52 protein-coding genes (1 of these 52 only partly in view) are annotated in these 52703 nt (G+C 46.7%); 24 read left to right on the plus strand and 28 right to left on the minus strand.

Features of this window, described 5'->3' with window-relative positions; genetic code table 11:
- The 3 genes from mgrA to AC1DYT_RS22120 all read left to right on the plus strand — a co-directional run.
- Positions 1-740, plus strand: the 3' portion of a protein-coding gene (mgrA, locus tag AC1DYT_RS22110) for an L-glyceraldehyde 3-phosphate reductase (protein ID WP_477471689.1). Its footprint begins 250 nt before the window's first position; only the last 740 of its 990 coding nucleotides appear in the window; its start codon lies beyond the left edge, outside the window; its stop codon occupies positions 738-740.
- Between the two features lie 266 nt (positions 741-1006).
- A complete protein-coding gene (locus tag AC1DYT_RS22115) occupies positions 1007-3463 on the plus strand; it encodes a DUF5686 and carboxypeptidase regulatory-like domain-containing protein (protein ID WP_477471690.1) in 2457 nt (818 codons plus the stop codon).
- A 220-nt stretch (positions 3464-3683) separates the two neighbouring features.
- Positions 3684-4085: a VOC family protein gene (locus AC1DYT_RS22120; protein WP_477471691.1), complete on the plus strand. Its 402-nt coding sequence runs from the start codon at positions 3684-3686 to the stop codon at positions 4083-4085.
- A 118-nt stretch (positions 4086-4203) separates the two neighbouring features.
- On the opposite strand, the gene AC1DYT_RS22125 is transcribed toward AC1DYT_RS22120, so the two are convergent.
- Positions 4204-4734 carry a GNAT family N-acetyltransferase gene (locus AC1DYT_RS22125; RefSeq protein ID WP_477471692.1) on the minus strand — a complete coding sequence of 177 codons (531 nt, stop codon included), beginning with the start codon at positions 4732-4734 and terminating at the stop codon, positions 4204-4206.
- Between the two features lie 102 nt (positions 4735-4836).
- Here AC1DYT_RS22125 and AC1DYT_RS22130 point away from each other — a divergent pair, with 102 nt between their 5' ends.
- From AC1DYT_RS22130 to AC1DYT_RS22155, 6 genes are all read left to right on the plus strand, one after another.
- Complete coding sequence (locus AC1DYT_RS22130; RefSeq protein WP_477471693.1) at positions 4837-5028, plus strand: hypothetical protein; 192 nt, start codon at positions 4837-4839, stop codon at positions 5026-5028.
- Positions 5029-5085: 57 nt separating this feature from the next.
- On the plus strand, positions 5086-5334 hold the full coding sequence (locus AC1DYT_RS22135) for a hypothetical protein (protein WP_477471694.1): 249 nt from the start codon (positions 5086-5088) through the stop codon (positions 5332-5334).
- Between the two features lie 145 nt (positions 5335-5479).
- Positions 5480-5806 carry a hypothetical protein gene (locus AC1DYT_RS22140; protein ID WP_477471695.1) on the plus strand — a complete coding sequence of 109 codons (327 nt, stop codon included), beginning with the start codon at positions 5480-5482 and terminating at the stop codon, positions 5804-5806.
- Complete coding sequence (gene guaA / locus AC1DYT_RS22145; protein ID WP_477471696.1) at positions 5781-7310, plus strand: glutamine-hydrolyzing GMP synthase; 1530 nt, start codon at positions 5781-5783, stop codon at positions 7308-7310. Before AC1DYT_RS22140 ends, guaA begins: the two co-directional genes overlap by 26 nt.
- Positions 7267-8520: an ABC transporter substrate-binding protein gene (locus AC1DYT_RS22150; RefSeq protein WP_477471697.1), complete on the plus strand. Its 1254-nt coding sequence runs from the start codon at positions 7267-7269 to the stop codon at positions 8518-8520. Before guaA ends, AC1DYT_RS22150 begins: the two co-directional genes overlap by 44 nt.
- Entirely contained in the window at positions 8517-9713 is a 1197-nt protein-coding gene (locus tag AC1DYT_RS22155; protein WP_477471698.1) for an RsmB/NOP family class I SAM-dependent RNA methyltransferase, read from the plus strand. The genes AC1DYT_RS22150 and AC1DYT_RS22155 overlap by 4 nt, the downstream gene beginning before the upstream one ends.
- Before the next feature lie 34 nt (positions 9714-9747).
- Here the strand turns inward: AC1DYT_RS22155 and AC1DYT_RS22160 are convergent, their stop codons facing one another.
- Both AC1DYT_RS22160 and AC1DYT_RS22165 read right to left on the minus strand, forming a co-directional pair.
- Positions 9748-9957, minus strand: a complete 210-nt coding sequence (locus AC1DYT_RS22160; RefSeq protein WP_477471699.1) for a DUF5808 domain-containing protein — start codon at positions 9955-9957, stop codon at positions 9748-9750.
- Between the two features lie 249 nt (positions 9958-10206).
- Positions 10207-12042 carry a DUF885 domain-containing protein gene (locus tag AC1DYT_RS22165; protein ID WP_477471700.1) on the minus strand — a complete coding sequence of 612 codons (1836 nt, stop codon included), beginning with the start codon at positions 12040-12042 and terminating at the stop codon, positions 10207-10209.
- A gap of 46 nt (positions 12043-12088) precedes the next feature.
- On the opposite strand from AC1DYT_RS22165, the gene AC1DYT_RS22170 reads away from it, so the two are divergent.
- Positions 12089-12562 (plus strand): DinB family protein, encoded by a 474-nt coding sequence (locus tag AC1DYT_RS22170; RefSeq protein ID WP_477471701.1) that lies wholly within the window; start codon positions 12089-12091, stop codon positions 12560-12562.
- Between the two features lie 231 nt (positions 12563-12793).
- On the opposite strand, the gene AC1DYT_RS22175 is transcribed toward AC1DYT_RS22170, so the two are convergent.
- The gene (locus AC1DYT_RS22175) at positions 12794-14080 is read right to left on the minus strand and encodes an alpha/beta fold hydrolase (RefSeq protein WP_477471702.1); all 1287 of its coding nucleotides are present in this window, start codon (positions 14078-14080) and stop codon (positions 12794-12796) included.
- 205 nt (positions 14081-14285) lie between these two features.
- On the opposite strand from AC1DYT_RS22175, the gene AC1DYT_RS22180 reads away from it, so the two are divergent.
- Positions 14286-16736: an outer membrane beta-barrel protein gene (locus AC1DYT_RS22180; RefSeq protein WP_477471703.1), complete on the plus strand. Its 2451-nt coding sequence runs from the start codon at positions 14286-14288 to the stop codon at positions 16734-16736.
- Between the two features lie 59 nt (positions 16737-16795).
- On the opposite strand, the gene AC1DYT_RS22185 is transcribed toward AC1DYT_RS22180, so the two are convergent.
- The 9 genes from AC1DYT_RS22185 to AC1DYT_RS22225 all read right to left on the minus strand — a co-directional run bounded on the left by AC1DYT_RS22185 (position 16796) and on the right by AC1DYT_RS22225 (position 23764).
- Complete coding sequence (locus AC1DYT_RS22185) at positions 16796-17011, minus strand: KTSC domain-containing protein (protein WP_477471704.1); 216 nt, start codon at positions 17009-17011, stop codon at positions 16796-16798.
- A 40-nt stretch (positions 17012-17051) separates the two neighbouring features.
- On the minus strand, positions 17052-17438 hold the full coding sequence (locus AC1DYT_RS22190) for a DUF1634 domain-containing protein (protein ID WP_477471705.1): 387 nt from the start codon (positions 17436-17438) through the stop codon (positions 17052-17054).
- Between the two features lie 179 nt (positions 17439-17617).
- On the minus strand, positions 17618-18115 hold the full coding sequence (locus tag AC1DYT_RS22195; RefSeq protein WP_477471706.1) for a hypothetical protein: 498 nt from the start codon (positions 18113-18115) through the stop codon (positions 17618-17620).
- A gap of 13 nt (positions 18116-18128) precedes the next feature.
- A complete protein-coding gene (locus AC1DYT_RS22200) occupies positions 18129-19145 on the minus strand; it encodes a hypothetical protein (protein ID WP_477471707.1) in 1017 nt (338 codons plus the stop codon).
- A gap of 51 nt (positions 19146-19196) precedes the next feature.
- Positions 19197-19751 (minus strand): RNA polymerase sigma factor, encoded by a 555-nt coding sequence (locus tag AC1DYT_RS22205; RefSeq protein WP_477460145.1) that lies wholly within the window; start codon positions 19749-19751, stop codon positions 19197-19199.
- Between the two features lie 62 nt (positions 19752-19813).
- On the minus strand, positions 19814-20275 hold the full coding sequence (gene bcp / locus AC1DYT_RS22210) for a thioredoxin-dependent thiol peroxidase (RefSeq protein WP_477471708.1): 462 nt from the start codon (positions 20273-20275) through the stop codon (positions 19814-19816).
- Positions 20276-20277: 2 nt separating this feature from the next.
- A complete protein-coding gene (locus AC1DYT_RS22215) occupies positions 20278-22035 on the minus strand; it encodes a M23 family metallopeptidase (protein WP_477471709.1) in 1758 nt (585 codons plus the stop codon).
- 135 nt (positions 22036-22170) lie between these two features.
- Positions 22171-22782 (minus strand): fumarylacetoacetate hydrolase family protein, encoded by a 612-nt coding sequence (locus AC1DYT_RS22220; RefSeq protein ID WP_477471710.1) that lies wholly within the window; start codon positions 22780-22782, stop codon positions 22171-22173.
- A 454-nt stretch (positions 22783-23236) separates the two neighbouring features.
- Complete coding sequence (locus tag AC1DYT_RS22225; protein WP_477471711.1) at positions 23237-23764, minus strand: T9SS type A sorting domain-containing protein; 528 nt, start codon at positions 23762-23764, stop codon at positions 23237-23239.
- A gap of 476 nt (positions 23765-24240) precedes the next feature.
- Between AC1DYT_RS22225 and AC1DYT_RS22230 the strand changes: the two genes are divergently transcribed.
- Together AC1DYT_RS22230 and AC1DYT_RS22235 are read left to right on the plus strand one after the other, a co-directional pair.
- A complete protein-coding gene (locus AC1DYT_RS22230) occupies positions 24241-26202 on the plus strand; it encodes a KUP/HAK/KT family potassium transporter (protein ID WP_477471712.1) in 1962 nt (653 codons plus the stop codon).
- Between the two features lie 693 nt (positions 26203-26895).
- Positions 26896-27408: a hypothetical protein gene (locus AC1DYT_RS22235; RefSeq protein ID WP_477471713.1), complete on the plus strand. Its 513-nt coding sequence runs from the start codon at positions 26896-26898 to the stop codon at positions 27406-27408.
- Positions 27409-28630: 1222 nt separating this feature from the next.
- Here the strand turns inward: AC1DYT_RS22235 and AC1DYT_RS22240 are convergent.
- A complete protein-coding gene (locus tag AC1DYT_RS22240; protein ID WP_477471714.1) occupies positions 28631-30340 on the minus strand; it encodes an amino acid permease in 1710 nt (569 codons plus the stop codon).
- 83 nt (positions 30341-30423) lie between these two features.
- Between AC1DYT_RS22240 and AC1DYT_RS22245 the strand changes: the two genes are divergently transcribed.
- Positions 30424-31092, plus strand: coding sequence for a phosphatase PAP2 family protein (locus AC1DYT_RS22245; RefSeq protein ID WP_477471715.1), 669 nt, complete (start codon positions 30424-30426; stop codon positions 31090-31092).
- Here the strand turns inward: AC1DYT_RS22245 and AC1DYT_RS22250 are convergent.
- The 3 genes from AC1DYT_RS22250 to AC1DYT_RS22260 form a co-directional block, all read right to left on the minus strand.
- Positions 31089-31751 (minus strand): hypothetical protein, encoded by a 663-nt coding sequence (locus AC1DYT_RS22250; protein WP_477471716.1) that lies wholly within the window; start codon positions 31749-31751, stop codon positions 31089-31091. The genes AC1DYT_RS22245 and AC1DYT_RS22250 overlap by 4 nt on opposite strands.
- 96 nt (positions 31752-31847) lie before the next feature.
- Positions 31848-32336, minus strand: coding sequence for a glycosyl-4,4'-diaponeurosporenoate acyltransferase CrtO family protein (locus AC1DYT_RS22255; protein ID WP_477471717.1), 489 nt, complete (start codon positions 32334-32336; stop codon positions 31848-31850).
- Between the two features lie 68 nt (positions 32337-32404).
- Positions 32405-34105 (minus strand): M3 family oligoendopeptidase, encoded by a 1701-nt coding sequence (locus AC1DYT_RS22260; RefSeq protein ID WP_477471718.1) that lies wholly within the window; start codon positions 34103-34105, stop codon positions 32405-32407.
- A gap of 215 nt (positions 34106-34320) precedes the next feature.
- Between AC1DYT_RS22260 and AC1DYT_RS22265 the strand changes: the two genes are divergently transcribed.
- Both AC1DYT_RS22265 and AC1DYT_RS22270 read left to right on the plus strand, forming a co-directional pair.
- Positions 34321-34743 (plus strand): antitoxin Xre/MbcA/ParS toxin-binding domain-containing protein, encoded by a 423-nt coding sequence (locus tag AC1DYT_RS22265; protein ID WP_477471719.1) that lies wholly within the window; start codon positions 34321-34323, stop codon positions 34741-34743.
- Positions 34744-34745: 2 nt separating this feature from the next.
- Positions 34746-35198, plus strand: coding sequence for an RES family NAD+ phosphorylase (locus AC1DYT_RS22270; RefSeq protein WP_477471720.1), 453 nt, complete (start codon positions 34746-34748; stop codon positions 35196-35198).
- 40 nt (positions 35199-35238) lie between these two features.
- On the opposite strand, the gene AC1DYT_RS22275 is transcribed toward AC1DYT_RS22270, so the two are convergent.
- From AC1DYT_RS22275 to AC1DYT_RS22305, 7 genes are all read right to left on the minus strand, one after another.
- The gene (locus AC1DYT_RS22275; RefSeq protein WP_477471721.1) at positions 35239-36102 is read right to left on the minus strand and encodes a DMT family transporter; all 864 of its coding nucleotides are present in this window, start codon (positions 36100-36102) and stop codon (positions 35239-35241) included.
- 109 nt (positions 36103-36211) lie between these two features.
- Positions 36212-37138 (minus strand): NAD-dependent epimerase/dehydratase family protein, encoded by a 927-nt coding sequence (locus AC1DYT_RS22280; protein ID WP_477471722.1) that lies wholly within the window; start codon positions 37136-37138, stop codon positions 36212-36214.
- 153 nt (positions 37139-37291) lie between these two features.
- The gene (locus tag AC1DYT_RS22285) at positions 37292-37900 is read right to left on the minus strand and encodes a Crp/Fnr family transcriptional regulator (RefSeq protein ID WP_477471723.1); all 609 of its coding nucleotides are present in this window, start codon (positions 37898-37900) and stop codon (positions 37292-37294) included.
- Positions 37888-38742 (minus strand): UbiA-like polyprenyltransferase, encoded by an 855-nt coding sequence (locus tag AC1DYT_RS22290; RefSeq protein WP_477471724.1) that lies wholly within the window; start codon positions 38740-38742, stop codon positions 37888-37890. The genes AC1DYT_RS22285 and AC1DYT_RS22290 overlap by 13 nt, the downstream gene beginning before the upstream one ends.
- A 138-nt stretch (positions 38743-38880) precedes the next feature.
- Complete coding sequence (locus AC1DYT_RS22295; protein WP_477471725.1) at positions 38881-39237, minus strand: hypothetical protein; 357 nt, start codon at positions 39235-39237, stop codon at positions 38881-38883.
- Between the two features lie 18 nt (positions 39238-39255).
- The gene (gene yihA, locus AC1DYT_RS22300; RefSeq protein WP_477471726.1) at positions 39256-39888 is read right to left on the minus strand and encodes a ribosome biogenesis GTP-binding protein YihA/YsxC; all 633 of its coding nucleotides are present in this window, start codon (positions 39886-39888) and stop codon (positions 39256-39258) included.
- A gap of 178 nt (positions 39889-40066) precedes the next feature.
- Positions 40067-42793, minus strand: a complete 2727-nt coding sequence (locus tag AC1DYT_RS22305; protein ID WP_477471727.1) for an outer membrane beta-barrel protein — start codon at positions 42791-42793, stop codon at positions 40067-40069.
- A gap of 214 nt (positions 42794-43007) precedes the next feature.
- On the opposite strand from AC1DYT_RS22305, the gene AC1DYT_RS22310 reads away from it, so the two are divergent.
- The gene (locus tag AC1DYT_RS22310) at positions 43008-43496 is read left to right on the plus strand and encodes a VOC family protein (RefSeq protein ID WP_477471728.1); all 489 of its coding nucleotides are present in this window, start codon (positions 43008-43010) and stop codon (positions 43494-43496) included.
- Here AC1DYT_RS22310 and AC1DYT_RS22315 read toward each other — a convergent pair whose 3' ends face one another.
- A complete protein-coding gene (locus tag AC1DYT_RS22315; RefSeq protein WP_477471729.1) occupies positions 43497-44405 on the minus strand; it encodes a serine hydrolase in 909 nt (302 codons plus the stop codon).
- Between the two features lie 61 nt (positions 44406-44466).
- Here AC1DYT_RS22315 and AC1DYT_RS22320 point away from each other — a divergent pair, with 61 nt between their 5' ends.
- From AC1DYT_RS22320 to AC1DYT_RS22340, 5 genes are read left to right on the plus strand one after another with little or no spacing between them, the layout of a single operon-like run.
- On the plus strand, positions 44467-44709 hold the full coding sequence (locus AC1DYT_RS22320; RefSeq protein WP_477471730.1) for a hypothetical protein: 243 nt from the start codon (positions 44467-44469) through the stop codon (positions 44707-44709).
- Positions 44694-45083 (plus strand): type II toxin-antitoxin system VapC family toxin, encoded by a 390-nt coding sequence (locus tag AC1DYT_RS22325; RefSeq protein WP_477471731.1) that lies wholly within the window; start codon positions 44694-44696, stop codon positions 45081-45083. Before AC1DYT_RS22320 ends, AC1DYT_RS22325 begins: the two co-directional genes overlap by 16 nt.
- 34 nt (positions 45084-45117) lie before the next feature.
- Positions 45118-46167, plus strand: a complete 1050-nt coding sequence (gene lpxK, locus AC1DYT_RS22330; protein WP_477471732.1) for a tetraacyldisaccharide 4'-kinase — start codon at positions 45118-45120, stop codon at positions 46165-46167.
- Positions 46145-46960: a purine-nucleoside phosphorylase gene (locus tag AC1DYT_RS22335; protein ID WP_477471733.1), complete on the plus strand. Its 816-nt coding sequence runs from the start codon at positions 46145-46147 to the stop codon at positions 46958-46960. The genes lpxK and AC1DYT_RS22335 overlap by 23 nt, the downstream gene beginning before the upstream one ends.
- Positions 46961-49057, plus strand: a complete 2097-nt coding sequence (locus tag AC1DYT_RS22340) for a putative porin (RefSeq protein WP_477471734.1) — start codon at positions 46961-46963, stop codon at positions 49055-49057. It abuts the gene before it with no gap.
- A 178-nt stretch (positions 49058-49235) separates the two neighbouring features.
- Here the strand turns inward: AC1DYT_RS22340 and AC1DYT_RS22345 are convergent, their stop codons facing one another.
- Both AC1DYT_RS22345 and AC1DYT_RS22350 read right to left on the minus strand, forming a co-directional pair.
- Positions 49236-50528, minus strand: coding sequence for an asparagine synthetase B (locus tag AC1DYT_RS22345; RefSeq protein WP_477471735.1), 1293 nt, complete (start codon positions 50526-50528; stop codon positions 49236-49238).
- Positions 50529-50539: 11 nt separating this feature from the next.
- Complete coding sequence (locus AC1DYT_RS22350; RefSeq protein ID WP_477471736.1) at positions 50540-50719, minus strand: hypothetical protein; 180 nt, start codon at positions 50717-50719, stop codon at positions 50540-50542.
- Between the two features lie 115 nt (positions 50720-50834).
- On the opposite strand from AC1DYT_RS22350, the gene AC1DYT_RS22355 reads away from it, so the two are divergent.
- Positions 50835-51464: a hypothetical protein gene (locus AC1DYT_RS22355; protein WP_477471737.1), complete on the plus strand. Its 630-nt coding sequence runs from the start codon at positions 50835-50837 to the stop codon at positions 51462-51464.
- Positions 51465-51574: 110 nt separating this feature from the next.
- A complete protein-coding gene (locus AC1DYT_RS22360; RefSeq protein ID WP_477471738.1) occupies positions 51575-51814 on the plus strand; it encodes a hypothetical protein in 240 nt (79 codons plus the stop codon).
- 118 nt (positions 51815-51932) lie between these two features.
- Here the strand turns inward: AC1DYT_RS22360 and AC1DYT_RS22365 are convergent, their stop codons facing one another.
- On the minus strand, positions 51933-52469 hold the full coding sequence (locus tag AC1DYT_RS22365) for a hypothetical protein (RefSeq protein WP_477471739.1): 537 nt from the start codon (positions 52467-52469) through the stop codon (positions 51933-51935).
- Between the last annotated feature and the right edge of the window lie 234 nt (positions 52470-52703).

Raw genomic sequence — 52703 nt, forward strand, 5'->3', positions numbered from 1 at the left:
ATTTCGCCGGCTACCGCGACGAGATGATCATCTCCACCAAAGCCGGCTACCACATGTGGGAGGGCCCTTACGGCGAATGGGGCTCCAAAAAATACCTCGTAAGCAGCCTGGACCAAAGCCTGAAACGCATGGGGCTTGATTATGTAGACATATTTTATCACCACCGCCCGGATCCTGATACCCCGCTGGAAGAAACCATGTCGGCATTGGACCTGATCGTTCGCCAGGGCAAGGCGCTTTACGCCGGTATCTCCAACTACAACGCCGAAGAGGCAGCTAAAGCGATAGCCATACTGAAACAGCTGGGTACGCCATGCCTTATCCATCAGCCCAAATACTCCATGTTCGTTCGCGATGCAGAAGAGGGCTTGTTAGATGTGTTGGGCAAGGAGGGCGTGGGCTGCATACCGTTCTCGCCATTGGCGCAGGGCCTACTTACCAATAAATACCTGCACGGCATCCCCGAAGATTCGCGCGCGGCAAAATCTACCGGCTTTTTGCAAACCAGTTCGGTAACTGATGAAGTGATAGCCAAAATAAAACAACTTAATGAGCTGGCCCTGCAACGCGGCCAAACCCTGGCCCAGATGGCACTGGCCTGGCTGCTGAAAGACAGCCGAGTAACCTCGGTACTCATCGGCGCCAGCAAACCCGCGCAACTTGCAGATTCTTTGAAGGCATTGGATAACATCGAATTTTCGGCAGAAGAACTGGAAAAGATTGAGGAGATATTGAAGTAAGATATCATAGCCATGGGCCAGGCTGCCGCGAGTTTCCAACTCGTGGCTGGCACAAGGTCAGCTTTCAGCTGACGAAAGCTGGAAGCTTTCTCTATGCAAACCACGAGATACGCTATCGCCAATCTCGCGGTAGCGAAAAGAATACATTAAAGGGCATATTTAACTTAAAACTTAAATATGTCCTTCTGCTTTAACAATAATTAACAAAGCGCGTCTAAAATGTTTAACAGATAAGCTACATCTTAGCAAAACATTTACCGCGCCTGATGAAACAAACCCTACTCCTTGCTTTAATAGCCCTATTTACGCTTAAATTATCCGCTCAGGATGTCACCCTCAGTGGCAAAATTACGGCTGATGACGGCAAGCCCATCCCCTTTGCAACCGTCTACGTTAAGAACACCACCAAGGGCACATCGGCAAACAGCGAGGGCGAATACAGCATCAATCTTAAAGCCGGCACCTACGAGCTGCAGTTCAGGGCCATGGGCTATCGCCAGGAAAGCCGCACGCTGGATTTAAAAGCCAACCAGAGCATCAGCATTAAGCTAAAGAACGAGGACTACCAGATAAAGGAGATCACCATACGCTCCGGAGCGGAGGACCCGGCTTACGCCATCATCCGCAAGGCGATCAAAAAACGCAAGGGCTACTTAAATGCCGTAAACGCTTATACCTGCGAAGTGTACATCAAAGGCCTGCAAAAGCTGCTGGCAGCCCCAAAAAAGTTCCTGATGTTCGATGTGCAGAAGGCCACCCGCGAGGCGGGGCTGGATAGCAACCGCACGGGGATTATCTACCTTTCGGAGTCGCAATCCAAACTCAGTTTTATGCGGCCGGATAATGTGCACGAGGAATTGATTTCGTCCAAGGTATCGGGCAGTAATAAGGCGTTCAGCTACAACCGCGCATCGGACCTTAGGGTGAATTTCTACGAAAACACCCAGGTTTGGGAGGGTTTGAGCAACCGCCCACTGGTATCGCCCATTGCCGATAATGCACTGTTCTACTACAAATACCAGTGGATGGGCATCTCGATAGAGAATGGCGAAACCATCAACAAAATAAAAGTTACCCCACGCCGCGATCACGACCCATGCTTCAGTGGGTACATTTACATACTGGAAGATAGCTGGCGCTTGCAGAGCCTCGGCCTCTCCATCACCAAAAAATCCAATATCAACTTCGTAGATACGCTTACCGTAAACCAGCAATTCGTGCCGGTGACCAGCAACGTTTGGATGCCGGCTTCTATCAAATTCGAGTTTACGGGCGGCTTGTTCGGCTTCCGCATTGGCGGGTATTTTATATCGATATACAAGGATTACGATATCGCCCCCAAGCTGGACAGGAAGCAATTTGCCGAGGTACTGCGCATTACCAAAGGCGTAAACAAAAAAGATTCGGCCTTTTGGGACCAGCAACGCCCCATCCCGCTCACCAACGAAGAGAAGATAGATTACACCCGCAAAGCTGTTTTAGCCGCCAAGCGCGAATCGAAACCCTATCTGGATTCGTTGGACCGCGAGAACAACAAAGTAAGCCTGGATAAACTGCTGCTAAGCGGCTATCAGCACCGCAACCGTTACCAGCACGAGTACTACAACCTCAATTCGGTATTAGGCTCGGTGTTTTATAATACAGTACAGGGTTTCGCGCTGGATTATGGCGGCTCGTTCACCAAACAGATCGATAGCGTAAACAACAAATACTTTTCGGTTTATGGCAGGGCCGGGTACGGTTTCGGCAATAAACTATTTTATGGGAGCGGTGGCGTAACCTTACCTGCAGGGCCTTTTACGCTAAATGTTGCCGGAGGTGCCGACGTAGTGGATATGAACAATCGCGAGCCCATCACCCGTTTCATGAACACCGCCTACACCCTGCTCAACCGAGAAAACTTCGAAAAACTGTACCAGAAAAAGTTTGCCTCGGCAAGCCTCTCTACCCGCATCAGCGGCGGCTGGCTGGCTAGCGGCACGGTAGAGTGGGCAGACCGGAAATGGCTGCCCAATACGGCAAATTACAGCCTGTTCCACCCTAAAGGGAATGAATTTACCTCCAACAACCCGCTAAACCCAACGGTTGACGCGCCGTTATTCCCGCAGAATCAATCGTTCAAGCTGAGCCTGCGCACCAGTTACGATTTCAGCAACAAGTACGAAACCTACCCCAATGGCCGCCGTTACCTGCCGTCTAAATACCCTACCATCGGCTTTACGGTAACCAAAGGCATCAAAGATGTGTTAGGTTCCGATGTGGATTATTCGCTATTATCGGCCGACATCTCCAAAACAGATATCCCCCTTGGCTTTTATGGCAAAACCAGCTTTTACGTAGGAGCAGGCAAATTCTTCAACGCCAATAGCCTGTTTTATACCGATTATAAGCACTTCTCGGGCAACCAGGTGCTATTTTACAGTTCGGGCATCAACCACTTCCTGTTGCTGGATTATTATCGCTACAGCACCGGCGACAAATACCTGGAGGGCCACCTGGAACACAACTTCTCGGGCTTCATCACCAATAAAATACCGCTCATCCGCAAGCTGAAACTACAAGAGATTGTTGATGTGAATTACCTGTACACGCCAACCCTAAAGCATTACACCGAACTGGGTTTCGGCCTGCAGACCAACACCGGCATCAGGCTGATGTACGGCATGGCCTTTAACCAGGGTGGCAAGGTGGATAACGCAATACGGATTGGCTTGAGTTTTTAGGTGGTGAGGATGTCTGAACTCGAATTTTAAGGAATTTATGGAATATACAGAAGCGCGGGGAGGGTAACCAAGTATAGCTCTCGGTATCATTCTGAGAATTCGGTCAATTCCCCTAAAAGTCGAGTTCAGAAATAATTTTAACTGCCCACTGCGAACTGAAAAACCTTTGGATTATCCGGCAATTATCCGTTACATTTATTCCACCAAAACTAAACAAACCATGATATTCAAAAACGCCATTAGCTGGTTCGAGATACCTGCAGCAGATATCAGCCGCGCCCAAAAATTTTACGAAACCATCTTCGATATCGAGATGATCCCGATGGAAATGCCCGGCTTCGAGATGCGGATGTTCCCTATAGAAAACCCCATGGAGAATGTCGGCGGCGCCATCTGCAAAAGCGGCGATTTTTACAAGCCGTCGGCAGAGAGCGGCCCGGTAGTTTACCTAAACGCCAACCCCGATGTGCAGATCACTTTGGATAAGATAGAAGCCGCAGGCGGCAAAATCATCGTACCCAAAACAGAAATATCGCCAGAGTATGGTTTTATGGCCGTGTTCATCGATAGCGAAGGCAACAGGGTTGCCCTGCATTCGGTACCGGTGGGGATGGGTGATTAAACCAGTAAAACATCATACGGCCTATAACACCATCATTGCCGTTGACTTAAGTCAACGGCAATGATGGTAGTGTTATTTAGATTTGTCAACTTTTAAAAAGTTGACAAATCTGACAACGTTATATTAGCGTCAACACCTTCCTCATCCTTACAATCCCCAGTACCTCGCCATCAGGCAGCGGCGCATCAATGCGCTCAACAGCAGTATAGCCTAAGGCCTCGTAAAGAGGCACGCCGGGCAGGGTAGCGCCAAGCTCCATTGTATTAAAACCGTTGGCATGTGCAGCCGCTTCACAGGTGTCAATCAGTCGGCGGCCTATCCCCTGCCGGGCATAATCGGGGTGTACGAAGAAGGCACGGATGCGGGCGGCATCTTTAGCAGGGTCAAGCAAAGGGTCTTCTATGGCTTTGTGCTGGTCGCCGCCGTAGAGGGTGTTGCGTTTGCTCCAGCCGCCGCAGCCGGTTATCACGCCATCGGCTTCCGTGAGGTAATAAGTGCCATCCACCAGCAACTGGCTATCCACGCCGAAGATGTATTTGATGGCGCTTTCTATCTGCGCATCGGTATAATAGCCACGGCTTAATCCACGTACGGAAAGCGCTATCAGTTGCTGCAAAGCAGGCACATCGTTTGAATTTGCTAATCTCATAACCCAGTGATTGGCTAAGTTAGCTATATCTGATAATTTGTAAAACCGGACACTTATTTAAAGACCGTTTTTTGTTAAATTTGAATAACAAAAATCATGTCGATGGCATTATTATCAAAAGGCCAACCAGAGGAAACTGATATAGTGAAAATAAAGAAAACCCTCTCTGAAGGTAAACCTAAAAGTGGATTTAACGCAAAAAAGTATAATGGGATTATGCCTTTCTTAGACGACGCTTTAGTTATTCAAAAGAAGATGAGAGATGAGTGGGAACGGAACATCGGTGACTTTTAATGCCGGAAAATCGTTCATTGCAATTGACAACAATTTTATACTGAAATAGGAATTTTTATGACCAATAAAAGTATCGAAGAGCAAATTACCGCAATTCAGCTTGCAACCAGCAAAGCAAACGAATCCGAACAGTCTGCCGCTACATTTTTGAGGAACGCCGGGATAATAAGTGCCAATTTCGTAATTAAACCTACACACACCCTGGTTGCTGTGTCCCGCAGCACCCAACCCACCAGCCTGCAAGCGATAGGGATTGCAGTGGAAACCCCGGAATGCAGCGTCGCTTCTATCAGCGGCGCGGAATGAGGAGTTGGAACGGAAAGCCCGGGCCGGAGGCATCGCCACAAATTCTCACGCCACAAATTCCATTATAAGCATCTAATCTCAATAAAGTCATCGGCTGCTCATTGCCGCAGGGGCTACTACTTTTGCTGCACCAAAAGTAGCAAAAGTGCTTTCAGCAGAAAGGCTTCTTTGCCGCACCAGCCTTTACCCTGCAAATCGGGCAGAACTCACAGGCTGGGAAAATTTGCTCCTTGCTTCGCCGCTCTTGTCCCACGCTTCAGCAAAAATTCCCTATGCCTTTTCCCGCTCACTGCCCACCGCGTTCTACCCGCTTTCGCCCGAAGCTTATCTACTGACCCTCAAAAAGAAATCAGAAGTCAATAAAAAATCCGAAATCGAACATCCGAAATCCTCTCATTTCTCAAATCTCGTTTCTCACATCTCAAATCAATTCCCTATCTTTGCCCATGCAAGAAAAAATCCTCATTCTTGACTTCGGTTCGCAGTTTACCCAGCTTATCGCGCGCCGTGTCAGGGAACTCAACATCTACTGCGAGATTCACCCCTTCAACAAAGTTCCTGAAATAGACGAAAATGTAAAAGGTATCATCCTTTCGGGCAGTCCATATTCTGTGCGCCAGGAAGATGCACCCCATTTCGATTTCGTAAAACACCATACCACCCTGCCTATTTTGGGCGTTTGCTACGGTGCACAATACATTGCCCATTTCCATGGCGGCGAGGTTTTGGCCTCCAGCACAAGGGAATATGGCCGTGCCAATTTGGACTATATTAAACAAGGCAACCCGCTGTTTAAAGATGTACCTAAGGATTCGCAGGTGTGGATGTCACATGCCGATACCATTGCTACCATCGGTAGCGACTTTGAGATTATTGCCAGTACCGATAGCGTAAAGGTTGCTGCTTACCAGGTAACCGGTACCCAAACGTACGGCATACAGTTCCACCCGGAGGTTACGCACAGTATCGACGGCAAGCAATTGCTGCAGAACTTTTTGGTTGATATCTGCGGTTGCGCCCAGGACTGGACACCCGATTCGTTCATCGAGACCACCATTGCCGAACTGAAAGCGAAGCTTGGCAATGATAAAGTAGTATTAGGCTTATCAGGCGGCGTGGATTCGTCGGTTGCGGCGGTATTGCTGCACCAGGCTATCGGCGCAAACCTGCATTGTATATTTGTAGATAACGGCCTGTTGCGTAAGGACGAATACCAATCCGTTTTGGATTCGTATCAGCACATGGGCCTCAACATAAAAGGCATAGATGCCAAGCAACGTTTTTACGATGCACTGGCCGGCCTTACCGACCCGGAAAAGAAACGCAAAGCGATCGGCCGCGTGTTCATCGAGGTGTTTGATGATGCCGCGCACGAGGTGCAAGGTGTAAGCTGGCTGGGCCAGGGTACTATTTACCCGGACGTTATCGAGTCGGTTTCGGTTAAGGGGCCATCGGCTACCATCAAATCGCACCATAACGTTGGCGGCCTGCCCGATTTTATGAAACTGAAGGTTGTTGAGCCTTTGAACACCTTGTTTAAAGACGAAGTGCGCCGCGTAGGTGCCGCTTTAGGCATCGACCCGAATATTCTTGGCCGCCATCCTTTCCCGGGTCCGGGACTGGCTATCAGGATATTAGGCGACATCACGCCTGAGAAAGTTGATATTTTACAACAGGCCGATGCGATTTATATCAACAATTTGCGCAGTGCCGGTGTTTACGATAAGGTTTGGCAGGCAGGCGCCATTTATTTACCGGTACAATCGGTAGGTGTTATGGGCGATGAGCGCACTTACGAGAACGTAATTTGCCTCCGCGCGGTAGAATCGTTAGACGGGATGACGGCCGATTGGTGCCACTTACCGTATAACCTGCTGGCCAAAATCTCCAACGAGATCATCAACAACGTAAAAGGAATTAACCGGGTAGTATATGACATCAGTTCGAAACCGCCTGCTACCATTGAGTGGGAATAAGTGGTTCATACTTGTATTAGCATTGGTGGTGGGCGCATGCTCGCCTAAAGTGCGTACTGTACCCGTTGCTGCCAAACCCGTACCAACAGCGCCCGTAGTAAAGCCCGAAAAGCCGATACCACCGCCCATTAAGCCGCCCGAGCCTAAATTCTCGGTGGTATCGCTCATTTTGCCTTTGGGGCTTGATAAGCTTGCCCCGGGCCAAAGCTACAGTTCGGGAGATTTGAGTAAAGCTAATATGTCGGCAGAGTATTACCAGGGCTTTAAATTGGCGCTGGATTCGGTCGCCGGCCTTGGTGCCAACTTCAAATTGCAGGTTTTTGATAGTAAAGACGATGCCGCTATACACAGCCTGGCGCAAAACCCGCAGATAAAAAACGGCGACCTTATTGTGGGCCCCATCTTCCCTGAGGATATACGGCTTTTTGCGTCGATGTTCAATTATTCGCGTAAGCCTATCGTGTCGCCGCTGTCGCCTGCCTCGCCTACCCTGTTCAATAACCAGAATATCGTTACCATGACCCCGCCGCTGGAGTACCATGCCAAAGGCGCGGCCACCTACATCGTAAACAAGCTTAGGCCCAAAAAGGTGTTCATCCTCAACTCGGGCTTCAGCGACGAAAAGCTTTACAACGGTCCCTTTAAACGCACCATCGATAGTTTAAGCAAGCGTAAGATACAGGTGGTACCCTTCACCGTGGTGCGGGGTAACCTTACCCCGCTGGTGGCACAATTGAACAATAAGGTAGAGAATGTTTTTTTAGTCTCCTCTACGCAGCAGGCCTTTTTAATGGTGACATTGAAATCCTTAGATACTTTATCAAGGAAATTCCCGGTTACGCTTTTTGGCCATCCTAATTGGGAGAAATTCGCCTTTCTGAAGGCTAACCTGCTGCAACGGTTGAAGACGCATATCACCAGCACGGATAAGATAGATTATAAATCGCCCGATGTAAATGCGTTTATACGCATTTACCGCAAGGCATACCATACCGACCCTACCGATTTTGCCATAAAAGGCTTCGATGAAGGGCTTTACTTCGCGCAGCTGCTGGCGCGCGAAGATGACAGCTACCGTCGCGTAGAACAGAACGACTTTACCGGGCTGCACAACAGCTTTCATTTTGAGAAGAAACCCGGGCAGGGCTGGGTAAACACGCATGTCGACATCCTGCGTTACCAGGATTTTGAACTTAAACCCGTGCAATGAAAGCCATAAACCAGCTGAAGACTTTTCAACGCATCCTGGGCGATTACCCGGCAGATACGCCTTTAGGCAAGTTCTTACCAGGCTTTTACCGACAAAACAAGCAAATGGGCAGCACCGACCGCAAGGTGGCTGGCCGCCTCATATATAATTACTTCCGCCTGGGCAAGGCATTATTTAACGCCCCTACTGAAGACAGGCTGATGGTTGCCGAGTTTTTGTGCAATACGCAAACCAATTCCTTTTTGCAGCACTTTAAGCCCGAATGGGCGGCCTGCGTAGGTTTCGGTATCGACGAAAAAATCAACATCGTAAAAACTGCCCATCCCGATTTTAAGCTGGAAGCTGTGTTCCCCTGGAGCGCACAGCTATCAGCAGGCATTGATAAAGATGCATTCCTGAAATCATTCTTCGTGCAGCCCGACCTGTATATCCGCATGGCCAAAGGCATGGAGGCAGCTGTTAAAGCCGAACTGGTAAGGGCCGGAGTAGTATTCAAGGACGAGGGGAACAATTGCCTGAGCTTGCCCAACGGCACCCGGCTGGAAACTATCTTCCAGAAACAGCACTGGTACGAGGTGCAGGATTACTCCTCGCAGCAAACGGCCAATTACTTCAGGCCTCAGAAATGGGACAGTTGGTGGGATGCCTGCGCCGCATCGGGCGGGAAATCCTTACTGCTACATAGCCTGCAACCGGATATAAAACTGGTGGTATCAGACATCCGCGAATCTATCCTGGCCAACCTGGATGAGCGTTTCCAACTGGCGGGCCTGCGCAAGTATCAAAAGAAGCTGCTGGATCTTACCGAGAATAACGAGCAGCTTTTATACCAATACGAATTCGACGGGATTATTTTAGATGCGCCCTGCAGCGGCAGCGGTACCTGGGGCCGCACGCCCGAGATGATAAGCCAGTTTGAAATACACAAAGCCGACTTTTTCAAACGCCTGCAGCAAAGCATCATCCCCAATGTAGCGAAGCACCTGAAAGCCGGCAAACCCATCATCTATATCACCTGCTCGGCCTTTAAAGCCGAGAACGAAGATGCCGTAGATTTTATGGTAAAACAACTTGGCCTACAGCTGGAAGAAATGCAGGTACTTAAAGGTTACGAACGCAAAGCAGATACGATGTTTGTGGCGAGGCTAACCGCGAAAGCCACCCCGCCCCCTGAAAACGGAGTTCTTGAATAGCAAGGACGCATTTGCAGGCTTACTATAATAGCCCCTACCCCTTAGCTGCCTTGTGGCTCATCACCTTTACCACTATAGCGATGGCAATAATAGCTCCCAGCAGTATCCAGGTGCGCCTATCTGCAAAGTTGAAGGTATAGCCGAGGCCGAAGCGTTTTGGCACAAAAAATTTCGGGTCATCTGGGTTGTGATATATGAAGCCCCATATCCAATGGGCTGCATCGCTCCTATCAATATCGCTCATGGTTGAGACTATTTAATAATCAATATTAATCACGTAAATATTTTCCGCAGATATGCCACACGGCGAGGTTTTGTACCTACGGCACAAATATCGTTTTAATTTACCTTGCTACCATTTGACCCCCATGGGGCCACTCTAAGCATCAGTATAGTCCGCATCCGAAGTTCCGAGCTCCATCCGCACATTTGAAATCTGAAATTTGCGCATTTTCACATCTGCATATCTGCACATCTGAAATCTGCACATCCGCTACCCCCCTGTTCCCGGCTGTGTATCAATCTTAGGTACGGCAAACATGGCCTCTTTTATCAGTTTGATAGGCGCGCTGCCATAGCTCAGGAATTTCTCGTTGAATTCTTTTAAGCGGTACTTATCGCCCTGCTTCTTTTTCCAGGCTTGCTGCAGTTCGGTGATTTCTTTGTAGCCAGTGTAATAGCTAGTGAGCTGCACGCTGCTTACGCTAACGCGCTTCCACTTGCCATCGGCCTCGGCCTGTTGCTGAAAGGCTTCGTGGGTGAGCATTTTGATGGCTTGCTCTTTAGTCATGTTGCTTGCATGCACGCTGTAATCTAATATAGCGTTGCAAACCGAGCGCAGGTTCCATTTATACCACATCAGTCGCATCTCAGGCGCGTTATCACCATAACCGGCATCCAGCATCATCTGTTCGGTATAAACTGCCCAGCCTTCTATCATTGCACCGTTACCAAATACCGATTTAACCATGCTTGGCGATTGATTGGCGTACACCTGCTGCGTGTAATGCCCCGGGATAGCTTCATGTATGTTCAGTATCTGCAAAATATAATCGTTGTATTCGCGCAGGTAGCTTTCGGCGCGGGCAGGCGCCCAACCGGCAAGGCTGCCAACGTTATAATAGGTATTGCCCGTTTTATCATAAGGCCCCGGCGAAGTAACGGATGCGCCTGCAACCCCGGCCATATAGCCCGGCTCCTTACGCACCACCAAAGGTTTGGTTGGGTCCAGCGGGAGCAGGTCCTTGGCTTTGATGAAGGCGGTAAGCTTAGGCAACTGCTCCTGAATAGCCGTTTGAAAATCATCGGGCGCAACGTGTTTGGCCGATAGGGTATCTATCATCTGCCCTATCATATCTAACGAATCGGCAGGCATGGGTTTGGTGCCGAAGTATTTTGGCCAAAGCGTCTTGCTTATTTTGGCCATTTCCCGGTGCAGCATCTTTTTGCGCTCCATGGCCGCATTATAAGTTTGCTGGGCAGTACCCTCTGCCTGTATATCGTATTTGAATTTGTTTTCGTAATACTCCTTGCCCAGGCGGAAGCTGCGCGGCTTATCGTTCTTCATGGCCTTTAAAAAGGCGGCGTAGGCTTTAATGGCATCTGTGGCGATGCGGGCCCTGTCTAACATCTGCCGCTGCTCGGCATCTGGTATCCTTGTCTTCTTCAGCGAGTCGGCAAAATCCTTATCTATCACACTGAGGCCGTTCAGGTTTTGGTCAATGGCCAGCTCTGTAAGTTCCTGCACCGGGTTCTTTAACTGTTTTTGAGCCTCTTTATAATAGGCGGGCACAAAACTCATGCGCTGGTAAAAGCTGCGCAGGCGTTTTTCAAGTGGAGCGTAATTCTCGGTAAGCATAACCGCAAAGCTGCCGATCACGTTGTACGATGCCGGGTTCCACTGGTACTCTCGCAATTGCTCTAGCTTCCACTGCATACCTTCCATTTCGTTCTGCATCATGCGGTGGTCGATTTTGTTGGCATCAGACAGCGTGCCCACCTCAAAACGGCTCAGCGAATCCATCTGTACTTTAGAGAATTTGATGGCTTTTTTACGGCTGTCGTCGCTCGGTATCGTAAGCAGGCTGTCGTATTTATGGTAGCCCGCAGCGGTGGCAGCCTGGGGGTTCTCTTTCCAGTAATCGTCGAGGAAACGCTCTTCATATTTTTGGAAAGCGGCATCATCTTTAGCCGACAATGGCTCCATGGATTGCCCGTCTTTTTTACAGGCCGAGAATGCGGCCACGTACAGGGCGAGTAGTAGTAGTTTTTTTATCACTGTTTTACCAGGTTTGCTTTGGTTGATAAACTTAGATAATTTGGCGCACATAAATCAAATTTGCGGCTATTTTGTTGCAAAGGGAAACACTTCTATTATGAACGAAGAACATGAGCTATTAATTGCCGAGCTGGTAAAACTGCTTGAGGGCGGCGGCGCGCATGCTACGTTAGCCGAGGCTCTGAAGGATATCCCCGCCGAATTCAGGGGAAAGAAACCGCATGGCCTGCCTTACAGCATATGGCAGCTTGCCGAACATATACGCATTGCGCAATGGGATATGCTGGAGTTTAGCAAAGATGGCAACCATCAATCGCCAAACTGGCCCGATGATTACTGGCCCAAAGATGCCGAACCCAAAGACGATTCGGCATGGGATAAGACCATAGAACAAATCAATACCGACCGCTCGGCATTCCTGAATTTATTGAAAAGCGAAGATATCTACAAACCCATACCCCACGGCTCTGGCCAAAACATCCTGCGCGAAGCCCTGCAAATAGCAGATCATAACGCCTACCATACGGCAGAGATTGTTTTACTGCGGAGGTTGCTGGGGATTTGGGGATGATGTGCAGGTGTGCAGATTTCAGATGTGCAGATGAAACCCACCGCGTCATTGCGAGCGATAACGCGGCAACCATCGGCAGGCGGAGCCGATTTGCAAGTCCGCCCTGCCTGCCGAGGATTGCTTCGTACCTCGCAATGACGCGGTGGTTAATTAAGAACGCCTTTCAAGCTTTGCTTGAAAGGCGTTCTTAATATTTAAAATCTGCACATCTGAAATCTATAATCTGCACATCTATTTCAACCCCTTCACAAACTCCACTATGGCCGTTATCAGTTCGGGTTTTAACGGGAGGGCGGGGTTGCTGTAGGTGGCTTTATTCTGTTGCCGGTCGGCGGGGGCTTCTTTGAGTATATGGTTCATACCGGTAATTACCACAAGCTTCGCATCAGAATTTGCTTTCTTCAGTTTATCTGCATCGTCTACAGGTACCTGTATATCGGTTGTGCCTTGTAATATCAATGTGGGTATTTTTACCCTCTTCATAATAGAGTAAGGGTCGTACCTGTACCACGACATGAGGTACGGCTGTATGCTTGGCCGGGCTATGTAGTACAACTGCGGGTCCATATAGTCGGTAGTTTTGCCCTTGCGCAAGCTATCTACCATGGTTTTATACTGATCTACCAAAAACTTGGGCTGCTCTTTCTCCACCTGTTCCAATACAACCTTTTCGGCAGAGCGGCCAGCACCGGCAACTGATATAAAGGCTTTAACCGGCTGCTCTCGCAGCGAGAGCAAACCCACCAGTGAGCCTTCACTATGCCCCAATACGATAACTTTAGAGAAACGCGGGTCTTCGTTCAGCATGTTTATGAGGCCCACGGCATCGTCTACATAATCGGTAAAGCGCAGTTCTTTTTCTTTGGTAGAGGTTACGCTCTGGCCGACCAGGCGTTTATCGTAGCGCAGTACGGCTATCCCGTTTTTGCCAAGCTCGTTGGCCAGCATTTTATAGGTATTGCCGTTGAGACCCAATTTCGGGCTGTTGCCGTCGCGGTCTGTAGGGCCAGATCCGGGTATGATAAGCACCACCGGCACCTTGCCTTTGGCATCCTTGGGTATGCTTAACGTACCGGGTATTGTGCCTGTAAACATTTTGAACAGCACGGGTTCCTCGGTAATAGAGGCATCCATTTGTATGGTTTTGGTTGGTTCCTGATAAGGGGTAAAAAATACGCCTATCAGTTTATTCTGGCTGTTGAGCGATAGGTTCAAAAAGAACACCGCGTTGGCGAATGTGGCCTTGTAAATAGCAGTTGGCGCAACGTAGCGGTCTGCATCGGCTTTAACCAGGTTACCCAATTGGGTTTTTAGTTGTATGGTGGTTGCGTTCCATTTATCAAGCGGCATGGTCGTTTTCATTTCGGGCGCAAACATGGCGTAGATGCTATCGGGCTGCGAGGCGTTGTAGAACTGCTTAAACTTAGCCAGCACCGGCGCAAAATTTGCCGGTACGGTTTGTGCCATGGCGTTTACTGCAAAAACTAAGGCGATAGCAATACTGGATATTCTTTTCATTCGGGGTTTAACCTGTTATGATGAGGGATAATTGTGGCGAATTTACTAAATTTTAAAAGCTTTTGATTTGCTATATCCTATAACTACAGACAACCATAATTATTATCGTGCGTAAAATGCATATTAACAATACATCGAATTAATATTTTATTAAATTTGGCTCGTCCTAAACGCACAATATCGAATAAAAATCTACCAATTGTTAATGAGTTTTAAAACAGGATGTTTACTGCTAGTATTCATAGCGGGCTTTTTTGGTTTTTGCAGCGCCCAAACCACTCCGGCAGTACTCAAGGGTAATATATATCTACAGAATAATACGGCTGCCGAAGCCGCTACCGCCATATTGCTCAACCAACGCGACTCGTCGATTGTGATGTCGGCCCTGGCAGATAATGCCGGCGCTTATACTTTCCGCAACGTACCGGCGGGCAGCTACATCGTGGCGGCTTTCCGCCTGGGATGCCTTAAAGCTTACTCGCGCGTGTACCAACTAACTGCCGGGCAGCAGCTCACCGCACAGCCTATATACCTACAGCCAACTGATACCCAGCTTAAGGAAGTAGCCATCGTTGGCAAAAAAGCTTTTGTAGAGGTTCGCCCGGGCAAAACCATCATTAACCCGGCGGCCAGTATTACTGCCGATGGCAAGAACGTACTGGATATTTTGGCCCAAACGCCCGGCGTAAAGGTTGCCGATGGCGATAATATCAGCATCAGCGGCAGGCAAAAAGCTTTGATACTGATAGATGGCAGGCCTACCAACATCACCGGAGCCGACCTGGCTGCACTCCTGCGCAGCACCCAGGGCAGCAATGTTGACCGTATTGAACTTATCACCGGCGGCTCGGCCAAATATGATGCCTCGGCGGGCGGAGTCATCAATATCGTAATGAAGAAGGGCAAGAACATTGGCACCAACGGCACCATCAACTTAACTGCCGGTTACGGCAAGTTTTATAAAGGCATAGCCGGCTTTACCTTCAACAGCCGCAGCAAGTATGTAAATGTGTTCGGCCTGTATAATATCAACGCCAACAAAACCTACCGCGGCTTCACCAGCAACCGTAACGTAAACGATGGCGGCGCATTAAGCAGCTACGATTTAAATTATTACGGTGAGCAGAAAACCTTCAGCCACAATTACCGCCTCGGGGCCGATTTTACGTTATCGCCCAACCATACCCTCGGCGTACAGGTTTACGGGTTTGTTACCGATAACGATTTCATCAAAAACAATAGCCTTAAAATTGCCAACCAGGGGCACCTTGATTCGGTGATTTTGGTGAACAGCCGTGTCGACCGCGACCTGCGCAACATCAACTACAACATAAACTACAGCGGCAAATTGGATGAGGCGGGGCGCACCTTAGCTGCCAGCCTAACCTACCTGCCCTATACCAGGCACTCGGCCGAGTACATCAACAACACTTTTTTAAATACAGCAGGCTCTGCCTACCGCCAGCCCCAGTTTTTACAGAACCTTTCGCCATCACAGCGCCGCAACTGGACGGGGATGCTGGATTATGCCAACCCGCTCAATAAAACATCAAAGCTGGAGGTTGGCTTTAAATTCAGTCATACCAAAAGCGATAATACCCTGATATTTGGCCCGCTGGTAAACGGCGCTTACTCTACCGACCCGCTGTTCAGTAATAACTTTGTTTACAACGAGGATGTAAATGCTGCCTACTTAAACTATACCGCCGCTTTTGGCAAGTTTGATATGGTAGCCGGGCTGCGCGGCGAAAACACCCATTCAAAAGGGCAATCTGTGGGGGTTGCATCCGCCACCGCTACTTTAAACATTTTTAATTACTTTAAGCTGTTCCCCAACCTGTTGCTGCATTTTGCGCAAAGCGATAAGCACGATTACGCCCTCACCTATATGCGTGGTATTTTAAGGCCCGATTATGAGAGCCTGAACCCCTTTTTGTATTATGTAGACCCTTACGATTTCCAGAGCGGTAACCCTTATCTGAAGCCGGAGTACAGCAACACCATCACCTTTACCTATACCTACAACCAAAGCCTCTCTATCGCTTTGTATGCGGGTAAAACAACGGATGCCAACTTCTCATTCTACACCCAAAACGATGCCACCAAGGTTAACTTGACCACCACGCGCAACCTGGGCGATGTGAAGGACATAGGTATTCAAATTATATCGCCCTATACACTTACTAAATGGTGGACGGGTGAAATCGATGTAAACGCTGGCTACTACCATTACACCACCTACCCCGAAAACGGCAACCTGGATAAGGGCGCGGCCGATATCATCTTTAACACTACGCAAAACATTAGCCTGAGCAAAAGCCTGGCGCTGGAGATAACCGGCTACTACGAAACCGCCAACCAATACGGCATACGCAGGTTTAGCCCCAATTACTATGTAAACGCCGGCATGAGCACCCCAATATTCGGTAAGCGCGGCAAGCTTAGCCTAAACGTGGCCGATATATTCAACACCAACCGCGACAGGGCCTACACCCTTTACCAGAATATCGATTTGCGCATTAACGGCAAACCCGAAACCCGTATAGCCCGCCTGGCCTTTACCTACCGCTTCGGTAAATCCACAGTGAAAGCTGCTACCAAACACCAAACGGGTACGGAATTGGAGCAGGACAGGATGCGGAAGGGAGCGAATTAATATAGCTGCAGATGTGCAGATTTTAGATTTCAAATGTGCAGATGATTAAGAAAGATATTTTAACCTACCTTTTGTTCCTTATACTTCCCTTTGATTTTGGTGACGAAAAAGTTGCCTAACGATTCGCTGCTTAAGAACCTTTTATATGCAGATGGCTTGAAACCGAAATATTGCCACACGCCGCTATGCTCCTTAAACTCCAGTTCAAGGGTGTGGGTTTGGGCGTCGTAGCCGATGCTCTCTAGTGCCGATGATTGTACAGGCTGCCTGCGCATACCTATATAGCAGGGCAGATGGGGAATGGTTTTAAAAATATCAGCCCGCGTGCCCGCTGAACATGCTGATGAAGATAATAAGCAGTACGATAAGGGTGATGCCTACGTACAGATAATCTTTCTCCAGAATGAACCCGATAGCCGAAAACACCACGCGGATAACCGGCGTGGCAATGAGCAGGATAATGCCGGCCTGTATAATGGCCCTGCCCCGTAAAGTAAGTATGCCGTTGATGATGCCCGATGCGTTATGCACAAAATCGGGAACGCCTTTAAAGGTGTGGTAGTCGGGAGTTTCGTGCCCGTGGCGGTAAATAAATACAATGCCCCCAATAAAAACTACAGACATGGAAACAAGCACCCCTGCGCGGAGTATCCAGCCGATGATGGCCTGCATGTCTTTTTCTTTGAAGGTGGTGTTCGTCATTGGGTCATTGGGTCATTGGGTCATTAACCCGACGACAGGAGCAAAACTAAGGGTAAAAAAGAAAGCTTGCTAATTATTTAACTCATTAAATTACCAACGAAAGAAGCCGACAAAGTTAAATTGCTAAGCTCACCCCTACACAACAAATGACTCAATGACCTAATGACTCAATGAACCAACTAATTCCCCGCCCTTATGGTGCGTTCCGTAAGCTGTTTAAACACCTCGTCGTTAAAAGCCTGTTCGCTTTTGTAGAGGATGCTTATTTTGGATGATGGGATTATCTTTAAAAACTCATCCAGATAACGCTTCTTGATCGTAAGCATTTGATTATCATAGGAAAGATCCTTGTTGATTTTATCGCTATCTGTTGTAGTGGTGCTGTTTCGGTTTAAACGTTTTAAAATACGTACCGCCTTTAGCTCTTCCTGGTATTGGTGGTACAATGGCCAAAAAGCCTTCGCCTCCTCGTCGGTAAGGTCCAACTGCTGGGCCAGGAACTTATCGCGGGCAGCTTCTATTTTTTTGCCGTTAACTTTGCCTGCGCCCGGTGGCTGCAGCGTGCGACGGGTATCGCTCGTCTGCTTTAAATTAGTAGCCTGCTGCGCAGACACTTCATAGCCGGTTGCAACGACAATAACCAATAAAATAAAAATATATCTGAGCAATTTTGCCATTAAAAAGGTCGCGTTAGTTTGCATCAATATAATCGCTCAGGTCATCATCGAGCGCTTTGGTATTGATTTGTTTATCATCCTGTATCATACCGCTTGCATCGCCGGCATCTACATTCTGTTCAAGGTAATCTTTAATCTCGTCAACCGGCACGTTTGCCAGTGCGCTGTGCAGCAAGGTTTTTTGATGTGCAGATTCCGGCACTACCACGGTGGTGCCGTTCTGCTGCAAAATTACGCCTGTGCCGATAACCAGGGCAAGGCAGGCTGCAGTAGCGTATTTAAATGAGTTGCTGGCGAACAGCTTCCTGATGATGGTTTTACGGATAACCACCTCTTTGTTAACCGTTTTGTTGAGAATATTTCGATTTAATACCTCGAAATAATTATCCGGAACGCTAAATCCGGTGGTTTTTTCGGCAAGTATCTCTTCAACGGCTATACGAGCTGCAATCTGCTGCTGCATATCGTTAAAGTAACCCTCTGGCACGGCAAAAAATTCTTCGCTGTTAGCAAGCTCTTCTACCGCTATGCGGCTTTCTATCTTGCTGGTCAACTCGTCGAAATAATTTGCAGGCAGGGCGTAGCCCATATCTTCGGTAGCTTCGGCTTCAATATTGATACGGCTGGTGATGTTATTGCTCAGCTGCTCAAAATAGTTTGCAGGCAGGGCAAAACCGTTATCTTCGGTAGCCTCTGCCATTTCAATATTAATACGGCTGGTAATGTTTGCTGTAAGTTGATCGAAGTAATTTGCGGGCAAAGCAAAGCCATTATGCGCAGCATCTGCCTCCACACCTATATTTATCCTGCTGGTAACGTTGCTGGTAAGCTCGTCGAAATAATTTGCAGGCACCGTAAAACCGTTAGCCGGGTCTGTACTTTTTAATTCATCTAATTTAACCAATGATAAAATGCGCTGACCGGCTTCTTCAAAATAGGCAGACGGCACCGTGAACGGGTTGTTTTTAGTAAACCGTTTTAGTGACATTTCTTCGTCCCCCCATTCCCTATTGTCCATATCGCTTTTCATACTCTGTTATAGATGAATAATACTTCAAAAGGTTTAATGCTAATTTAGTAATTAATCGGTATTCGTAACAAACGCCTCTATTTTTTTCACGGCGAGGTGGAACGACGCTTTTAGCGCGCCCACGCTGGTGCCCAGCACATCGCTCATCTCCTCGTACTTCATATCGTCGAAGTATTTCATATTGAAAACGAGGCGCTGTTTATCGGGCAGGGTGAGTATGGCTTCCTGCAGTTTGCGCTGTATCTGGTCGCCGGTAAACTGGTCAGTGCTTGACAGGGTATCAGCCAGCTCGTAATCCACATCGTCCAGCGATATGTTGTTCTTTTGCTTCTTTTTATTCAAAAAAGTGATGCACTCATTGGTGGCAATGCGGTACATCCAGGTGTATAGCTGTGCGTCGTTACGAAAGCCCGGCAGGTTTTTCCACACCTTGATGAAAACGTCCTGCGTAAGGTCGTCGGCATCGTCGTGGTCTATCACCATGCGGCGCACGTGCCAGTATATTTTTTGCTGATACTTTTTCAGCAGCATATTGAATGCCTCGTTGCGGGTTTTATCTTCCCTAAACTTGCTGAGTATCTCTTCGTCTTCTGCCTGTATGGCCATCTATTAAAATTTATCTTTAAATAAATATAAAGCTTTTTTGCATCAATATGTTTGGCACAGGGCTATTTTACCAGCTCCAGCACCTGCTGCGATGAGGCCTGGGTATCTACCTTATCAATCACATGGCTGATGGTGCCCTCGCCGTCGATAACGAAGGTAGTGCGCACGGTGCCCATATATTTTTTGCCGTACATATTTTTCTCGTGCCAAACATCATAAGCTTCTACTATGCTGTGATCGGTATCGGCTATCAGCGTAAAGGGCAGGCTGTATTTGGTCTCGAATTTCTTATGCGATTTTTCGTCGTCTACGCTTACGCCTATCACCTCGAAACCCTCATTCAGCAAAGATTGATAGTTATCCCTGAAATCGCAGGATTCTGCCGTGCAGCCGGGGGTATCATCCTTCGGGTAAAAGTAAAGGATAACATTCTTTCCTTTATAATCTGATAAAGAAACCTCCTTGCCGTTCTGGTCCTTTGCGGTAAATACGGGGGCTTTGTCGCCTGGTTGAAGAGTTGCCATGTTTATCGTGTAAATTGAGCCGTAAAGGTGGCGATATTGTTTTTAGCATCTATCACCGTAAATTCAAAATTATGTTTTCCGGGTGCAATATCGGCAGTAAAAGTATAACTTAATATTTTTGTTTTGAAGTTCCACTCTACCAGTATCCATTTGCCGTCAATCTTGCCCGTGAAGCTTTTTACACCCGAGAGATTATCGCTCATGCGTAGCCTGATGGCGCTGACGGCTTTAAGATTGCTGCCATTCCGGATGTTGATAGGCGTGATGACCGGCGGAACCGAATCTATTTTCACATAAAAATCGCCGAAGGCGTGGGCGGTGGCTTTCACAAAGCCGCCATCGTACTGGCCGCCTATGCTGCCGGTAGCTGCGTTTACTATAACCGCTTTATCCGCATACTTACCCAGGTCCACATCGGGTTTTATCCAAAGTTCATACTCATCATGTATAGGCGTAAACTTATTGTGGATGCGGTGGGTTAGCGAATACGCGCCGGGCTTCATGGGCTGGGTATCGTACATAAAATCAAGGTCATCGTACAAATTGCCGGGCATTATCTGCACGCGCACCTTGCCGTTATAAAAATCGTTGTTATCGTCGTAATGCATCAGCGTGCCCAGGGATTTCAGCGGGGCGATGTTGTTTGCCGATGTGTTCGACTGCACCTTCAGTTTTACGGTGGAGGTGTTGCCCATTACATCCTTGCAAATAAACTCCACATCGTGCAGCTGGTTATCGTTAAAGGGGATGATGCCCCGGTTGATTGATTGCGGATATAACGATATGCGGCTGCCGGGCAGTATGAAGCATTTCTGTATCATGCGGCGGGTAAGCAAAAATGCCGGATAATCGGTATAGGCGTTTACGGCGTGCGTTTGATCGAACGCGAAACGCTCTACGGCAAAGGTGTAAACGGTTTGCCCATCCAGCTTCATTTGGATGGAATAAACGCCGTTTCGGTTGTGCGATGCGCTGTTTTGATCGATAACGGCAATACCGAAGCCGGTGTTGCCGCTAAGCTGCAGTACCTGCGGTTTTAGCAGGTGATAATTGCCCGCAGCCCCCGTTACGCTAAGGAATTCTTTGGGCGTTTTCTCGCTGAAGGGGTTGCCGTTTAAATGATAGATGCCAATGGCCGTGACGGTTGGCGGTATCTCATCTGGTATCGTCAGCCCGAAAAGTTGTGGGTTGATGGTTTCCTGGGTAAGGGTATCGCGCAGCTCAAAGTGCACATGCGGACCGGCAGATGCCCCCTCATTGCCCGACATGGCTATCACATCGCCCTTAAGCACCTTGAACAGGCCCTTGGGCACGGCAATATCGGCCTCGAAGGTTTGGTTTTTGTACTGATAATCGCGTATGTATTTGAATTCCTCGGCCGTAAAGCTCTGGATATGCCCGTAAACCGAGGTATAGCCATTGGGATGCGTAACATAAATGGCCTGTCCGAAACCACCGAACTGGACGCGCATCCGCGAAACATAGCCATCGCCAACAGCATGCACCGGGAAACCCGTGCGTTGCATGGTCTTGAAATCTAAACCTGAATGGAAATGGTTTGGTCTCAGCTCGCCGAAGGAGCCTGCGGTAACAGGCGGCAGATCCAGCGGGTAACGGAACGCATCTTTAGGGTATTGTTTGCTTTGGATGGTTTGCTGGGCGAGAGATGCCTTGCCACAAACCAGCAGCAGGATTATTACTGCGTAAGTTTTACAATTCGTTTTTATCAATCTCTTCTTGCTGCACGTTCGAACTGGCATACTTGTTATTGAAATGTTGTTTAGTTAACCTATTTCGGGAGTATTTTGTTGGCGATATTTTTCACGCAAAGGCGCAAAGCCCGCAAAGTTTTTCCTTAGCGATCTTTGCGCCTTTGCGTGACACCTAAATCGTATTTACTTTACCTCAAAATCAAGCATCTTCTCCCCTTCCAGGTAGCCCTCCAGCCTATCGCCAATGCTAACCTTGCCTACGCCCTGGGGGGTGCCGGTGAAAATCAGGTCGCCTTTTTTTAGGGTGATGTACTGCGATACGAAGGCGATGATGCGTTCGAAAGAAAAAAGCAAATCGCGCGTGTTACCTTGCTGGCGGGTTTCGCCGTTTATATCCAGCTTAAAGCTAAGCTCGTATAAGTTGGCGAATTGTGCTTTCGGTACAAAATTGCTTACCGGTGCCGAATTATCAAAGGCTTTGGCCAACTCCCAGGGTAGGCCTTTTTCTTTATGACGGGCCTGTATATCGCGGGCGGTAAAATCTACGCCAAGGGCAATCTCCTCGTAATAGTTGGCGGCGAATTTCTCGCTGATATGCTTGCCTTCTTTGCAAACCTTTAACACTATTTCGATCTCGTGATGTATATCCTGTGAAAAATCGGGGTGGTAAAAAGGCTTATTATCCTTCAGCAGCGCGGTATCGGGCTTCATAAAAATAACCGGCACGCTGGGCACAGGGTTATTGAGTTCTTTGGCATGCTCGGCATAGTTGCGGCCAATGGCGATGATTTTCATAGAAGACGAAATTAGTTTAAAATCCTAAAATCTAAAACCTAAATCCTAAGGGAAGGAAATTCTAAAACCGAAGGACTAAATCCTAAAAGATAAAAATTCTAAAATCTAAATGCTAAATTCTGACAGAGGTAGATCCTAAAATCTAAGAAGCTGTCTAAAAATGGTTTATTTTTTCGTAGAGACGCAATATTTTGCGTCTCCCTCCATACAAAACGGATTGGCAGGATGGGATTTGCATAACGGAGACGCAAAATATTGCGTCTCTACGGTCGATTCCGCCCTTGGAATCAGCCTCGGTTAAAACGAATTATATTTTCAGACAGCTTCTAAGAGAAGTATATTCTAAAACCTAAATCCTAAGAGAAGTAAATCCTAAAATCTAAAAGGCAGGAAATTCTAAAGGAAGTAAAGTAAATTCTGTTCCCCCTTCAGGGGGCTAGGGGGCTCCGGGGGACTACAGTACCGATATCCTCTTGTTGATAGATTCGGTACCCACGTTTATCCGCAGGAAGTAAAAACCGCGGGTAAGCCTGTTGTTGATGTTGTAGGTAATGTTTTGATCGCCGGCCTCTGCACGCTGCGAATAGAGGGTAAGTACATCATTGCCCAGCACATCCATCACCTTTACGTTTACGAAGGCGCCGCGCGCTACGGTGTATTTTACGTTGAGCACATCGTTTACAGGGTTTGGGTACACCTGCACATTAGATAATACTTTATCTGACTGCATTGGCGGAGCCGGGAACTTGTTAACAGGCTGCGCGAAGGTTATTTTTGTAGACGATATAGCAGCCGGTTTTATGGGCGGCAGGGATAAATGCAGGATGCTTTTGCTTCCCGATTTGGCTTTACTTTTAATGTACCTAAGGTAAGAAGTATCCGATTTTTGCTCGGCTATCCCCTTTGCAAAGGCAACGTTTACCATCACTGCAAGCAGTGCAATAGTAAACCAGGAATTAAGCTTCGTAAATTTTCTCCTCATAATAGGTATTACATGCAAAAGTATAAATATTGTACGCTATAAACTGTCAAATCATCAATTATTAAATGCTTTTAACAATTTTTAACAATTTAAGCATTTTTTATGCGTTATTGCAACTATTGACTTATACGATTCGCAATGGTTTAAGTTGCCCGGTGCTTATTTAATACGCTGCGTTTATTTTTTATATCCGTGCCATAAGCCGGCAATTGGCACTCCCGGGCAAAAACCCCTTCCCGCAGGCAGAAAATCCCGCCCAGCGGCCTGAGAATCAGCCACACGCGCCAGTTAAACCCTAAATTAAATTGAAAGTTTAATAAATCGGTACGGTTTTTGGCTGCGCAGCTTAATAATTATGCAAATAATGATTGGCTTTTATCGCAATTCTGTAAATATGAAGCAGCATTATACCCTATTTTAAAATTACGGTTGTGCTAATGTAATTTTTATAAATTTGTAAACTTTTTAAAAACACTGTGTCAAATCATAAAGATCTGCAAAAACTAACGGCCGCTGGGCTCCTTATTAGTTTAGGAATTATCTACGGGGATATTGGTACATCCCCCCTATATGTTTTCAAAGCCATCATCGGTTCAGAACATTCAACCTTTTCTCAACGCATTTCAGAAACACTGGTGCTGGGAGGCGTTTCCCTCATCTTTTGGACGCTCACCCTCCAAACCACACTGAAATATGTAGTAATTACCCTCCGGGCCGATAACAAAGGCGAGGGCGGCATTTTCTCCCTCTTCTCGCTGGTACGCCGCAAAGCCAAATGGCTCATAGTGCCTGCCGTATTAGGTGGCTGCGCCCTGCTTGCCGATGGTATCATTACCCCGCCAATCACCATTTCATCGGCCATCGAAGGCTTAAAAACCTACTACCCCGAGCTGCCAACGGTGAAAATCGTAATCGCTATCATAGCGGGCTTGTTCATTATACAGCAATTCGGCACCTCGCTGGTGGGCAAGGCTTTCGGGCCTATCATGTTCATCTGGTTTAGTATGATGGGCGTTTTGGGTATCTTTTACATTGCGCAGATGCCATCTGTACTAAGGGCGCTAAACCCTTACTATGCTTACGAACTGCTTACCAGCAACTACAACGCCTTCATTATTTTAGGTGCGGTGTTCCTGTGTACTACAGGGGCCGAAGCCTTATATTCCGACCTGGGGCACTGCGGCCGCAAAAACATACAAATAAGCTGGATATACGTAAAAACCTGCCTTATCCTCAATTACCTGGGCCAGGCGGTTTGGTTGCTGCAGCGCAGCGGTCAATCGATAGACCTGAATAAGCTGAACCCTTTCTACACCATTATGCCGCCGTGGTTCCTGCCCTTCGGCATCGGTATAGCTACCGTTGCGGCTGTTATAGCCTCACAGGCGCTTATATCGGGTTCTTTCACGCTGATAGCCGAAGCCGTTAGGCTTAACTTATGGCCAAAGGTGAGGATAAACTACCCAAGCGAGCAAAAGGGGCAATTGTATGTACCCAGCGTAAACTGGTTGCTTTGCTTCGGCTGTATAGGCGTGGTAGTACTGTTCCGTCATTCGGCAAACATGGAGGCTGCTTACGGCTTAAGTATTACCGTAGCCATGCTCATGACTACTATACTGGTATCAAAATTCCTGCAGCGTAAAAAGGTACCCGCCTACATCATCGGTACCTTCCTGATAGTTTACCTGCTTATAGAAGGCACCTTCCTGCTGGGCAACCTGCACAAATTCTTCGATGGCGGTTGGTTTACGTTATCCATCGGCCTGGTACTGTTCATCATTATGTGGACCTGGCACATGGCGCGTAAGATCAAGAACCGCTACGTTAAGTTCATCGAGATCGATGATTACTTCAACATCATCAAAGAAATGAGCGAAGACGAAAGCGTGCCCAAATACGCCTCGCAGCTTATTTACCTTACCAGCGCCAACTTCAACTCCGAAGTGGAATCGAAAATCATCTACTCCATACTGCAAAAGCAACCCAAACGTGCCGACGTTTACTGGCTGGTACACGTTGACGTGGTAGACGAGCCATACAAAAGCGAATACGAGGTAGACTTTTTGATACCCGGCAAACTCATCCGTGTAGACTTTAAGCTGGGCTTTAGGGTAGAGCAACAGATAAACCTTCTGTTCCGCAAGGTGGTAGAAGATTTGGTGAAGAACGGCGAAGTAGATATCACCAGCACCTACAAATCATTGAACAAGCACAAAATAGTGGGCGATTTCCGGTTCGTGGTGATAGAGAAAGTGCTGTCGCGTTCGCACAACCTGTCGTTTTTCGAAAAGGTGGTGATGTTCATTTACTCGCATCTTAAAAAGATAAGCCTCAGCGAAGAGCGCAACTTTGGCCTCGACCTGAGCTTCGTAACCATAGAAAAGGTACCACTGATGCTCACCTCGCCCGATGCGGTAACCCTAACCAGGGTGATGTAACAAGCATTTGTAATGATATATAAAGGGCTGCCAGTGATGGCGGCCCTTTTTTTGTTTTGGGGTTGGTCGTAAATAAGGAAATGTTTGCTGTCACGCGTTCATGTGTTACCACTACGTCATTGCGAGCGCAGCGCGGCAACCATCGGCATGCAGAGCGGATTTGCAAAGCAGCCCTGCTTATCGGGGATTATTAATGTGTTTTTTGTTTTTTAAAAGGAATTAATGAACTCCCTTCGGTCGGTTGTCCGCGTCGCCCCACCTCTCAGCCCCGCGCAGCCCTTCGCAACGACACGGTGGTAGGTCGCTCGGCTAGTCAAACGTTTCCTACGCTTCCTCAAGCGCCCCCGACTTGTGGCCCGCATGCAAGATAAACACGGACACTCGCGCCAGACTGAAGGGCATTGCCCAAAATATTTGGGCGGTGCCTTCGGCCCGGGCTATGCAGGGCTCCGCTGCGCTTCGGCCCCGTTGCATCTCCGCACCCGGCCACCGCACCGGGGCAAACCCTTACTATCCCTACCGCGCTTTGCAATAGGTTCGGCGTGAATACGCCGCGCGATTTTTACGGGTGGAAACGGGGTAAAGTAGAAGAACATTCACGACATTGCAAATGCTTGGCAGCACGCCCCTTATTTGTCAACACTGCATAGGTGCGCCAAATAAGGGTATCTAACATTAATTTATAACTGAAACATGGCTGATAACTTAAAACTAATCATGACGGATGCGTTCCGCTTTTTGGAAACAGAGTATGGTTTTAAATTGATTAAAAGTAAGAAAGAATCATTATTTCAATCAATTTTATATATGAACACGGCGACTGCAGTAGAACTTGTTTTCGAATACAGGGAATCTTATTTATTCGTTAAACTATATCAGTTAGTTAATGGCGTGTTTATCGATGATCCCGTGATAATAAGAGAAGATACCGTTTTGCATGGCTATGGCCTTGATGATGTTATTCTTTTAAGAAACCCATCTGCTCTTATCGGTTCCACCTATCAATTTCCCAAGGAATCCAATTATCACGATCCATTAAATGGATGGTCGTATTATATTAATGACTATGCTGTAAATCTCAATAAATATGCTTTTGATATTTTAAGAGGTGATTTTACCATTTTCCCGGAATTGGAAAAAGTGGTTAAAAAACGATTGGCAGAATATAGAGATCATGAAACTCGCCGGTTCAAGCGTCCCGCTTGAATCTACACGCATGTCAGCGTCCCGCTGACTTAACGGTTTAGCCACGAGGTACGCCGCGTACTTGGCCTGCGCCGCACCTCACGCCAGATGGAAGCATTATCGTGTCAGCAGGCTTTTTTTAGCGTTCCACGAAAGGTGTTTTGGAACACTAATAAGACAAAAGCACTCAAGTTTTTCATCCATATCAGTTAAAAATCCGTTCCGAATATAGAGGATTTACGTCATTTTTTTGATTAAAGACCATAAAAAATCGAAGAAAAACGGAGAAAAACGAAGGTATTTTTGAGCGTAATCGTAACCTGGCGCGAGGTGTGTAGCTCAGGAAAAGAGCGAAGGTGTACGAGTGACTTGAAAGTTGTTAAGCCCGAGACGCATTTACTTACTTCCCAAACTCCTCATACGCGCCAAGCTGGGGGGCTTCGATTATTTCAGAAAGCAAACTTTATTCTTACTTGCTTATAGAAAAACAAGAATAAAAAGAGCACCCCTATTGCTAAATTGTAAATACCCGAAAGTTGATCAGATAATGAAAAAAAACGATTTAAAAAAAATTCAGCGATATAAAATACCATTAGTAAAGGCAGGAAATAACTCCCGTCTTTTATTTTCAAAACATAATATAAAGGGCCACAAAAAAGCAATATCAGAAAGGCAACATAATACAAAACGTATAATATATATCCAAAAGTAAGCTCCACTAACTCCCGTGTTGTTTCTGCTTTATCAATAACGATACCCTTAAATCTATTTTCCATAAATGCCAGGATAAAAGCATACACAATATATTTTACGAATAGGTAATAAATAGTGTTGAAAAAGTTGATTTTAAACATAATCTTAACGTGGATAAAAACTTCAGCCTTTAGTCGTTGTTATAACGTGCGTGCTGTTGCTGATGACTGCAAAAGATGCCGCAGCTCTTTAAACTCACCACCGACCAGGTGATTCAGTATGTGGTCGGTGCCACTGGCGTGCATGCATGGTTACGTCGAATCGATGTTCCAGGCCTGTTCCACTTTCCTCATAAAAAGTGTTCCACCCTGTTTTTTTAACGAAAATCTATTTCCGTATAGTGAATTGACTTACAATAAATTATAGCCGTTACCTAAACAACAGGGGTGTTCCAAATCGTTCCGCTAAAATTGCCTAAAACACTAACAATCAACAATATAGCATTTTTAGTGTCCCACTCAAAAAAGTGGAGCACCCTGAAAAAGATGCGTTACTCTGCTTTTTCCGCTTTGCCAATTAAGCTGTGCTTATAACCGTAGAATATGTATATAACAAGCCCTATTAACAGCCAGGCCAGGAATCGTATCCAGCTTTGGTAGGTGAGCTCGGTCATGAGGTAGAAGCAGCTCAGCAGGCCCAATACAGGTATCAGCGATAAGTTGCGCACAACAGCGGCCACCGTTAGCGCGGCAGACAATAATAAAAACAGGAAGAAAGGGAATTTCTCGTGGATGTTCTCCCCTGCTAAAATCTTATGAAAGGGTTCCCAAAACAGGTATATCATCCCTATAAAAATAAAGGGCACTACATACTTGGCGTTGATATACGGCAGGTGGAATTTACCCTTCACGGCAGCTTCCCTTGGCATCAGTAAAACGCCGCCGCACACCAGTACAAAAGCAAACAGGGTACCTATGCTGGTTAATTCGGTTACTTCTGTAAGGTTTAAAAACAATGCCGGGATAGCCACTACAAAACCGGTGACGATAGTTGCGAACGATGGCGTATGGAATTTGGGGTGGATGCGGGAGAATGCTTTCGGCAGCAAGCCATCGCGGCTCATGCTCATCCAGATGCGCGGCTGGCCCAACTGGAATATGAGCAACACACTGGCGGTTGCAATAACCGCACTGATGGATATTACGTAGCTGATGTTTTTCAATCCTACTTTAGCAAATACAAAGGCCAACGGGTCGCCCACTTGCAGGTCTTTATAGCTTACCATACCGGTTAATACAAACGATATGAGGATGTACAGTACCGTACAGATAAGCAGGGAATAGATCATCCCGCGCGGCAAATCCTTCTGCGGGTTCTGGCATTCTTCGGCAGTGGTGGATATGGCATCGAACCCGATATAGGCGAAGAATACGCCAGATACGCCCTTCATCACACCTTTAAAACCGTTCGGCATAAAAGGGTGCCAGTTGGCCGGGGTTACGTAGAAAAAACCTATGGCGATAACCGCTATAACGATAACCACTTTTAAAACCACCATAGCATTGGTAGCCTTCTTGGTTTCGCGGATGCCAATGTACACCAGGTAAGTAATGATAATTACGATGCCCAGTGCCGGCAAATTAGCAATGAATTTTATGTTGCCGAAGCCGGGGGCATTGGCCCATGCTACGGCGGCGCTTTTCATGCTTTCGGTAATATCGCCAAGTTTGCCGGCGGCAGTAAGTTCCTGTATTTTTCCCGGCGCACGGAATGCCGAAACGTAATCAACGGTGAGGTACTCGGGCATATGAATGTGGAAACCTTCGAGGAGGTTTACGAAATAGGTGCTCCAGGATATGGCTACCGCTATATTGCCTATGGCGTACTCCATCAGTAAATCCCAGCCTATTATCCATGCAATCAACTCGCCGAAGGATGCGTAGGCATAAGTATAGGCGCTGCCTGCAACCGGTATGCGCGAAGCAAATTCGGCGTAGCAAAGGGCCGAGAACCCGCAGGTAACAGCCGTTATGACAAATAAGATAGATACGCCCGGGCCGCCCGCGAAAGCAGCTTCGCCAATGGTAGAAAAAATCCCCGCCCCCACTACAGCGGCTATACCCATAAGGGTAAGGTCTTTTACGTTAAGTTCTTTCCGGAGTTGAGAAGCTGTGCCGGGATGCTCGGCATCGCTGAAGCCGCATTCTACATCGGCTAAAATTTTGGATACAGACTTTTTGCGGAATATGCTTTTAGACATATGGTTCGATCAGTTTTGGGTTCTTTAAACCAAACATAACCATTTTTTTGCATTGAAAAACTATATCCGTTACTTTGTGGCCAATGAAAACAGGCTTTAAAGAGGTTTTATTCAGCATCAGATACTTTTTTATTCCGTACCTCGCTGTTTTATGCGCCTGTTTGGTAATTAAGCTGCTTTACAGCAAAGAGCAAATCTACTTCGCCGTAAACGGCATCTACAACAACACGGCAGATTTTCTGGCCCCATACATTACCGATATTGGCGACGGGCTCACTATTATCTTCTTATCGGCCATACTTTTATTATTCAGCTACCGCAGTGCTTTTTTGCTGGCAAGCAGTTACCTCGCGACTTCTATAGTAGCCCAGGCCATTAAATACTGTGTTTACAGTCCACGGCCGCGCGTGTATTTCGAGGACCAGATAGATAAGCTGCGTTTCGTAAAAGACGTGTATGTGGTGGGTGGCATCCAAAGTTTCCCCTCGGGCCACACGGTTACGGCGTTTTCGGCAGGCGTTGTGCTTACCTACCTTATCAGGAACAAATTGTGGGGATTGGCATTGCTGTTGTTGGCTATGCTGGTGGGTTACTCGCGCATGTATCTTAGCCAACACTTTTTTGAGGATGTTACGGCCGGTTCTGTAATCGGTGTGTTCGTAACGGTGGCCTGGCTAAGCTTTATCGATAGCAAAAAGTTCATAAAATCCCCCCGTTGGCACAGGGGGATCATAAAACGTTGGGCAGCTTAGCTTTCGAACTGCTCCCTTAACTTGCGGTTACGGCGTGTGATATAGAATACGATGATGCCGATAAAGGCCGCCCCGCCTATTACGCCAAATATCAAACCAGGGGCTATCCCTTTAGCGTTAGACAGGTACTGGTCGGTACGTTTCAGTTCCGGCGATATCACTATCGCACTTGAAAATTGTTTGTACTCATCCTTCACCAGTTCAGCCCTGTTTTCCTGATAGAAATACTCGAATGTGTAGGTTACATCCTGCGTGTAAAGCAATATAAAATTACGCAGTTGTATGCCTTCTCCCTGGTCTGTAGAAAGGGTGAAGGTTTTTGCTTTGAGATGCCCCATGGTGGTATCGCGCACGTTCAGCGCGTCGGAGCCTTTTGCCTGGCCTTTGATACCTTTTATATAATCCTTCAGCACATTGTTCAGGTCGCGCTCTTTTTTAAGCGGGGTATTATTCTCGGCGTTTGGCTGCCTTATCACAACCATATAACCCACGTTTGATTTGCCCGAATATATCTGCTCGCCAAGGGTATCTTTCTTCGTAAATGTCTCCGGTAAAGATACCGTGACGAGGCTATCTATCTTAACAGGTTTAAATGGAACCTGCGCAAAGCCCGCTGCCGATAACAGCAACAAGCTTAAGCTTATCATTATCTTTTTCATGTTAGTTTAACCTGAAAAGCACCAATAAGTTTTAAATAAGCCCGGATTAGCCTGAAGATGAGTCAATATTTACCTTAAAATGAACTTGCACAGGTATTATTTCATGAGCTTTAATATCCGTGCCCGGTTATATTGCTGCAATAAAATGGGGCAGATATTATAGATGATATTGGCCAATACAACGATTAGTGCGAGCGGATACAGCGATACCCAAAATGCATAAATTGCCGTGAGTATAAAAAAGAGTAAGCACATGATGTGGAAACGCTCGTGCATCACCAGGGTGCTTTGATACTGCAGCGCGGTGGCTTTGTTTTTCACCATGCGGTAACCCGGGTCCATCCTGCGCATATACAGGCTTGCATAGCGGCCGCCCTGTACAAATCGATGGATAAACCTTACACCGAGCCGTTCGTAAAACTTAGGGTCGCGGCTTAATTGGAATATCTGCGAGGGCACAAACAGGCTAAGCACGGTCAACACCAGGCAAACACATAGCCACAGCACCGAATATCGGCTTGCCCAAACAGCCACAACCGGCGCAAAGCCCAGTATCGTCCAGAAGAAGTTGATGGCCTGATTCATATGGTGGGTTAGTGGCGGCAAGTTAAGATTTGACAACTCTTTAAGAGTTGTCAAATCTAACGCTCCCGTTATATCTTCTCCATCTCCACCTTCACAAATTCGGCCAGCTCTTTTACGTACGCTGCGCTGAAATCGAATTTGATGCCGGCGGTTTCGTATATCTCGGTAATGGTTTTAGTGTAGCCCAACTTTAAGGCATCCAGGTATTGCTGCAGGCCTTTTTCGGGGTTTTCTTTATAGTTTTTCCATACCGCTATGGCGCCCAGCTGGGCCATGCCATATTCTATATAATAAAACGGCACCTCGAAAATGTGCAGCTGTTTTTGCCACAGGTTTTGTTCTGCCTGGGGGTTTACGCTCCAATCAACAAAGCCCGCGCCGAACGGCTCGTATATCTTTAGCCAGGCTTCTGTGCGCTCGGCGGCGGTATGCTCGGGGTTAGTGTATATCCAATGCTGAAACTGATCTACCACGGCTACCCATGGCAGGGTTTTCAGCACATCGAAAAGCTGATCGCGTTTGGCGCGTTTCAGGTCTTCCTCGTTATCAAAATACACATCCCAGTTATCCATGGATATCAGCTCCATCGACATCGAGGCCAGTTCGGCCACTTCGCTTGGGCAGTGCTTAAAATCGTTCAGTTCCAGGTCGGCAGTTAAAAAGGTGTGTACGGCGTGGCCGCCTTCGTGTACCATGGTGGTAAGGTCGCGGAAGGTGTTTGCCGAATTCATGAAGATGAACGGCGCCCCGGTTTCGCTTAGCGGATAGTTGTAACCGCCCGGTGCCTTGCCTTTGCGGCTTTCCACATCGAACAGGTTATTATCTTTCATGATCTCCAAACGCTCGCCCAGGTAACGGCTGATGTTGCTGAAGCATTGGATAGATTTCTCTACCAGCTCGGCACCGCTGTTGAATGGCTTAAGCGCGGGCTTGCCCGATATATCTACATCCATATCCCAGGGCTTCAGGGTATCCACATCAAGCGCCAGGCGGCGTTTGTTGGCCTGCTCGCGCAAGATGGGTACGATCTCGGTTTCGATAGCGGCATGAAAAGCGTAACAATCCTGCGGCGTATAATCGAAACGGCCCAGGGCCTGGAACATATAATCGCGGAAGTTCTCGAAGCCGGCATTCAGGGCCACTTTATGGCGCAAGGCACGCAGGTGGTCGAAAAGCGTATCGAGCACGGTTTTCTCCTGCAGGCGGCGGGCGGTTATCTTCTCCCATACTTCCTGGCGTTTAGCACGGTCGGTCCCTTTTAAAAATACCGAAGCCTGTTCCAGGGTGTACTCCTTATCGTCGATGTGTACCGACATGGCGCCTGATATGCCCTGGTACTTTTGCTGCTCTACCTGTATCTCGGTTTGCAGCGGTATATTCTCCTCGCGGAAAAGCTCCAGCGACTTTTTCACTGCGCGTAGCATAATGTAGAATTTGGCTTCGTCCAGTTCGCCAACATACTCGCTGGCCACCAGTTTTTTGTTCAGTTCGTTATTGTATGGCGCGGTTTTGGGCTCAATTTCGGTAGCGAAGTACTGGAAGCTTTCCAGCAAATCTGGGTTCATAGTATCGCAGGTCATGCGGATGTATCGCCAGGCAAAGTCCTCCTCCAGGGCGGCCTGCAGTTCGCTGCCATCCTTAAGCCATTGCTCTAACTCTTCTACCGAACCTATGGTGCGGTTGGTTAATTCCTGGTAAATAGGTTCCAGCGTTTCCCATTTTATTTCGAGGTCGGCCGGGATGTATGTCCTTGTTTTTTTGTGGATCATGATGTTTTAGATGTGCAGATATGCAGATTACAAATGTGCAGATGATTTATAAGCGCTGCAAATTACGGATTAGATATGGAGATATGCAAATGTGCGAATATGCAGATTGGTAACTTAAGTGTTAAGATATTAAACGAAACTTTTATGAGTTTAGCGGCATTTAATAAAGGGAAAAAGTCCTTGCAAGTTAGGGAACTTTTACCTAAACTTGTGTTATGACAACGGTAGATGCTAATCTTTTAAAAACAATCCCTTCGCGGGTAGATGCCAGCAAAACATTAGGCCTTATTAAAACCGGGAATGTTGGGCCCCAACATTTGCAGGCCATAAAAAACATAACCGCATTTAATGATGAAAAAATATCCGACTGGCTGGATATCAGCGTTAAAACCTACCGTTTGTACAAAAAACCGCATAGCATTATCAAGGCCCGCATAAAAGAGCATGCCGTAATGGCCTTATCGCTCATAAAACATGGCATCGAGGTTTTTGGTAGCAGCGAGAACTTTTTAGACTGGCTGCAAAAGGAGAACTTCTTTTTCGACAAAAAGGCGCCGATAGAATTTATGGATACCAACAGCGGAATCAAATTTATCGACGACCGCCTAACCGCTTTGGCCTACGGCGATAATGCTTAAGTATGGAGGTTTTTAGGATTTCGCATGAATCATTTTCCAAAAAACTGACCGCTTCGGGCCGGGCTAACCGCTGGAACCTAGACGACCAGTTTACCATATATGCCGGCGGCTCGCGCTCGCTATCATCCCTGGAACTCATCGTTCACAAAAACGCTATTTCGCCTGCTTTTAAATATAAGGTAATGGTGATTTCTATTGCCGATGAGGAAAATCTGTTTACGCATATCCTGCAAAAAGACCTGCCGAAAGCATGGCGAAGTATGATGGCTTACCCCGACTTGCAGGCCCTGGGAAACGATTGGTATCAAAGCAAGCAGTCGCTGGTGTTAAAGGTGCCCTCGGCCGTTATCCCCAAAGAATATAATTACATCATCAACACCCAGCATCCCGACTTTAAGAAAAAGGTGTCCCTGGTACGTACCGAAGATTACTTTTGGGACGATAGGCTGATGTAGATGTGCAGATTACAAATGTGCAGATATGCAAATGTTCGGGTTAATTCAAACTTAAGGCTATTATCCCGCCCAATATCAGCGCGCTGGCAATAAGCCTGCGGCGGCCATCGTCTTCATTCAATACTCTTGAACCCATGAACACGCCAAGCAATATACTGGTTTCGCGTGCCGGGGCAACAACCGTTAGCGGTGCAAATTTTAACGCCTGCAGCACCAATATGTAGGCCAGGGGACTAAGCACGCCTACGCTTATGATAAGCCATTTGTGCTCCTTCACCTCTCTTTTTATCTCGCCCTTTTGCCCGACTACCAGAGGCAACAGCAAAACCGTATTGAATGCATTCGAAACGAAGGTGATAGTCAAGGGCGATATGGCGTAGTTTTTTATGGCAACAGCATCGTTAAAGGTGTACAGGGCGATAAACAAGCCGGTAAGCACACCCCAGAAAACGCCCGTCATTATCCCTGTGTTATTGGCTTTCTTAAAACTTAGGCCCGTAATTATAACCACGCCGATGAGGATGAGGAACAAGCCGATGGTGGTTTTTAGCTTCAGCGCTTCGTGCAGGAATAAGGTGGCAGCCGCCGATGAGAAAAGCGGACCCGTTCCGCGGGCAAGCGGATACACTACCGAAAGATCGGCGCTGCGGTACCCCTTTTGCAACACCAAAAAATAGCCTACATGCAGCAACGCGCTACTTAAGGATAGCCACAGTAGAGGTGCCGACAAAACGATGTCGCCCCGTATAAACATATACACTAGTACCGGCAAATACAAAACCGCGCTGGCAATATAAATAAGCCAGATGAAGGGCGCTTTCCCGTTGGCTTTTTTGGAAAGCAGGTTCCAGAAAGCGTGCAGTACGGCTGCCGTTAGTACCAGCGAGAGGACATAGAAGCTCATTTAGACCCGTTTTTTAGGACGATAACACGCTTACGGCCGCAGCCTAAGCCGTTTTACCATCAAAAGTTTAGTATGGCTAAACTAAAGAAAAATCCGGGCTTGAAAGATACTATCCCGCTTTATAAAGCGTTTCCGACATCTTTTTTATCCCGTCCTGGTAGGGTGTTGGCTTAACGTTGAACCGCTTTTCAAATTTGGTTGAATCGAACAGATAATCATGATCGTACTGGTAGTACATCTCTACTGTACCCGCAACTACTTTCATAAACTTGCCTATTGTCCAAAGCATCCACTTTTTAAGGCTAAAATAGCTGGGTTTTGTATTATATACGGATGCTGCCAACTCTATAAATTGCTTACCGGTGAGCGCAGGGGCGGTGGGCAGGTGCCATATTTGGTTATCGCTATCGGGGTTTTGCCCTAACAGGAACATCGCCTTGCCGGCATCTTCAATATAAATAAAGCAGTGTTTCGTTGCGACATCTCCCATCCATTGCGCCGTTTCTTTTTTGGCATATTTAGCTAACAACATCATATCAAAAAAACTGTTTGTGCTATCGGTGCCATAAAAATCGGGGGCACGGGCAATACTGGCGTTCAGGCTGCCGGCTTTTACCTCATCCATAATGGCATTGGCAACCCCCACACGCACTTTACCTTTTTCGCTTACCGGATTGTATGGGGTGTTTTCTGTCATAGGCCCATCTACCAGCCCGTAGCTATAAACGTTATCAAAAAATATGAGCCTTGCATTGTTCTCTTTGGCAACAGCTATCGCATTTTTGATGATGACAGGCCATTCCACCTTCCATACCTCCGCATCATAAACAATGCCTGCGCATAAATATATTACTGTTGAACCCTGGGCAGCCTGACTAAGCTGGTTCGGGTTTAACAGGTCGGCTTTTCGCCAGGTGCTGTTTTTGCCTGTTTTTACAGGCCGCCTGCTTACCAGGCGTATAGTGTCGTTATTGTTTTCTAACTGGCGGGTTAACGCATTGGCTACCGGGCCCCCTGCTCCTAATATGGTATGCATGTTTTTTTGCTTTTAGTTAAGTATGGCACAAATGTATCTCTGAGTTGAAAATCAAAACGTTAACAAAAGATAAGAAAATAGAGGTTAGGCGTTACATAAGGAACGCGGGAGAGCAAGCCTTGTTTTATTTAGCTGTAAAATGTGGGTGGGGGCTTACTTTTCTACCAAAATCCGCTTCCGTATCCTTGACAGCGATACCGGCGTTATCCCTAAAAAGTTGGCGATGTAGTGTTGGGGCATGCGTTGGAGTATTTCGCGGCCGGTTTGCAGGAGTTTGAGGTAGCGCTCTTCGGGTGTTTGGGTAACAAAAGACGAAACCCGGTCTTCGTAACAAATAAGGTAATGCTCGGCTATTAATCTGCCAAAACGTTCCATTTTGTAAGCCAGCATGGGGTTGGCCAGCATCAGGTCCATGTTTTTCTTGCTGATAACAATGATCTGGCTGGGCTCTAAGGCTTCGATGTAATTTAGTGCTGGTTCACCGGTAAGGAAGCTTGTATAGCTGCTTACATAGTCATTCTCAAAACTGAAGTAATTGGTAATATCCGCACCATCTTTAATATGATAATAACGTACCGATCCCTTCAGCACGAAACCCACATGGCTGCACACTTTCCCGGCCTCGGCAAAAAGCTGCTTCTTTTTAAAATTGTGTACGCTGATATGCTGGATAAATACGATCCATTCGGCCTCGTTGAAAACCACATAGGGTTCCATGCCTTTGCGCAAGGCTGCGAGTTGTGCCGATGTTAGCGCATCCATACCCTATCCATCAGAAAGAATGCGGCGAATACTACACTGGCGATACCGTTGGTGGTCATGAAGGCGATGTTTACGCGGCTAAGATCATTGGGCTTTACCAGCAGGTGCTGGTAGGTAAGCATGGCGCAGAAAAAAGCTATACCGATATAATATAACCAACCTACATTGGTATCAAATACGGGCATCACAATAAACGCTGCCGAAAATATATGCAGCACCGTTGACAGCCTTAATGCATTTACCTTGCCTAGCCAGGCGGGAATAGAATGCAGGTTTTCGTTACGGTCGAAGTCTTCATCCTGCAGGGCGTAGATAATGTCGAAGCCGCTAACCCAAAACAATACCGATAAGGAGAAGAATACGGGTGTTAGGGCAAATGCCCCGGTTACTACCAAATAAGCCCCTATGGGTGCCAGCGAGAGACCAAGGCCCAATACCATGTGGCAAAGCGCCGTAAAACGTTTGGTTGCGCTATACCCAAGCACCACCAATAACGCAATTGGCGAAAGGTAAAAACATAGCGGGTTGATAAACCAGGTGGTGATTATGAACAGCGCGCAGTTGGCTAAAGTAAAAGTTAAGGCGGCAGCAGGACTAATCCTCCCGGCGGGTATATCGCGTTGCTTGGTGCGGGGGTTTTTGGCATCGATGTTCCTATCTAGGTAACGGTTAAAGGCCATGGCCGAGTTACGGGCAAATACCATACAAAGCAGCATCATCGCCAGCTTTTGCCACTCGAATTTGTGGTCGGTAGTGGTTACCGCCAAAAAGAAGCCGATAAAGGCAAACGGCATAGCAAATATGGTGTGCGTAAACGTTACGAGAGATAGGTACTTTTTCATGTATGAGGGCTACAACACAAGCCTTAACGGCTTTTAATTAAATGCAAAGATACATTGTAGTAGATAGAAATTTAAATAAAACGCAACGGCACCTACAAGGCCGGTTTTTATTTACATGAGTATGGTTAACAAAACGGTTTACCAACCGGCCACAAAAATACTTTCTCCCTCAATAAAATTATCAACAAAGCTCTTTTTGAATTCTGATTGCAATTCGGCGAGGGTTTTGCCGGGCGACGGTTGCAGGTATTTGCTGGCTTTGATTACGGAGGCTAAATCAAAGTACAATCTATCATTCTCGAAATCCTCAAAAAATTTCGCGTTCATTTGCTTTCGCTGATAACCTTCCTCGGCCACATAAAGCACTTGCGAAATTTCTCCTTCAAACTCTATGTTTTTAAGCAAATGTTTATGTCGTTCCAGGAACACGCTGTTGCCGGTAAAATCATCTGCTGTGAGATAGTCTAAACCATCAGGGCTTGGTATATAATGCATGATATCCAACCCCATAGCTTAACTCTTATAGTATTCTTCATCAAAAGGCGGCGGGGTAAAGCTGCGGTTGATGCTGTCGATAAATTCCAGTAGGCCATCCCGACCGGCGAGCGTTTCAGACGAGGTTACGAAATGCTGCGGCGCTTCTTCAAAGGTGGTCAATATCGCTTTGCGAAACTTAGCCACGTTCTGGTCGGTTTTGATATTGCTTTGCTTATCAGCCTTAGTAAATACCAATACAAAGGGCAGGCCCTTTTCGCCCAGCCAATTGCAAAACTCCAGGTCTATCTTCTGGGGTTCCAGTCGGCTATCTATCAACACCATTACGCACTGCAGGCTCTCGCGCTTGTCCAGGTAGCTGCGGATAAATTTATTCCAGTCTTCCTTTTTGCTTTTAGATATCCTGGCGTAACCGTAGCCCGGTAAATCTACAATGTACCACAGCTCGTTCACCAAAAAATGGTTGATGAGTTGCGTTTTGCCCGGCGTTTGCGATGTTTTGGCAAGCCCTTTCTTCTGCACCAGCATATTGATAAGCGACGACTTGCCCACGTTAGACCGCCCAATAAACGCAAACTCGGGCTTAATAGGAATGGGCAACCGCGATATCTGGGTGTTGCTGCAAATAAAATCGGCCGATTTGATAATCATGCCGCAAAGGTAACTTATTTGTTGGAACGTTGGAAGGTTGTAAAGTTGGAAGGTTAGAAGAGTTGGAGAGGTTGAAAGGCTGCATCGTTTTAAGGTTGGCGGAGAGTCAGAAGAGAAAGTTGTAACCCAACATATTCTTAACTTTAAAACATTACAACTTTTCAACCTTTAAACCTTACTACTTTCCTTTACCGGTCGATTTAGTAAACTTATATTGCAGCGTAAGCAAAAAATACCGCCTGATGATTTGCGATTGGGTATCGGTAACGGTGTTTTGCACTACAGAGCGGTAGGTATCTATATTCTGATTCAGCAGGTCGTAGCAGGATAACTTTATCTCGCCCTTATCCTTTTTCAAAAATTGGCGGGCTATGCTAATGTTGAGCAAATTGCTGCTTTTTTGAAAACCGGGCGGCACCAGCGGGTTGTACCTGTAATTGTAATTACCGTTGATATTCATTTTAGCAGGCAGGTAAAGCAAAAAATGCGCGTCAATACTGTGCGTAATAAACTTTTGGTTGCTGTAATCTACACCGGTATAACTTGTATAGGTTTGATTTAAGGTATACTGCGGGTCTATCTGAAACTTGTCTTTATAATTAAAAGTGATGTGCTCGCTCACACTAAACTGGTACGAGTCCTGGTAACCATTCACCCTGTTCAACACAAAAAAATCGTGGTTTTTCGTGAGGTTAAAATTAGTAGCGGCGTCCAATTGTACGTCCTCCTTTTTTGTAAACCGCTTGTTTACATAGCCACTCATGCTGATGTTGTACCTGCCATCGCGGTTTATCGGCGTACTGGTTTCTACCAGTTGCGCATCCTGCGTGCGCTGCCTAAAAACGCTGTTTTGGTAAAATGTTGCGGCGGCCCGCACATTGTAGCTGGTGCCGCTTTGAAAATTATACTTCGAATAATTGATGCTGAAACTATTGTTTGTGGTAGGCTTAAGCGCGGGGTTGCCCGTAACCGAGTACGAGGGACTAAACACTACGGTATAAGGCACCATATCGCCAATGTTGGGTAGATAAGTGTAGCGGGAATAATCGGCAGAGAAGTTTTTGATGTTGAAATTAAACGATGGCATAAAAAACACATATTGCTGATCTAAGGCCGCCGTGCCGCGCCCGAACGTGTTTTTCACCTGCTGAAATTGCGTATTGAAATGCACCCGCAAATTTATATTGTTTGATGAGGTAAAGCTAAGGCCGGGGTTAATGCCTTGCGTCCATCTATCGCGCCGCAGGTCGTTGCTCTTGTCGAATAAATAGCTATCGTATTGGCCGCTTAACGGGTTATAATTGTAAAAAGTAACTTTATCCAGGTTATGGCTGTATCCTCCCTGCGCAGCCACATCGGCCGTGATTTTTTTACTCAATGGGTAAGTTAAACTGGCAGATAAGCTTGCGTCGGTACCGCGCGAACGATTATCGCCAAGCTGCCGATAGCCGTACGATGGTAGCGCCGCCACATACGATGCAAGCCGGGTAGTGTCGTAATTAATTGCATTGCGCGGACTTATGCTAAGGCTGTGGTCGATATTAAATGACGCACCTTTCTTTTTCAACTGCCGGTTATAGTTGAATGATTGCGAGAACCTTACGGTATTGCCGCTTGTATTGTTGCTATTTACAGAATTATTGATGGGGTTTATAAAATTGCTGAAGCTGTTACTTTCGCTTGCATTTGTAGCGATGTTGTCGCTGATATTGATGTAAGGCGTATAGCGGAGGTTGGTTTTATCATTTGGTTTCCAGGCCACCGTGCTGCTAAGGGAGTGGCTGGTATTATCGCTGTTGCGCTTTGTTGCCGAGTTTGTAAACACCGTTGTATCGGTTAAAAATTGCTGTTTTTTGGCAACACTATTAAACTCATAAACATCTTTTTTGTACAGGTAGGCAAAGTTTATCTTTAGTTTTTTGCCGTAATCAGTATTAACATTGATACCCAGGTTTGTGGTGGTTTGCTTACCGCTGCCGCCACCGCCAAAGGCAATTCCTGAGCGCGAAATGGCTTCCCCTCCCCTGTTTAAACCGCCTGAAGTATAAAGGTCGTTAAAATCGAAGCCGGTATTATTGAGGTTATTAGACGACCCTAAAAGGCTAATCTGCAACGTATCTCTGAATGCGTTTATCAACCCGCCCGCCTGGTAATAGCCTTTTGTTCCCGACCCGGCGTAGGTTTTACCGAAAACGCTTTTTTTAAATGCCTTTTTAAATTTAAGGTTGATGATTTTGTCCACTTTCGAATCGGGTATCAGGTGGTCGGGGTCGTTATCCCGGTCATCATAAACCTGTACCTTATCAATCATATCGGCATCGATATTTTTTGTGGCCATTCGGATGTCCGACGAGAAAAACTCATGCCCATCAACCAATACTTTGTTCACCGTTTTGCCCATCACGGTAATGCCGCCATCGGCCCCTATCTCCAGCCCGGGCAGTTTTTTAAGCAGGTCTTCCACCACGGCATTCGGGCGTACTTTAAAGGCTTCGGCATTAAATTCAATCGTGTCCTTTTTAATTACGATGGGCAGGCGTTCGCCTTTTACAAGCACTTCGGTAAGTTCCTTTATATTCAATTTGATGATACCGAGGTCCAGAGCATCGGTTTTCAGCGTCACTATTTTCCGGTATGGTTGATAGGCTACGAACGATATAAACACCTTTACAGAGATACCCTGCGGGATATTGTGCAGTTTAAAATCGCCGTTTTTATCGGTAATGGTATATGATAACAAGTGGGCGGCTGTGTCCCGGTTATCCAGTATGGCAACGGTGGCAAATTCGATGGGTTTGTTACTTAACGAATCTACTACCCTACCTTTTACGTTAGCTTTATTTTGAGCTAAGGAAGCAACTGTTATCAGGATAAAGAAGATGAAAAAAGGCAGCGTTTTATTCATACAGGCTCAGGCGGATGTTTAACGCTTAAAAATGTATAAAATGTTCCGAATTATACCTACACGTTAACATTCTTTAACTATAATTAAACAACATTAACAATAAAGTTACACCAACGCTATTTTATAGATAAGTGTTTAAACACGCAATTTTACTTGCCCCCAACAAAAGTAGCCTTGCAACCTTGTAACTTTACAACATTACAACGCAGAAAACATGAGCGATTATAAGATACCCGCACAAACCCGCATCGGGCATGTGCATTTAAAGGTGAGCGATATACAAAAGTCCTTAGCCTTTTACGGCGGCTTGCTGGGTTTTGAGGTACAGATGATGTACGGCGACCAGGCGGCTTTTATCTCGGCCGGTGGCTATCACCATCACATTGGGTTAAATACCTGGCACAGTAAAGGCGCTTCGCCTGCACCAGAGTATGCGCCGGGCTTATACCACACGGCTATCTTGTACCCGGAACGCAAAGACCTGGCAGCAATACTGCAACGATTGATTGATGCTAAATACCCTATCACCGGCGCATCCGACCATGGCGTATCTGAAGCCATATATTTAGATGACCCCGACGGCAATGGTGTAGAGCTATACTGGGACCGCCCGAAAGATAAATGGCCAACCAATGAAGCTGGTGATATGACCATGTACACCCGGAGCCTGGATATACCCGGCCTACTTGCCCTGCTGAAATAGTTACTCGTTCAGCATGTATTTTTCTATGCCCGGGGCGGGCTGCCACTTGTCTTTGGGTTCGTAGTAATGCCATAACAAGGCCGATACCTTGCGGATGAGCACATAGGCCTCGTTGTTGGGTGTCCAGCTTTGGTCTTTATTATTTTTGGTGATGATGGAGAAAACGTAGTCGCCATGCGGGGCATGCACCAGCACCGTTTCTGAGCGGCTTTCGTCTACCGCGCCTTGTTTAGATAAGCATTGCACATACGGCGGTATCTGCGAGAGAGCGGTATTGTCCCAATAAATGCGGTTAAGCGTGCGGCTCATGCGCTCGCTGGCAGCCGGACTCACCACCTGCCCGTTGCGGATCATGGTAAACAGTTTGCACATTTCATAAGGCGTGGTTACGCCCCAGCCATATATTTTACGCATGGCTTCGCGGCCGGGCGTGCGCGAGTTTACCCGCATGCTTTTGAAGCCGTTGCTATCCAGCCAATTGTTGATGTAAGTACCCTTAACCAGTTTTTGCAGCCACAGGCTGGCGGTATTATCGCTCATGGTGATCATCAGCATGGCTACCTTGCTCAGCATAATGGTATCCTTATCTTTAAACGAGCCCAGGATATCCTCGCCGGCGTACAACAACGAATCGCGATAGGCCAATTTTTGGTTGTACTTTAATTCGCCTTTCTCCAGTTTATCCATCAGCCCGCTCAGGATGCTCACTTTAATCATGCTCGCGGTGGGGAACAGCGTATCCTGGTTTATGGCCACTGTTTTGCCCGTTTTAAGGTTCTGCACATAAATGCCCACCTGGCCGTTGAAGCCTTGCACGGCGGTTTGCAATTGAGCAGTTAGTTTTTTATCGGTTTGAGCGAAGGAGGCGGTTGTTAGGAAAAAGAAGATGGCGAGGAAAAGGTGTTTCATGGAGGGTTGGTTTGATTTTAATAGCAGCAAACTAAATTAAATAAATTTTGTAAATTTGAGTATGCAATTTCAGGTAGATATCGGCTTTGAAGAATTATTGAAGGCAGTAGAAAACCTGCCTGAAGACCAGCGCCTGCGGTTTAAAGAAGTGTTGGAAAACAAGCCGGTTAAGCTAAAAGAAAAAGTTACTAAACCGGAGGAAAGCATAGAAGCATTTCTTTTAAGAGGCCCCACCTTTTCTGAAGAACAGATAAAGGCCATTGAGGAAACACAGAAAGCTCTTAATAGATGGCAGAAAAAATAGTTCTGGTTGATACCTCTATCCTTATAGATTATTTCAGGAAATCCGACAAATCAAATTCTAAACTCATTTCTTTAACAAGAGCTGGCTATACGTTTCAAATTTGTGTGATAACTGAATACGAAATCTATTCTGGTGCCACCATCGAGCAAATACCCTATTGGCAAGAATTTCTTGAAAAATTCAAAGTTTTGAGTTTTGATAGCGGGGCCGCGAATGATGCGGTTAAAATAAATAAGGCATTAAAAGTAAAGAGGAAACAAATAGCTCATTCTGATCTATTCATCGCTGCGATAGCGGTTAGTAATAATTTGCCAATAGCCACCTTAAACAAAAAGCACTTCGAAAGAATAGAAGGCTTAACGCTGGTAGATTAACTCCTCCGCCCAATTCCCTATCTTTGCCCTCTCTATGAAATACCTGCGTTGGCTTTTGCTTCCGTTTTCGTTATTGTATGGCTTAGTCGTGCTGTTGCGCAACTGGTTTTACGATGCCGGGCTATTTAAAAGCCGCGAGTTTAATATGCCCGTGATATCCGTAGGCAACCTGGATGTTGGCGGCGCAGGCAAAAGCCCTATGACGGAGTACCTCGTCTGCCTGTTGAAAAACGATAATAAACTGGCAACCCTCAGCCGTGGCTATGGCCGCAAAACCAAGGGATTCCTGACTGCCACCACAACCTCCACTGCCACGGAAATTGGCGACGAGCCAGCACAATTCAACCACAAATTCCCGGACGTTACAGTTGCCGTTTGCGAGGACAGGGTTGCTGGTATAGAACAATTAAAGGCTGCACATAATCTGGTTATTCTGGACGATGCCTATCAGCACCGTGCCGTAAAGCCGGGGCTCAGCATCCTCCTGTTCGATTATAGTAAGTTATTCGACGCTCACTTCGTACTACCCGCCGGTAACCTGCGCGAGCCGTTCGGCGGCAAATGGCGGGCGGATATGATGGTGATAACCAAGTGCCCCCCGGGTCTTACCGAAGCAGAAATGACCCGTTGCTACTACCGCGTTAACCCGCAAAGCTGGCAGCCCTTGTTCTTCAGCGCTATCGACTACCTGCCTTTGCAGGATATACACCAGCGGCTACCGGGCTATAAGATAGAGGCCGATACCACCGTATTCCTGCTTACCGGCATTGCCAACCCTACGCCGCTGCTCATGCACTTAAAAACGGCAACGCAGCACATCATCCACCATAATTATCCCGACCACCACCCCTTTACCTTAAAAAATATCGCTAAACTTGCTGCTGAGTTTGCTGCTTGCAAGGCACAAAAAAAAGTAATTGTCACAACAGAAAAGGATGCGCAGCGTTTAGGGGTACATGAGTTGCTCCCCGAGGTTTCGCGCCTGTTTATTTTGGTGATACCGATAGGCATTAGTTTCCTAGGCAATGGGCAGCACAACTTCGATAAGTTAATAACAGATTATGTTAGAAAGTATTCAGAATAGCACCAATTATATCAAAAAACGCATCGGCGATTTCGTGCCCGAATGCGGCATAATCCTTGGCACAGGCCTTGGCGCATTAGTGAACGAGATAGAGGTAGAAAAACAGCTGATGTACAGCAACATACCCGATTTCCCCATGTCGACCCTGGAATTCCACTCGGGCAAGTTGATATTCGGTACGCTGGCCGGCAAAAAAGTAGTGGCCATGCAGGGCCGCCTGCACTATTACGAGGGCTACACCATGCAGCAGATAACCCTGCCGGTAAGGGTAATGAAACTATTGGGCATTAAAACACTCTTCGTATCAAACGCCAGCGGTTCGCTAAACCCGGCCTTTAAAAAAGGCGACCTGATGGTGATTGAGGACCACATCAACCTACAGCCTATGAACCCGCTCATTGGCCGTAACGATTCGGAGATGGGCCCACGTTTCCCCGATATGAGCGAGCCTTATAAGCATGATCTGATAGAAAAAGCCTTAAAAATTGCGGAGGCCAACAACATCACCTGCCATAAAGGTGTTTACGTGGCTGTAACCGGCCCCAACCTGGAAACCCGCGCCGAATACAAATACCTGCGCATTATAGGCGGCGACGCCGTGGGCATGAGCACCGTGCCCGAGGTAATAGTAGCTAACCATATGGGCCTGCCGGTGTTTGCCATATCGGTGCTAACAGATGAGGGGTTCCCCGAAGAACTGACGCCGGTATCGCTGGACGAAATATTGGCCACCGCGCGCGAAGCCGAACCGAAAATGACGCATATCCTTAAAGAACTAATCGCAGGGCTGTAAATGGCAGTTAAGCTAAGATATATACTGCTGGTATTGATTTGCGCTTCGGTACAGGCGGCATTCGGGCAGGTACGCACCACCTACCCGGGGCAGCAAACCGAACCGGTTTACAGCCGCGATACCACCCGCAACAGGAGCGGCCGGCCCGGCGATTCGCAAAACATCGATTCTATCCGCAAGCGCGAAGCCAACCGCAAGGATTCGGTAGTATTCACTTCCAAATTCATCAAAGTAACCAGCGAACGTTTGCTGGCCGATAGTACACAGTTGTTCCCCCTAGATACCGGGCTGGTGAACTTTGAGAACTACAGTCCGCTTAACCAGCCGCGCAACCCCAAGATACACCTTGGTTACCTGGGTACGCCGCAGCGCGATTTGCTGTTCAACCCGCGCAAAACCATCGGGTTCGATGATGGCATGCACATGCTCGATGCCTACCTGGTAAACCCGCAGGATATGAATTACTTCAACGCCAGGGTACCGTACACGCTGCTTTCGTTATCTAATACACTGGGCAGCACCAAAGAGCAATATTTTAAAACGCTGCATACCCAAAACGTAAAACCCAACTGGAACGTGGGCTTTATCATGAACTTTAACGGTTCGCGCGGCTACTACAGCAGTAATAACGTGCTCAGGCAAAACGTGGCCGGACTAAACGCGGGTGTGTTCACCTGGTACCATTCGCTAAACCAGCGGTACAACCTGCTGGGCAACCTACTTTTCAACAACCTTAAAACACCAGAGACGGGCTCGCTGCAAAACGAGGACATCTTCGCCACACCATCATTCAGCAAGGTTACCGAGCCTGTAAAACTGCCCAGCAGCTACAGCAGCTGGAAAAACACAGGGCTTTACCTAAAGCAGTTCTACTATATAGGGCATATAGATAGCCTTAAAAAGGGCACCGGCAGTACCAATGTATTGCCCACCCAACGCGTGGCTTACACCTTTTACTACAACACCCGCCGGTACGAGTACCTGCAAAACGATTTGGATACTTACGGCGTGTTCCCCGATTACTACTTCAGTGCGGGCCGCTCGCGCGACTCGCTGAGCCTTACGCACCTACAGAACGATTTTTCGTACAGTTTTTACCTGCGCGGCAAATCGGTAAAAATGATCAAAAACGAGCTGAAACTGGATGTTGGCCTGGCGCAGGATTACTACAAATACAGCCAGTTCGTAAACGATACCACCATCAACGAGTTCGGCCGTAAGGTGATGAAACAGGTAAGGATGCAGAACGCCAGCTTCCAGAACATAACCCTGAAGGCACGCCTTGGCTACCGCTTTAGCGACAGGATAAACCTGGATGGCGATATACGCCAGATAATACAGGGTCGCAACTTCGGCGATTTGCTGTACGATGCTAAACTGACCCTTGCGGGGGGCAAAAAGGCCGGGAAGATTGTTTTGGGCGCCTACATCCAAAGTAGTTCGCCGGGGCTGGCTTATTCTGATTGGATAAGCAATCATTACATCTTCCACACCGATTTCAATAACCAGAAGATAACCAACCTGTCGTTCAATTACATCAACGATTTATTGAAGCTGGAATTAAAAGCCGAGTACTTCCTGATAAACGATTATCTGTACTTTGCCGCATCTAAGGGCGGGGTTGATGCTACGCCGCAGCAATACGGTACCGCTATTAACATGATAAAGCTTAGCGTGAGTAAAAACATTACCTGGCACAAATTCCATTTCGACAATTACGTGGTTTACCAAAAATCTGATAACCTTACGCTGCTGCGCACGCCCGAGGTTTACGTGTACAGCAGCCTGTACCATAACTCCACCTTGTTTGATGTGCTGAAATCTGAATATGGTGTAAGCGCACGTTACAACACGGCGTATACCGCGCCCTCGTATGCCGTTGGCCTTGGCCAGTTTTACAACGGGGCAAACGTAACCTTTACCTCCTACCCCGTTGCAAGCGTATTTTTTAAAGCTACGCTGCAACGTACCAACATATTCATCCAGTACGATTATGCCAATCAGGGCCTCTTCAGCAAAGGATACTACACCGTAAACCGTTACCCCCAGCAAGACGCAGCATTAAAGTTTGGGGTAGCCTGGACGTTTTATAATTGAGTTTACAGTAGGCAGTTTGCGGTGGGCTGTTTTAAAAGCGAAAATTATCCTGGCAGACAAGAAACCACTGCAATGTGTAAGTTAACAGTCAACTGAAAACTATACCTGCTATTCGCCTCCTGAAAACTGAGAACTAAATTCAACTGCAAACTGCCCACCGAAAACTGCCAACTGACCCCTACGTTTTCTGTTTCTTCTTATTTGCCGCCGGGAACAACACGTTGTTGAGTATCAACCTGTAGCCGGGCGAATTGGGGTGTAATTTCAAGTCGGTGGGCGGGTCGCCAACGGCATGCTGGTAGTCTTCGGGGTCGTGGCCGCCGTAGAAGGTCCACTGGCCTTTGCCAAACTCCCCGTGGATGTAGCGGGCTTCGTTGGCCGTCTTCATTTCGCCCATAATGGTAACGCCGGGTTTCAGGCGATTTTTGTTATAGGCCGTGGTGAGGCCCATAAAGCCTTTTATTACTTTATCATGGTTTTGGGTAAGCATGCTGGGCACCACGTCCCACTTGGCCGAAAAATCGAACAGTGTGAAAAAATCCTTTGTACGATCTACCTGCCTGGTAGGCGTAACATCAATATTGCTAAACTGGTGCGATTCGGGGTTCATATCCAACTGGAAACCCTGGAAAGCGAAAGTCTGGCTGTAATCAAGCTTACTCTGCGCGGCTGGGTCTATAGCATCGCCATCAAACATCGCCCCGCAGATATCGGTATTAGAGGCCGCCAGGGCAATATCGAAGGTATCGGTACCGCTGCACATGGCAAACAAAAAGCCTCCGCCAGCGCAAAAATCGCGGATATGCTGCGCCACCGCCAGCTTCATTTGCGATACCTTTTGGAACCCCAGCTTCCTGGCCATGGCATTCTGCGCCTTTACATCGTCGTTATACCACTGCGCGTAACGGTAGGCCGCATAAAACTTGCTGAACTGCCCGGTAAAATCCTCGTGGTGCAAGTGCAGCCAATCGTACTTGGGCAGGTCGCCTTTTATTACTTCTTCGTCGTACAAAACGTCGTAGGGTATCTCGGCATATTTTAAAACCAGAGTAACGGCATCATCCCAGGGCAGCTTGCTTTTGGGCGAATAAACGGCCATTTTGGGCGCTTTCTGCAGTTTCACCAAATCCATGTTTACAGATGGGTCGCTCACTTCGTTGATAATCTGCGTAGCCGCAGCATCGGCAATTACCTGGTAGCTTACACCACGTATCTTGCACTCATCTTCGATGCGTTTATCGTACTTCATCATGAAGCTACCGCCGCGGTAGTTCAACAGCCAATCAACCTCCTGCTGCTCCTTCAAAACCCAAAAGGCAATGCCGTACGATTTCAGGTGGTCTTTCTGTTCCTCGTCCATCGGGATGAGGATGGAGGCAGCTCTTAACAAAGCGGGCAAAAGAAGGAGGGTAAAAAGGAGGAAGGTAAAATAAATGGATCTGGAAGTTACGCATTTTGAGGTGATAGGCATATTAAATCAAGTTATACGAACGCGATAAGTTCCGCATCGTTCAGGTAATCATTATACAACCTATCAGCTGCTACACTCAAACTGTCTTTCTTTTCCTCTTCCCTGATTTTTTTTATCGTTAGCTCAATAAGCGCCAATCGCTGCCCAATAGGCAGTTTATTGATTTCTGAAATGATTTCGCTTGTTCCCATGCTCAAATATAACGATTAAACCATAAATGTATTACGGGCTTATGGAATTGCTTACCTTGTTGCATCTTACAGGAAATACAAGTATAATCAGCCAACCAAACACAATCATTATCACATGAACAAAAATTTAATTCTCTTGATTTTGATTCTCATTACCAAATACAGTGTTGCTCAAACGGCAGACAGTTTATATGTATTTGTAGGAGAGAAAATTTCGGTAAGCAGGTATAATCCTGCCGACGAAGACCCCGATACGACGAATAAAAAAAATAAAATATACTTCAATGAGGCATTTCATGCGAAATACAAGGTCATCAAAAACGTGTTCAACAAAATAACAAGCGACACTATAAATTTCGATGCTTTTGATCATTACGGCACTCCCCCTTTCTCAAAATACAGGTATGTCTTACTTTTCGTCTCTAAGGAAAAAGGGAAGTTCTATCATGAAAAGTACCAGTTCTACAATGTTTACCAAACCAAGAACGGGCGATGGGCTGGTCCCGGCGATCCTTATGCTTTTGACCAGAAGGGCGATACTGAAGTAAAAGCCGTGCCACTGGATTTTAAAGAACCTGTAACTTTTGATGTATCAAAAATCAGTCCCGAAAACATAAAGCGGTACTACCCCGGGCCGTATTACAAAATTGACGGAGGCAAAGCAATAGCGCTGATGGGCAATTACGTAGAGGAGCTGTTTATAGTGAAAAAAGAGGGGGTGCTAAAAGCCAGAGGGATATTCTGACATATTAATATAAACATTTCAGTTATTTGAGGGCTTTCTAAAAATTGCAGATTTTTGTTCAGCAAAGTATTATTAGTAAATTTGAATAAAAGGCATTTAAACCAAAAATTATGAACCTCCAATTCATTCACGATACAAAAGGGAATACCACAGGCGTATTTATACCTATTGAGGAATGGCAGTTACTGAAAGAAAAATATACTGAACTGCAAGATGAAGAGGCGACAGATATATTGGAGTTAAGCACCAGGCAAACCCAGATTATCGACGAACGATTGAACGATTATTACGCCAATAGTACCGCTGTGGAAAATTTTGACGATATGCTTGACGATATTGAAAAAAGATAATTCGACCGATGGTCTTATCGCCATTCGCCACATATCGTTATTTGATGCTGTTCGGTATTTCTGTTAAGGACTTACATCTGAAGACTTCCCTTTTGTTTTTTCATTTGGTCATATTTATTTATATGATTTCTACTAAGCTTTCTGGACCAATTAAAAAAACCCTGACTTTTCCATCGTATTCAAGATTGTAATCGGACAACTGTTTTTTCATGAATTTTTCGCCCGCGATGAATAATTCTGTCGTTCTCGCAAGCGCGATGATGAAGCAGTCATTTTTTGGCATTTTAATCAAAAGACTCATCTTCTTAAAATCGCCAGCTATAACTTCAATATCTGAATTATATCTGAAATATTTCAATTCGATAGAACCTGCCTCATCGTCATACTTATAACCTTTCCTATTAGTTGTAGGATCGTAAGTGATTTTCAGCTTATCCCTATCAAAAAGAGTGACATCTACATAATATGTCTTTTTTGTAATATATACGTCATACCAAGGCGTTTCAGTGTTTACGGTTATATTCTCGTTAACATTTTCCTTGATTTTGGTAACCAAACCAGATTTAAAGTCGCTTTCTGTAAGAATAGTTATTCTATTGTTGTGAACACTCTCTGCGAATTGCTCAAGGGAAGTCATTATTTGATTAGTCCACATAATAATAAATAAGGGTTAGGGTAGACATATTCTAGTTTGGATAATGCAATAATAGTATAGAATTATACCGATTCCTTTATAATATCATCGAGTAGGAAAGTAGGGATTAGTTCCCTACTTGTCCTCTCACACCACCGTACGTGCCGTTCGGCATACGGCGGTTCATTAAACAGTAACAGTCTTAAGTGGGGTTGAGATGTCTTTGAGACTTACAAAGCCCATTTTCTTTATGAG

The organism is Mucilaginibacter sp. P1_D10 (assembly GCF_056406215.1).

Coding starts and splice junctions, on each gene's coding strand:
- AC1DYT_RS22115 (WP_477471690.1), top strand. CDS start 1,007: ATGAAACAAACCCTACTCCTTGCTTTAATAGCCCTATTTACGCTTAAA.
- AC1DYT_RS22120 (WP_477471691.1), top strand. CDS start 3,684: ATGATATTCAAAAACGCCATTAGCTGGTTCGAGATACCTGCAGCAGAT.
- AC1DYT_RS22125 (WP_477471692.1), bottom strand. CDS start 4,734: ATGAGATTAGCAAATTCAAACGATGTGCCTGCTTTGCAGCAACTGATA.
- AC1DYT_RS22130 (WP_477471693.1), top strand. CDS start 4,837: ATGGCATTATTATCAAAAGGCCAACCAGAGGAAACTGATATAGTGAAA.
- AC1DYT_RS22135 (WP_477471694.1), top strand. CDS start 5,086: ATGACCAATAAAAGTATCGAAGAGCAAATTACCGCAATTCAGCTTGCA.
- guaA (WP_477471696.1), top strand. CDS start 5,781: ATGCAAGAAAAAATCCTCATTCTTGACTTCGGTTCGCAGTTTACCCAG.
- AC1DYT_RS22150 (WP_477471697.1), top strand. CDS start 7,267: ATGACATCAGTTCGAAACCGCCTGCTACCATTGAGTGGGAATAAGTGG.
- AC1DYT_RS22155 (WP_477471698.1), top strand. CDS start 8,517: ATGAAAGCCATAAACCAGCTGAAGACTTTTCAACGCATCCTGGGCGAT.
- AC1DYT_RS22160 (WP_477471699.1), bottom strand. CDS start 9,957: ATGAGCGATATTGATAGGAGCGATGCAGCCCATTGGATATGGGGCTTC.
- AC1DYT_RS22165 (WP_477471700.1), bottom strand. CDS start 12,042: ATGTGCGCCAAATTATCTAAGTTTATCAACCAAAGCAAACCTGGTAAA.
- AC1DYT_RS22170 (WP_477471701.1), top strand. CDS start 12,089: ATGAACGAAGAACATGAGCTATTAATTGCCGAGCTGGTAAAACTGCTT.
- AC1DYT_RS22175 (WP_477471702.1), bottom strand. CDS start 14,080: ATGAAAAGAATATCCAGTATTGCTATCGCCTTAGTTTTTGCAGTAAAC.
- AC1DYT_RS22180 (WP_477471703.1), top strand. CDS start 14,286: ATGAGTTTTAAAACAGGATGTTTACTGCTAGTATTCATAGCGGGCTTT.
- AC1DYT_RS22185 (WP_477471704.1), bottom strand. CDS start 17,011: ATGCGCAGGCAGCCTGTACAATCATCGGCACTAGAGAGCATCGGCTAC.
- AC1DYT_RS22190 (WP_477471705.1), bottom strand. CDS start 17,438: ATGACGAACACCACCTTCAAAGAAAAAGACATGCAGGCCATCATCGGC.
- AC1DYT_RS22195 (WP_477471706.1), bottom strand. CDS start 18,115: ATGGCAAAATTGCTCAGATATATTTTTATTTTATTGGTTATTGTCGTT.
- AC1DYT_RS22200 (WP_477471707.1), bottom strand. CDS start 19,145: ATGAAAAGCGATATGGACAATAGGGAATGGGGGGACGAAGAAATGTCA.
- AC1DYT_RS22205 (WP_477460145.1), bottom strand. CDS start 19,751: ATGGCCATACAGGCAGAAGACGAAGAGATACTCAGCAAGTTTAGGGAA.
- bcp (WP_477471708.1), bottom strand. CDS start 20,275: ATGGCAACTCTTCAACCAGGCGACAAAGCCCCCGTATTTACCGCAAAG.
- AC1DYT_RS22215 (WP_477471709.1), bottom strand. CDS start 22,035: ATGCCAGTTCGAACGTGCAGCAAGAAGAGATTGATAAAAACGAATTGT.
- AC1DYT_RS22220 (WP_477471710.1), bottom strand. CDS start 22,782: ATGAAAATCATCGCCATTGGCCGCAACTATGCCGAGCATGCCAAAGAA.
- AC1DYT_RS22225 (WP_477471711.1), bottom strand. CDS start 23,764: ATGAGGAGAAAATTTACGAAGCTTAATTCCTGGTTTACTATTGCACTG.
- AC1DYT_RS22235 (WP_477471713.1), top strand. CDS start 26,896: ATGGCTGATAACTTAAAACTAATCATGACGGATGCGTTCCGCTTTTTG.
- AC1DYT_RS22240 (WP_477471714.1), bottom strand. CDS start 30,340: ATGTCTAAAAGCATATTCCGCAAAAAGTCTGTATCCAAAATTTTAGCC.
- AC1DYT_RS22245 (WP_477471715.1), top strand. CDS start 30,424: ATGAAAACAGGCTTTAAAGAGGTTTTATTCAGCATCAGATACTTTTTT.
- AC1DYT_RS22250 (WP_477471716.1), bottom strand. CDS start 31,751: ATGAAAAAGATAATGATAAGCTTAAGCTTGTTGCTGTTATCGGCAGCG.
- AC1DYT_RS22255 (WP_477471717.1), bottom strand. CDS start 32,336: ATGAATCAGGCCATCAACTTCTTCTGGACGATACTGGGCTTTGCGCCG.
- AC1DYT_RS22260 (WP_477471718.1), bottom strand. CDS start 34,105: ATGATCCACAAAAAAACAAGGACATACATCCCGGCCGACCTCGAAATA.
- AC1DYT_RS22265 (WP_477471719.1), top strand. CDS start 34,321: ATGACAACGGTAGATGCTAATCTTTTAAAAACAATCCCTTCGCGGGTA.
- AC1DYT_RS22270 (WP_477471720.1), top strand. CDS start 34,746: ATGGAGGTTTTTAGGATTTCGCATGAATCATTTTCCAAAAAACTGACC.
- AC1DYT_RS22275 (WP_477471721.1), bottom strand. CDS start 36,102: ATGAGCTTCTATGTCCTCTCGCTGGTACTAACGGCAGCCGTACTGCAC.
- AC1DYT_RS22280 (WP_477471722.1), bottom strand. CDS start 37,138: ATGCATACCATATTAGGAGCAGGGGGCCCGGTAGCCAATGCGTTAACC.
- AC1DYT_RS22285 (WP_477471723.1), bottom strand. CDS start 37,900: ATGGATGCGCTAACATCGGCACAACTCGCAGCCTTGCGCAAAGGCATG.
- AC1DYT_RS22290 (WP_477471724.1), bottom strand. CDS start 38,742: ATGAAAAAGTACCTATCTCTCGTAACGTTTACGCACACCATATTTGCT.
- AC1DYT_RS22295 (WP_477471725.1), bottom strand. CDS start 39,237: ATGCATTATATACCAAGCCCTGATGGTTTAGACTATCTCACAGCAGAT.
- yihA (WP_477471726.1), bottom strand. CDS start 39,888: ATGATTATCAAATCGGCCGATTTTATTTGCAGCAACACCCAGATATCG.
- AC1DYT_RS22305 (WP_477471727.1), bottom strand. CDS start 42,793: ATGAATAAAACGCTGCCTTTTTTCATCTTCTTTATCCTGATAACAGTT.
- AC1DYT_RS22310 (WP_477471728.1), top strand. CDS start 43,008: ATGAGCGATTATAAGATACCCGCACAAACCCGCATCGGGCATGTGCAT.
- AC1DYT_RS22315 (WP_477471729.1), bottom strand. CDS start 44,405: ATGAAACACCTTTTCCTCGCCATCTTCTTTTTCCTAACAACCGCCTCC.
- AC1DYT_RS22320 (WP_477471730.1), top strand. CDS start 44,467: ATGCAATTTCAGGTAGATATCGGCTTTGAAGAATTATTGAAGGCAGTA.
- AC1DYT_RS22325 (WP_477471731.1), top strand. CDS start 44,694: ATGGCAGAAAAAATAGTTCTGGTTGATACCTCTATCCTTATAGATTAT.
- lpxK (WP_477471732.1), top strand. CDS start 45,118: ATGAAATACCTGCGTTGGCTTTTGCTTCCGTTTTCGTTATTGTATGGC.
- AC1DYT_RS22335 (WP_477471733.1), top strand. CDS start 46,145: ATGTTAGAAAGTATTCAGAATAGCACCAATTATATCAAAAAACGCATC.
- AC1DYT_RS22340 (WP_477471734.1), top strand. CDS start 46,961: ATGGCAGTTAAGCTAAGATATATACTGCTGGTATTGATTTGCGCTTCG.
- AC1DYT_RS22345 (WP_477471735.1), bottom strand. CDS start 50,528: ATGCCTATCACCTCAAAATGCGTAACTTCCAGATCCATTTATTTTACC.
- AC1DYT_RS22350 (WP_477471736.1), bottom strand. CDS start 50,719: ATGGGAACAAGCGAAATCATTTCAGAAATCAATAAACTGCCTATTGGG.
- AC1DYT_RS22355 (WP_477471737.1), top strand. CDS start 50,835: ATGAACAAAAATTTAATTCTCTTGATTTTGATTCTCATTACCAAATAC.
- AC1DYT_RS22360 (WP_477471738.1), top strand. CDS start 51,575: ATGAACCTCCAATTCATTCACGATACAAAAGGGAATACCACAGGCGTA.
- AC1DYT_RS22365 (WP_477471739.1), bottom strand. CDS start 52,469: ATGTGGACTAATCAAATAATGACTTCCCTTGAGCAATTCGCAGAGAGT.